Raw genomic sequence first — 57,671 nt, forward strand, 5'->3', positions numbered from 1 at the left:
ATGCTCACCCACGCCTGGCTCGCCGTCACCGCGAGGAAACACCGCGACCAGAACCCGCCGGCCGTCCCGCCGACGATGACCGCCGTGGGATACAAGCATCTCCCCGGTGGCCTGCCGGTCGCCGAACAGCCGGAACCGGACAGGCGCATGATGACACCGTTCACCCTCAACGAGATCCGCCATGTCTTCGCCCTGTTCACCGAAGCCGTTCTCCCACCCGCCATGATCACCTGGTGGTCGGACTGGCGCCGCGGCCACCAGGCCCGCGCCCGCTACTACCACTACCAGACCCGGATCTACGCTGCCCAAAGCATCGCCCGGCAGGCAGCAGCCACATAAAGATCACTGGTGCTGTAGTACTAGGGTGGCGGTCACGGAGCGCGCCGAGACGGGAGCATCGCCGTGACGCTGATTGTCCACCCGGTGCCGATCGCCCCCTGTTCGCACAGCGTGCGCGCCGGGGCCGCAGACCCCTGCCGTCCCCTCTCGCCGGTCTGCCGCGGGGCCGGTGACCGCGTCGTGGCCTGGAAAGAGTCAGACGCTCACGGGCGGCGGGGGTGAGCCGCCGTGGCCGGCCGCGTTCGCGCTGGTCGGCGACGTGTGAGCCGTTCACGCAGATCGGGCGGCTGCGCTGCTCCCACTGCATTGGCGGCGCTGGACGTGCTGCGGCCAGGGTCAGGCAGGGTCGTCAGTAGTGGCCGTGTGGCCGCTGCGACCGTGGAGAGAGTCGACGATCACTTCGAGGAGGAACTGGGCCTTCGCGTCGATCGGGCGGTCACTGTAGACGGACTGGACGAGGTCGAGGCCTTCGTCGACGGTGGTATAGCCGAGCGTGCGGTAGAGGAACGCGATGTCGTCGGCGTCGGCTTCGACCCGGGACGCGAACAGCTTCATCGCGAGAAGGTATTCGGCGGAGGCGACGTCGACGGTGAGGTGGTCGGCCTCGAAGTATCTGGTCGCGGCCGGATCTGGGCCGGGCAGGAAGCCCTTCACCGCGTCGTTGAGCCAGTCGGCCGGGAGGGCGTGGCGTTCGGCGAGCGCGGAGGCCGCGGCGCGGACGACGTCGGTCGGCAGGAAGACGGCATCAAGGTCGCGGGTGGAGCGGGTCGCGTCGTAGACGAGGGCAAGCGCGGCCCCGCCGACGAGGAACAGGTCGGCCTTGGCTCCGCGCCGGCCCAGTTCGTCGTTGCGCTCCCGGAGCAGACCGGTGATCGACTCGCGGCCGAGGCCGGGGCCGGTCATGTCACGCCCGCTGGAGCGCGCCGCTGGTGATGAACACGCCGCGTTTGCGGAACGACAGCGGGGACTCGACCAGCGCCCGGGGATGCAGGCCCTTGAGCGCGGTGACGAACCACCACGGCACCGCCTCGAGCGCCGGGTCGCGCACCCACGGGGGGGGCAGGCCAGCCGTTGCGGCGGGCGAGATACTCTCCGAGCGCGGCGAGAGCAGCGTCCACTCGCCGGTCGCCGGACGGCCGGGGGCGGTCGGTCCACATCGCCTGGGCTGCATCAAGGCCCTGGTGACGCAGCACGCTGGTGTAGTCGTCGAGCAGCTGGACAACGATGTGCCGCCAGATGTCCTGGAGGCGTGACTCGGCCGCGACCATGCCGGCCGCGACGGCGGCGGCGTCGTCAACGGTCCGGAAGGCACTCAACGGGTCCACGTTCCCGCACTACGCTGCTGATCATGATTTTCGGTGTGCGCGACAAGGTGACGGCTTCAGTGGACTACGGTCGGTCACAGGTCGCGACCAGGGCGCCGCCGTCTCCTAGTCCTGGTTCGCAGCCAGCCGGAAACGTCAGCGAGGAGGCCCTCATTTATGAGTACTCCGGAGACCGGCCCGCCGCTGCGCCCTCAGGCCACCGTTGAGGAGCTCTTGGCCACGCGAGGTACACAGCCCATCCGGTCCCTCGACGACCTGGCGGCCGACACCTTCGACTCTGACGAGGAGCTCGACGAGTTCCTCGCGTTCACCCACGCCGAGCGTCGTCGCCTGAGCCGCCGCCGCGCAGCCTGTCGTCCTTGACGCCGACGTCGCATCCCTGAGCCACAAGCGCAGACTCAGCGGACCCGTAGCGACTCGTCTGATCGGCCGCCGGCCACTGATCGTCTTCGTGACCTTCGGCGAGCTCACCACGTGGACCGACCTGCGGTACGCACATCCCAGGCTGGCAACCAGGTTTCGGAGCCAGACCACGCGGGCGGACGATTGTTCATGGACAGTGCGTGCCTGACCTGATGACGGATCGGATCATGGCTGCGACGATTTCCCCGTGGACGCAGACGAGGAGACGCGGGCGCGTTACGACGTGTTCCTGTCCTACGCCCGGGCGGACGCCCCGGATTTCCGGACCGCCGTGCTCGACGGGCTCAGCCAGGCTGGATATCGGGTGTGGTTCGACCGGGAGCGGATGCCCAACCGTGGGACCACGTTCGGGCAGGAGATCCGACGGGCGATCGAGGCCAGCGACCGGCTGGTCCTGCTGGCTGGCCCAGGCGCGATGGCGTCGGCGTACGTCGCGCAGGAATGGGGCTACGCGGACGACGTCGGTAAGCCGGTGATCCCGGTGTTGCGCGGGGTTGCCTTCGACGATCTCCCCGAGGTTCTGCGTCATTACCACGGGGTCGACGCCCGGCGACTGACCGCCGACGCCACCGCCGCTGCGGTGACGGAGCTGGTCAGGCTGTTGGCCGAGCCGGCGCGACCGCTCGGCAACTGCTTCCATGTCCCGCGCCAGCCTCCGCATGCCCACGACCGTCCCGAGCTGGCCGCGCGCTTGGTCGACGCGCTCGCACTGGACCGGCTCGCGCCGCGCGACGCAGGCCAGGCGCCACGCGTCGTGGCCTTGTACGGCGTGTCCGGTGTCGGGAAGAGCACGGTCGCCGCGGCGTTCGCCTCCGCCGTCCGCACTCGTCGGATGTTCTCCGATGGCATCGTCTGGCTCACGGCCGGCCCGGGCTTCCAGCCACTCGCCGCCGCCCGGGAGCTGCTTGGGTTGATCGCCCCGGGCGCACCATCGCCGGAGACGGATCCGGGCGTGGCGCTCGCGGCGGCCCTCGGTGACCGGGAGGTCATGTTGGTCCTGGACGACGTGCGCGACCCGGACGCGGTCGTAACGCTGGTGTCCGCGGTCGGCCCGGGCGGCCGAGTGCTGATCACCGCCCTCGACCAGGCGGTGGCGGTCGCGCTCGGGGCGGTGGAGATCGCCGTCGACCAGATGGACGATCGGGCCTCGCATGAGCTGCTCGCCGCCTGGACCGGCGGGCCGCTCCCGGCTGGGGCCGACGTGCTGCTCTCCGCATGTGACGGTCTGCCGTTCGCTCTCGCGACCGTCGGCGCGATGCTCGCGAACCGGACGCCGTGGGCCGTCGTCGCGCAGGCATTGGATGCGCGTCGACTCGACCTGTTGGCGGCACGGTTTCCCGGGTATCCGCATCGGACGGTGCTCGGAGTCGTCGCTGCCTCGGTCGACGCGCTTGCGGCTGACGACCCCCGCGCGGCCGGCTGCTACCTCGAACTGGCCGCTTTCCGGCCCGGTGCCGTGCTCACCAGGCCGGCGCTGGTCCGGTTCTGGTCGCGGGCCAGCCGGCAGCCCCGCCTGACTCCGCTGGAGGCCGAGCTCGCACTTCCGGTGCTGGACCGCCGCCTGCTGCTGCGCCCGACACCCGACGGCCACGGCTATACCTTGCACGGCCTGCACGAGGACTTCGTCCGGGTCCGCCATCCCGACCCGATCGGCCTCGCCGCGGCCCTGGTCGAGAGCTATCGCGCCGAGGGAAAGGCCTGGGCCGAGCTAGACGACGACGGTTATGTGTTCGACCACCTCGTCGAGCACCTTGCAGACCTCGATGACCGGGCGACCTTGGCGCAGGTCGTCACCGACGGGTGGGCCCGGCGGCAGTGGCTGCGTCGCGGCGACCTGGGACAGGCGCTGGACGACGTCCGCCTGGCGCTGGACGCCGCGGCCCTGGTACCGCTCGACCTGGCGAGCGTCACCCGCCTGGCCGTGCTCGCCGGGCAGATCACCGCCGCCCTCCGACGCGCGCCGGCCGGGCTGATCGCCGCCCTGGCCGACATCGGCGAGGAGGAGCGCGCGCTGCGGTGGGCAGGCGACCAGCCCAACGCGCCGGAACGGTTCGCGTCGCTGGTGTCGGTGGCCGCGGTATTGGTGGACCGTGGCTCGCTGCCCCTAGCCCGCCGGGTGTGCCGGGTCGCCGCCGAGACCATCCCGTTGTTGGGCGCTCAGCCGGAGCTCGGGATGCTGCCCGAGCAGACCGTCCTGGAGACGGTACGTACGCTGGTTGGCCTCCCGGACAGGGACGCGTGGGAAGAAATCGACGCGTCTATGATCCCATTCGTCCGGGCGCTTCGCGGGTTCCCGTCGCCAGACGCCGGGGAAGAACTCGACGCCCTGACGGCCGCGATCGTTCGGGAGCCGCTCGACGCGCTAGTGTCGCTCGCGCCGCTCGCCTGGGCTGCCGGGACGGTTATCGACCTAGCTACCATGAGCAGCCCAGGCTGGGGGCTGTATGGCCCCCTCATTCCGCTGGTCGCGGTCGAGGAACTCGCGGCGGCTGGCGAGACCCGGGTGGCGGCCGACCTGCTCGACGCCTACAGGCCGCGTCCCGCGGAGTCCGACGGCCGCGGCCATGACGACCGTATCGATGCCGCGAAGTGCCTGCACGCGGTCGCGACCGCCGCGGTCGGCCGGTTCGAGGCCGCCCACGCCGCAGTCGACGATCTGCCCGCCTCTTACCAGACATCCGGCCGCCGCGGGCTGGCCCGTAACCTAGCCCGAGCCGGCCGTTTTGACGACGCCGCGGCGCTGCTCGGGTCCATCGACGACGAGGCGGTCGTGGACGCCGCCCTTCGTGACGTCGTCGAAGCCGCCCTGAAAACTGCCGGGCCCGCCGACTGCCGACGGCTCGCTGCCGTAGCCGAGGACCTGGGCCGCCCCGAGGCGGCCGACTACCTCGCGGCGGCGGCCGGGGACCCGGATGCTGGCAGACGATTCGTCGACGGCACGATGGAACCGGGTCCAGAGGCACCACTCGCGTTGCAGGCCATCGTCGGGGTCGCCGCAATCCACTGGCGGCGCGGCGCGCGCGACCTGGCTCGGACGGCCGTCCGAGCCGCGGTGCCGCTCGCTGAACAGATCCTTGGCTCGCAGTGGTGGGCCCCGGAAACCACCGGGGCGCCTCGTGCCGTGGCCCAGATGGCGGCGCTGCTGGCCACCCTCGCGATTCGCATCGGCGAGCCGCTGGTCGAGGGCCTCGTCGTCATTCTGTTCGGCATCGAATATGAGTTGGGCCGCCCACCATCCTTCAAGAGCACCTTCATCCGTGAGCTCGCGGCGAGCGGCCGGTCCGATGAAGCGCTCGAGTTGCTCGACGGCTCCTTCCGGCCCGGCAGCCGCGCACTCGGCTACGCCATCGCGCTGGCCGGGATGGGCCGGGATCCCGGCCAGCGGACCGGGGCCGCCGTGGCGACCGCGGTCCAGGCCCTCGCCACGGAACTCGACAGGCTGACGGAGCTCGACAGGCTGACGGAGCTCGACAGGCTGACGGAGCTCGGGGCCATCGACGAAGCGCTTGCCGAGGCGCTGTCCCTGCACGGGCTCGACGGCGACGTGGGCGCGCTCGTCGACGGCCTCTTCTTCCGCGGGGTCGACGCGCGTGCCGATCTGCCGGTGACTCACGGACAGCTGGCAATCCTGCTCGCCCGGACAGGCCAGCCGGATCGCGTGCGAGAGCTGACCGGCCAGGTTCTGGCCAGCCAGATGCTCGAGACGCCCCGGGCCGAGGCGCGCGCAGCCGTCCTAGCCGCAGTCGCGGCCCGCCGGGGTGCCCGATCGCCGGAGCTGGCCGCGGCTGTTGAGCTGCTGACCGACGTGCGGACAGCGGCCGGTGCTGTTGACACCCTCGCCGAGGTCGTCGATCTGCACGGCCGATTCGTGTCCGTTGCGGCCGCCGCCGACGTCGCGAAGTCCGTGCCGACCGGCGAGGCCGCGGCGCTCGCCACGATGGTGCGTCGTTTCGGCGGTGCGGCGCACCCGCCGGAGATCACCGAGCAGGAAATCATCGACGCTGCGCAGGTCAGGACCATGGCCGCGGCCGCGATGGTGCTGGTGTGGGCCAGGGTCGGCCGCAGGCGCAAGGCCCGCGGTTGGCTGCGCCGCGCTCATGAGTTCCTGCGGGCCGCGACATCGCTGGCGCCCCACATTGTGCCACGCGGCGACGCGTCGAGGGCGACGATCCTGTGCCTGGAAGCGGCGCGGGCCGCACTCGACCTACCACCCGTCCGCATCGATGACGTAGACCTGGCCGCGACGGTCGCCTGGCACCTGTGGGACCGCGGCCACCGTCACGCCGCCGTCGACCACGCCCGCATGCTGCTCTCCTCGATAGAACCCCTCATCCGCGGCGAACCCGGGCCACGCGTCCTCTTCCCGGAGGGCTATATCCGGGAGCGCGAGCGGCGGGACGCCGCCCGCGCGAGCCTGACCGCGCTGCTGGCGATGGCGGCGGCGGACGGCGACCCGGCCAGGGCACGCGAGCTCGCCGCCGGGATCGATCTCGCCCAGCTGCGCAGCCTGCCTAACCTCACGGCCACCGAGCTGTCCGAGTACCTGGCCCGCGTGGCCATCGGATTGAACGGGGCCGGCCAGGAGGACGCGGCGACGGGGCTTCTGGATCTGGCCCTCGCGGAGAGCCTGGTCCTGGCCGGGCGGTCCGAGCTCGCCGCATTTCCACGCCTGTGCCAAGCGATCGCCGAGCTTCTGCCGACCGACGAGGCCACGCGGATCTGGGCGAGGTGGCTGTGGGCTGCCACGCAGTCCGACGTCAACGACGCCCTCAGGCTGGTCGCCTCATATGTCCGCCTGTTCCCCGATGTCGACCTCGCAGGCATCGCTGCCGTCCTGAAGTAGCTAGTGCGATGACAACGATCCTTCTCTGGTTCGGAATTAGGCGGCGTGTGATCGTGGTCGTCGCCAGCGTTGCTGGCGTTCGGAGCGGACGCGGGCGCGTTCGCGGCGTTGGGCGGCCAGGACGCTGGGATGGCGGGCGTGGGTGTTAACGCCAGCGCAGGTAGGCCCTGCAGCCCGCGGGCCCCCGGACCGTGTCCTCGTCCGCGACGACGAGCCGGGCGATCGCGGCCACCGGTGTCCCACTCGCCGACGCCATGATGATCAGAGCACGGCGAACCCGGATCGAGTCGTGCTTCCCCCGACGCACGAGGGCCTGGAGCCGCTGTCCCTCCTCGTCGGTCAACCGCCGTGCCCGCACCGGCTGCGCCATCACGGATCACCCCCAGGATCGGCCAGCATCCTCATCCCAGACGGTGTGCCCGCAACCACACCACCAGCACCCGCACCACAACCGGACACGTTCGTTGGTCAGCGCACTAGCGCTGCCTGGTCGGGCGGATCACGATCTCGTTGATGTCGACGTCAGCCGGTGCGCCGAGGGCGTAGGCGATGGCGTCGGCGATCACGGAGGCGGGCATCGAATGGCGTCGGTAGTCCCGCATCAGGTCGACGGCGTCCCGGTCCGTGATCGAGTCGGCCAGTTCGGTCTCGACAACTCCGGGCGAGACAGTGGTAACGCGAATCGTCGGGTCACTTTCCAGGCGCAGGCCCTCGGTGATGGCGCGGGCGGCGAACTTCGTCCCGCAGTACACGGCCGCCATCGGCGTGACCTGCAGGCCGCCGACGGACGCGACGGTGACGACGTGCCCCGCGCCCTGCCGGGCGAAGTGCGGCAGGACCGCGTGGATCCCGTACAGCAGTCCGCGGATGTTCACGTTGATCATCTGGTCCCAGTCGTCGACAAGGCCCGCGTCGAGTCGTGACAGGGGCATCACGCCAGCGTTCGCAACAAGCGCGTCGAGGTGGCCGTGCTCGGTGGCCACCCGGTCGGTGAGATCGGTGCAGTCGCCGCGCGACGTGACGTCGAGCTTCTCCGCCTGCGCCGAGCCACCGTCCTGCCGGATGTCCGCGACCAGGTCGATGAGCCGGTCCGTGCGGCGCGCCGCCGCGATGACATGCCATCCGTCAGTAGCCAGCCGTCGCGCGGTCGCGGCTCCGATGCCGCTGCTGGCGCCTGTGACGATCACTGTCTTTGGCGTTGCTGTCGTCATGGTCGGTACCTTGCCTCGCTGCTGTTGGTGTGGGTCGGACGAGTTCGACCCTGCCGACCTCGCGAGGCCGTGTTCAGGGCGCAGTCACCCTGGGTACAGCGCACCCACCGTCCGGTGCTGTCGGCCGACGTAGCCTCAGCNCATGGCCTCGATGGAGTTCGGCGACTTCCTCCGAGCGCNCCGCGCCCAGGTGACTCCGGACCAGGTGGGGTTGCCGACCACCGGCCGCCGACGTGTAGCCGGGCTGCGGCGGGAGGAGGNCGCGGCGCTTGTGGGGCTCAGTGTCGACTACTACACCCGGCTTGAGCAGGGGCGCGAGAGGCACCCGTCGACCCAGGTGCTCTCCTCGATCGCCGACGCGCTGCAGCTTGACCACGACGCCTGTCAGCACCTGTTCCGCATCGCCGGTTTCGTGCCGGGGCTGNGGACCTCGGCGTGCCCCGAGCGCATCGATCCCGACCTGCGGCAGCTGATGGACGGCTGGCTGCACAACCCGACCCTGCTGCTCGGCCGCGCCTACGATGTGCTCGCCCGCAACCGTCTCAGCGCCGCGTTGTGGCGGCCCTTCACCCACTCCGACAACCTGTTGCTCAACGTCTTCCTCGACGACGCGGCCCCGTCGTTCTACAAGGACTGGCGCGCGGCGGCGGTCAACACGGTCGCCGGGTTTCGCACCGCTGCCGGGGCTGCGCTCGACGACTCTCGCATCAAGGACATCGTCGCGCATCTGCGGGCGGCGAGCCCGGAGTTCGTCGAGATCTGGGAACGCAACGACGCCCAGGGCAAGGCTGCGGACATCAAGACCTTCATCCATCCCGATGTCGGAGAGTTGACGTTGCGGATGCAGGCCTTCGACGTCCGGTCCGCACCCGGACAGCAACTGGTCGTCTATCACGCCGAGCCCGGCACCTCATCCGCCCAGGCGCTCGACCTCCTGGGCAGCCTGGCGGCGACCGCGGACGCCGTCTCCTGACCCGTGCGAGCCGCGCCTCACCTCGACGCCGGGCGGACACCTCCGACCGGCCGCCAGCACCGCTCTCGCCGCGCCACGGGATGAGACGTTCGCATAGCGAACGCGCCGGGGCGGCGGTTGGTGCCCCATCGTTACCGCCGAGCCGCACCCCCGCCTCGGTGACGCTGTTCCTATCCTTTGGCGGTGCCGCCACCGCCTGCGTCGACGGGGCCGCGGGGCACTGTGGCGGGCGTGGCGGCGGGGCGCAGGATGAGGTTCTCGTAGTTGTTGGCGAAGAAGGCTACGAAGACCAACGCCTCGGGGATGACACCCATGCTGTTGCTGGTGGCCGTGAGCAACGCGATGGTGTCGATGCCCCGGGTGGCGTACACGGTGAAGGCACGATGGGGTGGCAGCCCTCGGGCGCGGACGGCGACTTCGTCGACGCCGGGTAGGGCGCGGAGCTGAGCGTCTCCGGTTCCGGAAACGCCTTGCACTGCGATGGGGCGGTTCTCGATGCGCATACCGAGGCCTTGCCGAGTCAGGTTCATGGTGCTGCCGGGGCTGCTGCGCGCGAGGTAGACCAGGGCCATCGGAGACTGTCCGACGCGGAGGGTATCGATCACTTGCATGGACCTGGTGTCGATCACGTCGACCGCGTCGGAGTACTGCAGCGCCACGTACATGCGGGTGTTGTCTGGGCTGGGCCAGAGGCCGTGCGGACCAGCGCCGTGGTTGTGGATACGTTGGACCAATGTCGGCGCTCGGCCGGTCGAGCGGCGATAAACCAGAGTCTGGTTCAGGTCGCCGACCGTCAGGTAGGCGTAGTCGACGCCGTCGACGGTGACGAAGTTGGGATGGTTGGTCCGCGGGCCGGTGTCCAGGACGGCCTCGACCCGGTAGGTCTGCGTGTTGACGACAGTGGTGGTCTTGCCGTTGCTGGGCATGCCCAGCCAGATCTCCTTGCCGTCGGGGGAGATCGCCTCGTCGGAGGAACCGCCGGCATTGGTCGGGATGGCGACGTGCTGGATAATTCTGTGGCTGGCTACGTCAATCACATCGAAGGCGTCGGCGCGCAGGTGGTTGACGTAGGCTAGTCGGCCGTCCGGACTGAAGACCACCTTGGAGGGGCCGTCTTCGGAGTGGATGCGGTCGATGACCTGGTTGTTGCGCCAGTCGACGACAGCGACGGTGTCCTGGCCTCGCTCGGCTACCCACAACTGGTTTCCGTCTGGGGAGAAGAAGCCCTCGTGTGGGGCGCGGCCGAGGTAGATGGTGTGNATCACCTGGTTGGTCGCGGTGTCGATGACGTGCACGGCGTTGGTGGTTACGTCGATGACGTCGAGGTAGCGGCCGTCGCGCGAGAATCCGAGACCGTGGACGCCGATCTGCCCGTCATACATCGCGCCGAGGACGTCCGCGTCCGTGTCCATGCGCGGTTTTCCCAGGGGGATCGTGCCCAGCACCGTGTCGGTCTTCGGGTCGATGACTGTCACGGTGTTGGAGTCCTGGTCGGCGGTGTATACCCGGTCGTCCGGTGAGATTGGCTGTGCGCCGGGGAGTGCCGGAGCCTGTGTTATCGCCTGCGCCGCCGGCCGGTGGACACCGCCGGTCGGTGGCCGAAGACCGCTGGCGGCCGGACCAACAGTCATGGCGGCCGCGATGACCACTGCTGTTCGCGTGACCGTGCCGGCGCGGGCTGGCCCCCGGGAACCTCGGAGCAACGGCACAACAACTCCTCGAGAAAGGTCATCCAAGTCGCCTACGACCAAGGTCTGACGGGAAAGCGACTAATGGTCTATGACCCAGGAATTTGGCTAGACTTCCCTGCCCGGCTAGTCGACACAAGGCTTGCCCTCGTTTGGGAATTTTTGCCTGTCCTGACGCTGCCACTCCTGAGTGTGGCCTGCAAGGAAGGACCCGTCTACCGCAACGGGGATCGTGCCCGACCTCTTTGTCGGTCTCGTCTGGCGAGCAGTTCGTGGACCCGGACACCCCGCACGAGCGAATCCGCGCCATCAACGACCTTTAACCCGACCACCATGCCCGCGATCACCGTCACCAGGCGCGTGGAAGCGTCGGAAACCGTCAAGTGTGCGGAACGCTCGTTCGATTCGGCAGATGATGTTCAAGTCTCGACAGTCACTTGACATCGCCCCTGGTCAGAGCCCGTGTGAAGACGGGACGGACGGTGATTTCAGGGCCCCGGACCAAGATCGACCGATTCGGATTCCGGTACACCGGGTCCACCATGTTCTGTAATCACTTTTCCGACCTACTTAAATAGTAAAACTCTATAAATTTTACTGCTTGATCGAATGGGAAATGTCCAGGTCGGAGTGCTGATCAACTGCCTCGAGCCCCCGGCGCCTCGACGGATATTGACTACAGAGCGTAACCATGATCGGACCAGCTGCTGACTTTCGGTTGTCCTGGAGCCACCAGATGTCTCCGCTGGATGTTACGTTTGAGGTCGATCGCCCGACGGACTGGTTGATCGGGTGAGATCATGATGAGTCGTGTGGAGGAGCCGGAACTCACGCGATCGTGACCCAGAAGATCGCGGGATGACGGTGCGCGAGTACTTCGCAGCACCTCAATGATCCAACAAGCCCAAGATCAAACTAGGCTAAACGGCGTTGCTCCCCGAGGTGTGGCCGCCGTGGGCGATTGCGGGGGTTTCGCTCGCGGCGGATAAGTCGGGTGTTCCGGACAGGCCTGAGGCGTTCTGAGTGTTGATCAGGTTCTGGGTTCTGGGTTCAGCAGTGCGTCAGGATCGCCTTAGAGAAGTCGGGCGAGCGGGGGACAAGTCCGCCCGCGGACGGCTCCTTGCCGAATGATCCGCAACCGTTGGCAAACGGCCTGGTCGAGTTGACGTTTCACGATTGCCGGGCGGACGAGTGCGGGGAGAAGGCGTCAGGACGTGGTCGCCGCCAGCGCGAGCAGCACCAGGGCGCTGACGGCGGCGATCGTCCGGATGGAGTTGAAGAAGTCCCAGCGGGCCCGCTGGGACTGCCAGTCGCTCGGCGGCGCGCCCGGCGTCCAGGTGGCCATCGCGTTGTTGATCGGGAGGTCGCCACGCACGGTGACAATGATGTTGGTGAAAACGCCCACCGCGGCGACCGCGGCCAGGATCGCGCAGGCGGCGGAGCCAACTACGGCGGCGACCGCCGTCAGGGCCACCGTCGAGAGCAGGCAGGCGATCTGCAGCGGCTTCATGAACTTCGGGTAGCTGATGTCGAACGCCTGCTTGACGAGTACGTAGGTGGTCGCGGGCAGGGAATGCATCGCAGGCCGCACGGCGACCAGACCAATGGTCATCGTCCCCGCGACGAGCCCGGCCAGCACGAGGGAGACTACGACAAGGGTCGAGACCATGATTTTTTGGCTCTCCATCCATCAGACGCCGCTGAGTGGATGTGTTCATACCAAGCCGGACGGGTCGTCGCGACCCGTTGTCCTTTTCCTGCCTGGCGTGCCGGACGGCGCAGCGGGATGGCCCGTGGCGGGGGTAATGCGGGCTACCGGGCGGTTGACGCCCGGCGGCGTGCCGGGCGGGTGAGTCGATCCGTCACGAATTGTAATCGGTGCGATGCTTCCTGGCGAGGGTGGGCTGGCCGGTCGATGAGCCTTGGCTGGCTCGTATCCGCAAGCNGTCCCCGCTGGGAACCGGCGTGTGAGGTTGTTCGCCGGCAGACTGGTTGATCGATCTCCTCACGCTCGGCGAACGACAGATGCCGAGGCGACCGCTTGGGAGCGCATGGCACCCTCGACCGTTCATGAACGCAGGTCGCGCTTGACCGCGACCTGCTCAGCTCGCGGATGAGGCTCGCTTGCCGGTGGCGCGTTCATGGGCACGTAGGGTGTCGACGGCCAGGCGGCGCTCGGCCGGGGTCAGCGGTTGGAGGGCCTCTCGCCAGGCGGTGGCGCCTGGACCGAGCCATCCCTCGATCGCCGGACGGCTGACGTCGGCGATGCTCACGATTCGCCGCCGCCGGTCGTCGGGATCCTCGCGGCGCTCCACGACCCCGCCGCGGCTGAGGTCGGCGACCATGAGGCTGACCGTCATCGGCGCCACCTCCAACCGCGCGGCCAGGGCATTCACGGTCATGAGCCCGTCGAAAAGCAGGTACGACAGCAGCGACAGGTGCCGGGGGCCGAGGGCCAGTTCGGCCAGCTCATCCGGCGGCGGTATCCGCTTGGCCCGCCCGACCAGTTGCGGCATCAGCAGCAGGAGCTCTCGGACGGCCTCGTCCACGTCGAACTCGCCGCCGCGCCCAGGGCTGGTTGACACTTCCCTCCCCGTCGTAGTTAGCGTTGCTGGAAAGGGCCGCGAAGGCCGGCGTGCGCTATCTGGTGCTGCTGTCCTCGCCGGCGTCCTCTGAAGTCGGAGAGTTCGACCAGCCCATCGGGCTGGTGCACCGCGCGGTCGAGTGGGCCGTCGCCGAGTCCGGGATCGCGCACACCGTGCTCTACCCGAGCTGGCTCGCTACCTAATGCCCGGCGCGACTGGGCCGAGCAGATCCGTATGATCGGGCGGGTCGCGCTGGCCTTCGGGGATGCGTCCTGCACGCCGATTCAGACCTCTTCGCCCGCATCGGGTTGATTTTTCGCTCCTGATCGAGTTGCCGGTTCAGGTCACGGATGGGACGGTAGATGGGGTGATTCCGAGAGGGGGTGGGATATGAGATTGCCGGCTACTGTCTGGCTTATCGGTATCCAGTACCCGGCGCCTTCTGGACCATTCTCTTCATTTTCCCGCAGCGCCGATCATCCCATTCCTCGGCGTCTTTTTACCTGATCCCGAGGGGGCCGGAAATGGCCTCCCGGGAAGTCGACCATGCGCGAGCGAAACAGGATCAGGTCGCCGCCTGTATCCGGGAGACAGCCTCCGGCGCCGGGATGGACGCGGACACGGACACGCTCTCCAGGCTCGCTGAGCTCAAGGCGACCGGCGACCTGCCCGAGGCGGAAACCAGCATGCCGAGGAGAAGGTCCTGCGCTGAAGCCACTCGACGAGGTGGGAAGGATGGGTAATCGTGCTTTCCTGGATGGTTCGCCGGCCGGGGCGGCGGGCGGGGCGGCGGCCGGGGCGGCGGGCGGGAGTGCCGGTGTCCCGCTCCCGGCGGGTGGCGGCTTCAGCGGCGTTGATGAGCTTCGCCGCGGCGGTCACTGTCATCTTCGCCCGGCTGATCGACCGGCCGATTGCCCTGCCGGTTTCGGTCGCCGCTGTGACGATCGCGCTGGTGGCAGGCTGGGCGGCGCTGGTCGGACGGGGGCTGCGCCGCCTGAGCGCGGCCGTAGTGGCGGCCTTCGCGCTCGGCGGCCTGATCGCCTTCGCGGGGGTGGTCGGCCTGACCACCATGCTGGTCACCGCGTGCCTGCTCGTCACGTCGGGAACCGCAGCGCGCGGCGCCTTCGGACGACACCGCCCCAGGGGGCGCATGGTTGGAGCTGCCCGGCGCGGCGTCCTGCTGGTGAACCCGCGCTCCGGGGGTGGCGCCGCCGACCGCCACAATCTCGCTCAGGAGGCCGCCCGGCGGGGGATCGCGGTCGTCACCCTCACGGAACGCGCTGATCTGCGTTCCCTCGCCGAGGACGCCGCCGACCGCGGAGCCGACGTGGTGGGCATGGCGGGCGGCGATGGTTCGCAGGCACTGGTCGCGGACGTGGCACGGCGGCGAGGGATGGCGTTCGTCTGCGTCCCAGCCGGTACTCGTAACCACTTCGCCCTTGACCTCGGCCTCGACCGGAAGGATGTGGTGGGGGCGCTCGACGCGTTCGACCTCGCTGTCGAGCAGCGCGTTGACCTCGGTCAGCTCGGTGACCGCGTGTTCGTCAACAACGTCTCGTTGGGCGTCTACGCCGAAATCGTGCAGTCCGACAGCTACCGTGACGCCAAGATGGGAACGGCGGCCGCGATGCTGCCCGACCTGCTGGGCGTGGACCGCGCTCCGCCGGATCTTCGCTTCACCGGCCCGGACGGTCAGGCCGGATCGACCGCGGACGTCCTGCTCGTGTCCAACAACGCCTACCAGCTGCACAGCCTTGGTGGTTTCGGTACCCGGCCCCGGCTCGACAGCGGCCGGCTTGGCGTGGCGGCGTTGCGCGTCGATCGCGCTCGCGACCTACCCGCCCTCGTCGCGCTCGAGTCCATGGGTGCCATCAGCCGGTTCCGCGGTTTCCACCAGTGGACCAGCCCCACCATGCGCATCGACTCCGCACGACCGGTCAGCGTCGGCGTGGACGGGGAGGCGCTGCGCCTGCCGCCACCGCTGGATCTCCGCTTGCTTCCGGCGGCTGTGCGCATTCGGATTCCACTGCACGCGCCCGGGGTCCCGGCCGCGCGGCCGGGTGTCTGGGGGATGTTCCCCGCGCTGATCCGCATCGCCGTCGGCCGGTCGCCGGCCTGAACCGTGCCCGTGCGTATCGGCGTGGGTGTCAGGTGGTCGGCGGCCCCACGACGCCGTCGGAAGGCCTGCCATCGGGGCTCCCGGGACCGGGTCGGATGGTGCCGGCGGCGGCAAGGACACCCAGCACAGCCAGAGTAATCAGAACTACCACAAGGACGAGGGCGACCGATGACGGGGTCGGAGAGTTCCACAGCGCCAGGGCCAGCGCCCCGGCCCCGATGACGATCCCGCTGGTGAGGCGGCGATGCCTGGCCAACCAGCGGCCCGCGCCGCCGGTGCGCACACCCACCCGGGTCGCGGCCCGACCGACGGCTCCGGTGGCGTGGGCGGCGCCGGAGCGGACGGCCCGGGCGCCGCGCCCCGGCCCGTAGAGATATCCAGCGACCACGGTGATGACGGCTATGGTCAGCCAGGTAAGCGCGCTGTCTCGCAGGAAACGGACGAGAGTGTCGTAGATGGCCGCTGCCGCGTCCCGCGGCTGGGTGTCGGACGGGACGGAGTCCAGATAGACCTGGCGCATGACGGCCAGCCCCACGAGCAGCACGATCATCGTTACGCCGATTCCGATTCCCGTGGCCATGAGCCCGGCGCGGTGCGAGGGCGCCAGCCACACGCCCAGCGCGGCGAGTGCCACAACGGCGACCGGCAGCCAGCGGCCGAGGACGGCGAGTAGCCGCAAGGCGTCCTGAGCCTTGCTCAGTTTGTCCGTTCGCAGCAGCACGATCTGTCGGTCGACGTCGGGAATCTTGTTTGCCTTCTCGAAGCCGGCGTCGGCCAGCCGCTTCTGCANACTGTCGACGACCGGGCCGATGTCCAACACGATCGTGTTGTCCTTGGCCTGCACGGCGCTGCCGCCCTTACCGGTGAGGACCTTCACCACGGCGGCATGTGCCCGACGGTTCGCGTTCTCCCAGACCAGGGGGAACTGGTCACTGGTGACCACCCCCTCAACCACCTGATGTACCGCGCTGGTCAGGGCGGTCTTCAGCGCGCCGGCCAGTGCGTCGGCGTGGTCCACGACAGCGGGGGGAGCGCCGTTTCGCGCGAGGACGCCGGCGAGCGACGCGGTGACCTGATCGACGTTGACGTTACTGACGACCCGGCCGGTCAGACGGTCGATCACCAGGTTCTGCACCGCGGGGTCGGTGGCGAGCGGGGCGACGGTATCGACGTACCGGTCCGTATCGGAGATCGTCGTGTCCGCCCAGGTGGCAACCACGGCGAGCGGCGCCAGCACGGCGGCCAGCAGGAGCAGGAGGGACGCCCCGACGGTCCGTAGCCGGTCGTGCCGCACCGCTGCCGCGCTGCGCANCCGCTCGTACTCCGCCCGTTCCCCGACGGACAGGGGACGCTTGTCGTCCGAACGCGCCGGGCCGTCCGAGCCGCCGCCAGCACTGGCAACCATGGCGCAGCCCTCCTGCTTTCTGCCTGGGGAGGCCGCCAGCACGGTCCCGCGGCCGCGACTTTCCCTGCGAGGAGTAACCATAAACTGCCGGCGGGCGAGACGGGAATGTGCCGCCGAGAAACTCCGGAAAAATATCGAAATCCGCTTCCTCCGCCTCGATCCGTTGCCGTCGTATGTTTGCGGGCCACCGGTCTCGGGCAGCCAATACGAGGAAAATATCCTTGAAATGCAAGTGGTCAAATTAAGGAGAGAGTAATGACGACACAGGCTCCTGAGCGGACGCTCGGCGCGATCGCGCACGGCGACGCACCAGTCTTCGAAGAGATCGTGCAGATGCACCTGAACACGCTTGAGCGGTCGGGCCTGGACGAGCGCACCTACCATCTCGTGCGCCTGGCGGCGCTCGTCGCCGTGGACTCGGCGCCCGCTTCCTATCTGATGAACCTCGCCGCTGCCCAGGAGGCAGGCCTCACCGCCGCCGATGCGCAGGGCGTGACCACCGCCATCGCACCGATCGTCGGAAGTGCCCGGGTCGTGTCGGCCGCGGGGAATGTCCTGCGCGCGCTCGGATTGGACGAGATCCTGAACGAGAACCCGGAGTAACGAGAGCCCGGAGTAACGGGAATGGTGTGAGGTAGAGCATGGTAGCGGTCGTCAGCCCACCGCCGGTCGCGGCCGGTTCGCGGCCACGGCTGTCCGCGAGGTCCGAACAGCTCACGCCGACCGAGCGCGCGGCCCGGGGAAAGGGCGCGAGGATCCTCGCCCCGCGCCGGATTCACGGCGAGTATGCGCCGACGTCGGGCCGGGCCGATCCGGTCGACGTGATCGAACGGCAGTCGCGGACCCGGCTGCCCGAGCTCGTCCCGCTGCGCTACCAGCGCATGCTGGAGTCACCGTTCCGGTTCTTTCGTGGTGCCGCCGCGGTCATGGCGGCGGATCTTGCCGGCACCCCGGTCTCCGGGATCGACGTCCAGCTCTGCGGCGACGCGCACATGCTCAACTTCCGCCTGCTCGCCTCCCCCGAGCGCCACCTGGTGTTCGACATCAACGACTTCGACGAGACACTTCCCGGCCCGTGGGAATGGGACGTGAAGCGGCTGGCCGCGAGCCTGGTCATCGCCGGCCGCGGCAACGGGTTCGCGCCGGCGCGGCGCCGGGCGGCCGTCAGCGCGGCGATCGGTGCGTACCGGGCCTGGATGCGCCGGTTCGCGGCCATGACCAACCTCGACGTCTGGTACGCCCACGTCGACGTGGATCAGCTGCGGGCCCGGCTCGGGGACGTGCTGGGACGGCGGTACACCAGGCGCCTGTCCCGCGCAGCCACCACTGCCCGGTCCCGCGACCGGCTGCGGGCCTTCGCCCGGTTGACCGAGGTGACAGACGGCCAGCCGCGTTTCGTCTCCGACCCGCCGCTGCTCGTCCCGGTCCGCGAACTGCTCCGCGGAGCCGAGCGCGACCTGCTGACAGATCAGCTCACCACCATCATCGACCAGTACGGCGCCACCCTGGTGGACGACCGGCGTTCGCTGCTCGCCCAGTACCGGCTCGTCGACGTCGCACGCAAGGTCGTCGGCGTCGGCAGCGTGGGTACCCGCTGCTGGGTGGCGCTGCTGCTCGGCCGCGACCGCGACGACCCGTTGCTGCTGCAGGTCAAGGAGGCGCAGGCGTCGGTCCTGGCGGATCACCTGCCCGCCAGCCGGTATGGCAACCAGGGGGAGCGAGTCGTCGCCGGACAACGTCTGATGCAGGCCGCCGGGGACATCTTCCTCGGCTGGCAGCGGGTGGACGGCATCGACGGGCGGCGCCGCGACTTCTACGTCCGCCAGCTGCAGGACTGGAAGGGCGTCGTGCTCCCCGAACGCATGGACCCCGACGGCCTCGCCCTGTTCGCGCGGCTGTGCGGAGCGACCCTCGCCCGGGCCCACGCCCGCTCGGGTGACCGCGTCGCGATCGCGGCCTACCTCGGCGCCGGAGACGCCTTCGACCAGGCGATCGCCCGGTTCGCCGAGGCCTACGCCGACCAGAACGAACGCGATCACGCGGCGCTCGCCGAGGCCGCGCGGTCCGGACGGATCAGCACGGCAGGCTGACGGGCGGGGGTGGGAACCCGTCGGGGTCGACGGTCCCCGGCTCGGCCCGGCGGGATGCGCTGGCCCTCACTTTGAGTGATGCTCTGGGTGTGGGTCGGCAGTGGGGACCGGCCGGCGGCCGGGGTCGCCACGAGCAGTCGAGAGGGCGTCTTTCCGACGCCCGGAGGCGGGCTTTGAAACCACCCAGTGGGTTTCGGGACAGATGGCGCGGGTCCTCGGCGGAGGACCTGGCCCGCCAGTTGCGGGAGAGCGATCTGATCAATGGTGCGATGACCCTCGCCGCGCTCATCCTGATGCTGTTCTTCCCGTTCATCATCACACTGGCGGCGGTGTCGCCGCTGCGCCCCGGCGGTGCGGCCGAGATCATCGTCAGGCGGATGGGGCTGAACCACGACGCCGCGATGGCCGTCGAGCGTCTCTTCACCCCCGACGGCGGCGGATCCGCGCAGTCCGGTTGGACGGTCCTCGGCGCGGTCTGGCTGACCCTGGGCGGACTGAGCCTGGCCGGGGCGGTGCAGTCGGTGTACCTGCGGGTCTTCCGGATTCCGGCGTTCGGCCTGCGCGGGGTGCCGGCTCAGGTGGTCTGGCTCGCCGGACTGATCGTCTTTCTCGCCGGCACCACCGCCACCGGGGCGGTGCTCACCGGCACGGTAGTCGGCCAGGTATGCCAGGGTCTGATTGTCATCGCGGCCATGGGACTGCTGTTCTGGATCGGTACCTGGGTTCTCGTCCGTGGNCGGCTGAGCTGGCGGGAAATCCTGCCCGCAGCCGTGTTCACCACGATCGGCCTGACCGGCCTCGGGGTGGTGAGCCGGCTGCTGTTCTCGGCATCGATCGTTGCGAACGAGCGGAACTACGGCGAGATCGGAGTCGTTTTCACGCTTCTTTCGTGGCTGATCGGACTCGGGGTCGTTCTCACCGGAGGGGCGACCGTCGGCGGCTGGTACAACAATCAGGGCCTGTCCGTCCTCCGCGCATTCAGGCGACACGCGAGATCCTCATCCGAGTGATTGCCGTATCCACCCACGGTCACGCACCCGAAATGTTCGTCGATCCACCCCGACGCCGGTGACAGCTTCTCCCCCGCCTCCCCGCCAGGACCGCGAAACGTGTGGTGACGCGCAGTTCGGGTAAGTCTCTCAACGAGACATCGCTGGTATCCGATTTCGACCTGCGCAAGGGGGCTTCATCATGGATTACCCGCTTCTGTCGGCCTTCTGGACCATGCTGCTGTTCTTCGGGCTCATGCTGTGGCTGTACCTGCTCTTCGTCGTCATCTCGGACATCTTTCGCAGTCGTGACCTCTCCGGCTGGGGGAAGGCCGGATGGTTGACCGCCGTCATCGTCCTCCCGCTTCTGGGAGTTCTGGCGTACACCATATTCCGTGGCGATTCGATGGGTGAGCGGGCAATGGCGGACCGGCAGCGGCAGCAGGCCTTGTACCAAGGGTTCCAGCCGTCCGCGGTGCAGTCTCAGGGGATTGCCGACGACATGGCGAAGCTGGTCGAGCTCCGGCGGAGCGGTGAGATCAGCGAGGAGGATTTCCAGCGGGCGAAGTCCCGCGTTCTGACCTGAGCCCCGAGTGAGATCAGTCAGTCGTGCGGGCTGACATCCGGCTGGCCGCCATCCGGCGTGTCGGCCCCGGAGGTGGTCCGGGACATCAGCGTGGCGGCGACCAGGCCGAGGACGCCGATGACGGCGAGTGTGACCATGGCGGCGGCGTAGGCGTTCGTGGTCAGGCCGGCGACGAGGATGGTGCCGGCGATGGCGGTGCCGAAGGAGGAGCCGAGGTTCGAGATGCTGCGGGAGAGGCCGGAGATCTCGCCCTGGCGTTGCTCGGGGAAGGCGGACTGGACGACGTTGACCGAGGGGGTGAGCATCACGCCGAGGCCGAGACCGATCAGCAACAGCCCGGGGGTGAACGCCCACGGGCTGCGTGATCCGGCGACCAGGCCGATCAGGAGGATGATTCCGGCAACGGTCAGGGCGAACCCGGCCGTGATCAGAGTGCCCTGGGAGCGACGTTTCGCAAGCCGCTCGGCGGCAAGCGACGAGGCGAGCAGACCGACAGTGGCCGCCGTGAAGATGAGGCCGGTCTTGATGGCGTCGTAGCCGCGTACCACCTGGAGGAACGCGGCGACGGTGAAGGACGAGCCCATGAGCAGCAGCCACTGGATGTTCTGGGTGACCAGGCCGAGGTTCGAGCTTCGGTTGTGGAACAGACTGGTGGACAGCAGCGGCTCCCGGCCGGCTCGCTCCTCGCGGCGTACCCAGTGCAGGAATCCGGCCAGCACGAGCACGCCGGCGGCCAGGAGGGCGGCCGTGAGGGCCAGGCTGTTGTCGGCGGCGAGGATGCCCATGACAATCAGGGTGAGGCCGCCTGCGGACAGGACCGCGCCGGGGAGGTCGAAGTGACGGTGCGGGTCCGGCGGGAGCGGGTCGGGGACGGACCGGCTCAGCGCGATGATGAGCGCAATGACCAGGGCCTGGAAGGCGAAGGCCGCGCGCCAGCTGATCGCGGAGGTGATCAGGCCGCCGATGAGTGGGCCCGCCGCCGCCCCGAGGCCGCCAGCGGCCATGATCATCCCGAAGGCGTGGGCGCGGGCGGTGAGGTCGGTGAACAGCAACGTGGTGAGGATGTAGACCGGGGGGATCAGCAGGGCGGTACCGACACCTTCCAGGATCGAGTTGCCGATGAGCAGTACGCCAACCCCTGGCGCGGCGGCGCTGAGCACGGCCCCTGTCCCATACACCGCGAGCCCGGTGAGGAAGCAGCGTTTGNGGCCCAGCCGGTCGGTCAGCTTGCCGCCGGGGATCATCAGCGCGGCCATGACCAGGAGGAAGACCGTGATGACGACCTGAACGGCCTGGACGGTCGTGTCGAGGTCGCGACTGATGTCGTTGATCATCACATTCATGTTCGACCCGGCGAAGCTGCAGATGAACTGCGCGAGCGCGAGCGGTGCCAGGACTCGTCGGTCGGTNCCGGCCGACCGTGGCGGGGNGAGGGGACCTGCGTCGGGCGTCTGCTCGGTCATGGTCGCCGCGTACCTCGCTTCCAATCGCGCCGCCGACGGTCAGCGGGCCAGGTACTCGGCGCGGTCGAGCTCCTCGTCGAGGGCGATGGCGGCGTCGATGAGCGCGAGGTGCGTGAAGGCCTGGGGGAAATTACCGAGCTGTTCACCGGACGGTCCGATCTCCTCGGCGAACAGGCCGACATGGTTGGCGTAGGTGAGCATCTTGTCGAAGGCGTAGCGGGCCTGGTCGAGGCGGCCGGCGCGGGCGAGGGCCTGCACATAGAGGAAGCTGCAGAGATTGAAGGTGCCCTCGGAGCCCCGTAGTCCGTCGGGGGAGGCGGCGGGGTTGTAGCGGTAGACGAGGCTGTCACTGACGAGTTCGTCGTTCATGGCGTCGAGCGTGCTCAGCCAGTCGGGGTCGTTCGGGGCGATAAAGCCGACGCGGGGCATGAGCAGCAGGGAGGCGTCGACGACGTCGGTGTCGTAGTGCTGGACGAAGGCACGGCGCTTGTCGTTCCAGCCACGGTCGATGATCTGCCGGAAGACGGTGTCGCGGGCCGTCTGCCAGCGGGTGAGGTCGGCGGGACGGGAGTAGGCGGTCGCGAAACCGATGGCCCGGTCAAAGGCGACCCAGGTCATGAGGCGGCTGTAGGTGAAGTTCTGCCGGCCGCCGCGAGTTTCCCAGATACCTTCGTCCGGGCGGTCCCAGTGGTCGGTGAGCCAGTCGATGACGGCGGTGAAGGCGTTCCAGCCGCGGATTCCGCCGATGTCCCTCGCCTCGGCGAGGGCATAGGCGGCCTCGCCGTAGATGTCGAGCTGAATCTGGTCGGCGGCGGCGTTGCCGGCCCTGACCGGCGCGGAGCGGCGGTAGCCCTCCAGATGATCGAGGATCTCCTCGGTCAGGTGGGGNTCCCCGTCGACGCGGTACATGATCTGAAGCGGTTCACCGGACGCGGTCCAGCCGGCGTCGAGGCGTTCGCGTAGCCAGCGGCGGTAGGCGTTCGCGTCGCGGGTGAAGCCAAGAGTGGTCAGGGCGTGGACCGACAGGGAGGCGTCGCGGATCCAGGTGTAGCGGTAGTCCCAGTTGCGTTCGCCGCCGATCTGCTCGGGCAGACCCATCGTGGCGGCGGCGATGGGAGCGCCGGTGGGCGCGTAGGTGAGCAGTTTCAGGGTGATCGCCGAGCGGGTGACCATCTCCTGCCACCGGCCTCGGTAGCGGGAGGCGCGCAGCCAGGTCAGCCAGAAGGCGCGGCAGGCGTCGAACGCAGCGGTGATCGCCTGCACGGTGGGCGGCGGACCGCCGGGGCGTCCGCCGCGGGCGGCGGCGTCACCGCTCTCGCTGGTGAGGACAACCGCGGCCAGCTCACCGGCGTCGAGAGTGAAGCGGGCAGAGACGTCGTGGCCGTCCGGATGGAGCGCGATCGGGGCGGTCGCCTGCACGTGAAGATCCGTATCAGGCCCGTGGAACACCACCGATCCGTCGTCGAGATGGCGCAGCGTGTGGGACGCGCGACCGTAGTCGAACCGTGGCCGGCACAGCAGCTCGAAGGGCAGACTGCCGCGAACCACCCGGGCGACCCGGATCAGCCGATGCCGCGCCGACGGGGTGTTCGAGGGGTCGGGCTCCATGAAGTCGAGCACCTCGCCCACCCCGCCCGGGGCCATGAACCGGGTGACGAGCACGGCGGTATCGGTCAGGTAGAGCTGCCGCACGCCGGCCTCGTCGGCCGCGCCGAGGTCAGCGGCCAAGCGGCAGTAACCGCCACGATCGCTGTCGAGCAACGAGGCGAAGACACTCGGCGAGTCGAACCGCGGGGTGCACCACCAGTCCACGGTCCCGTCGGCGGCGATCAGCGCCGCGGTCTGCAGGTCGCCCACGAGACCGTGATCCGCGATAGGTGGGTAGTCGTTCATGATGGTTCCTCCCGCGGTCGTCGCGGACCATGAGCCTGCCGGTGGCCCGAGCCCGCGGCATGCCCCAGCCCTGGTTGCCCGCGACGCGCGAGGGCGGCGACGTGGGCCTGCAGCACTCCGGAGTACGACCGCGGAAACCCTCGCTGCGTCGACGGGTGAAGTGCGTGGTTATGATGCCCGGTCCAGAAGGCCCCTCCCGCATTGTTGAGCTCGTAGCTGTCGAGCTTTCCCCTGCCGCCGGCAGGCCCGCCAGCCCCCACCGTCCATCCTCCGTCCCGCGGACCATCGCCGCACCTTCACCGCAGGTGACCGGGACGGCCGCCGCGACAACCGCCGGACGGCGCCACCGAGAAACCGGGGCAGCCGCACTCTTCTTACCCGGGCGGCTGTGGACGGAAGGGGCGCTGGTGTGGCGTGTCGGTGATGACGAGTGCCGTGGATGGGGATATCTCCCGCCACACCCCGGGCAGCTCGCTCAGCGGCTCCGGCGCTCTCGACGAAACCGGCCATTCGTTCCAACCCCCCGACGGGGTCCTCCGCCAGCCCGAACGTCAGGGCAAGGTGGAACATCACCTCGGAATCCGTAGAGCCTTTTATGTCAGCGAAATGGCGGAGGTGCCCACGTGGCGTCGAGGCAACCGCCGCGTTGACAGCCAGTACAGATCTTGAATGGTCAGGGTCTGGCTACGAGAGTTCTGGATCGAGGGGCCAGGCCCCCGGTTTGGCCGAGGAAGCAGGCGATGATGTCGGGTTGGTACTGNGATACGTTCGAGCAGGTTCCTGATCGTCTTGCGACCCCACTCGACCGCCTACACGATGGTCGCGAAGTTGTCGTCGGAAACGATATTCCGGCATCTCGGCCTCGGTCCAGGACCGTCGTACCCTGGCCGTCGCCTCTCAGGATGTCCTGGGCATCAAACCCCGGCGCCGCAGATGTGGCACAGCCGTTGTCGAGGTTTCCTAGCCGTTTACCCTCTCTTCTGGTCTCCTGGGCGATCCTGTATAAGGCAGGAGCACAGCATTGGACTCCGCGGTCGCGGTCGTGGCGGTGACGCTGATGGCCTACGCGCTGGTGGATCGGCGCCTGCGGCAGACGCCGATCAGCGGCGCGCTGGTGTTCACCGCGGCCGGCCTGCTGGCCAGCGAACAGGTCTCGGGACTGATCGCCTCGTCCGTCGGTGAGCACGGCGTCGCGGCGGTTCTGGAACTGACCCTCGTCATCGTGCTGTTCACCGACGCCATGGGGGCCGGCCTGGGCCCCTGGGTGACGGAGGCGCCGCTGCCCGGCCGGCTGCTGGGAATCGGGTTCCCGTTGACCATCGCTGCCGGCTGGGTGCTGGCGTCGGCGCTGTTCCCCGGCCTCGGCGTGTGGGAAGCGGCGCTGCTGGCGGCCATACTGGCACCCACCGACTCGGCGCTTGGGCTGCCGGTCATCAACAACCAGCGGGTTCCCCCGCTGATCCGACATGCACTGAACGTCGAAGGCGGCCTCAACGATGGCCTGGCCCTTCCGTTCGTGACCATCTTCCTGGCCCTGGCGGAGGAGGAAGAAAGAACCGCCGGCCGCGGACATGCCGTGTCGGTGTTTCTGCGCGCCCTGGTGGCCTCCGGCGCCATCGGGGTGGCGCTGGGCGCCGGTGGTGCCCTGGCCCTACGGTGGTCGATGAAGAGGGGCTGGTCCAGCCGGCCGTGGCAGTCGGTCGCGCTGCTCGCCACGGCGACGCTGGCCTACGCGCTGGCGGACCTGATCGACGGCAGCGGCTTCATCGCGGCATGGGCCGCCGGCCTCGTGGCCGGCCTGCTCGCGCGCGAGAGCCTGGCCGCGGCGCAACAGATGCCGCAAGATGTCGCCGAGCTCGGTGTCTCCGTGAGCTTCGTGCTGTTCGGCGCCCTGTTTCTGGCACCAGCCCTCGAACACGTGACCTGGACGACGGTCGCCTATGGGCTGCTCAGCCTGACTGCCATCCGGATGATCCCGGTCGCCGTCTCGTTGTGTGGATCAAAGATCGCACCCCAGACCGTGGCGTATGTCGGCTGGTTCGGGCCACGCGGGCTGGCGTCGATCGTCTTCGCGGACCTGGTCGCCACCAGCGGTCTGCCCGAACAGCACCAGATCGTCCCGGTGGTGATGCTGACTGTTGGTCTGAGTGTAGTTCTGCACGGCCTCACCGCACCGTGGGGCGCTCAGCGTTACGGACGCTGGTACGCGGCCGCGGCAGCCCGCCATCCTGAGATGCGCGAAGCTACCCAGGCACCGCCGCCAACCCGCCTCGCCCGTCCAGCCAAGGGGTCGAGAACATGATCAGGAAGGCTAGCCTGACAACGATGGCTCCTCCTGGAGGTCGTCGGGCAGCTCGCGGCCGGCCTGCCGGGCGGCGCGACCTCCGCGACCTCACCACCGCCGGAGTCCTGGCATCGGTCGGTCGAACCCGGGCCCGCTCCTACACGGCAGGCCCCCGCTTCCCCCAGCCGGCACTCGACATGGCGCGCACACCCATGACCTTGAGGAATCCGTACACCAGCTGACGAGAACCGCCACATGTCGAGACGCCGAGGCGGATACCGAGGGTCGCGACGGTGCCGAGGCAGAACAGAAACCGTCGACCAGACCACGCCCCCACGGTCACGGTCACCAGATGGTTCGGACCGTCCAGACCTACCCGAGGTTCGGAACGCACGTTCGACACGGCGAACGATGGCGCCGACTCGGCGGTCACCGAGCATCATCCCTGGTCGAGGCCCGTGTAGCGACCTGGAAGGTATCGCGAAGGTCCCGCAGAACCCGGTGGTCAGAGGTCGAGGTCGTAGCGGTGCAGGCCGGCCGAGCAGGCCAGGATGATGCCGCCGCCCAGCTCGGGAGGCAGCCAGACGCAGTCCCGGGCCCCGCCGTCGAAGCGCATCACGGCGGCGCACGTCCAGCTCGTCGTGTCCCAGACCAGCAGCGCGCCGTCGCCGCCCGCCGTGGCCAGCCAGGCCCCGTCCGGTGAGAACCGCGCCGAGCGCACGGTGTGCTGATGGCCGGTCAGCGTCGCGACGGACGCGCCGTCGCCGACCAGCCAGACCCGCACGGTGTGATCGGCCGCGGCGGAGGCCAGCAACCCACCGTCGGGTGAGAACGCGACGCCGAGGACGCCGTCGGTGTGCCCGGCGAGCTCACGGCGCAGCCGCCCTGTCGCGACCTCCCACAGCCGCACGGTCCGGCCCTCTCCCCCCGCGGCGACCCAGCGTCCGTCCGGACTGACGGCACAGGCCTCGACGGCACCCCGGGGCACGGGTGGGCCCGACACGTCGGTCGGGGCGGGAGGGGCGGCCAGCGGCGGCAGCGGGTGTCCGGTCATGACGTCCCAGCGCGGCAGCGTGCCGTCCCGACAGGCGGCGACGGCCCAGGAGCCGGTGGGGTCGAGGGCAAAGCCGGTGATCTCGGCGTCGGCCGTCAGCGTCCCCAGGACGGCGCCCGTCACCGGATCCCAGCGGCGCAGCGCGGTGAGGTCCGCGGGGACGAGCACCCAGGCGCCGTCGGGACCGGCCTCGGCGCCGCGAACCCGGTCCGCGACGCCGCCGATCGCGACGCCGGTGCGCTCGCCGGTGTCCAGATCCCAGACGGCGGTGCCGTCGTCGGTGTAGGCGACGACCAGGGAGGCGCTCTCGCCGCCGCGGGGGGCGACGACGGCGCAGCCCCGCATCGGTCCGTCCCGCCCGCCGACGGACGGTTTCGGCAGGTCGACGTCGGTGGCCCACAACCGGATCGCGCCGTACCGGCCGCCGGCGGCCACCCACGTTCCGTCCGGCGCGAGGACACAGGCCCGGCTGGCGACCGCCCCGGACAGGTCGGCCCGGTGCCTACCGGTCGGCGCGTCCCACAGCCGGATCACGCCCTCCCGGCTCGTCGTCACCAGCAGCCGGCCGGCCCGGTCGACCGCGGCGGCGTGGATCGCCCCGGAGTCCTCCCGGATCAGACCGATCTGGCGGCCGGCGGGCATCGTCCAGCGGCGCAACGTGCCGTCGCGGCCCGCCGAACCCAGCCAGGTGCCGTCCGGCGCGACCGTCAGCGACAGAACGGGCCCGACGTGACCGGTCAGGGTCGTCGTCTGGCGGCCGGTCAACGGATCGCAGATCCGGACCACGCCATCGTCCCCGGCGACGGCGAGCCAGTCGCCGGCCGGAGCCACGACGCAGCATCGCAACGGCGCGTCCGCCAGGGTCACGGTCAGCAGCGGCTCCCCGTCGAAGGCATCCCACCCGCGCAGGGTCCCGTCCGCGCCGACGGACAGGACGCGGGCGCCGTCCGGGCTGAACATGCAGGCGGTGGCCTCGCCGTGATGGCCCCGCAACACCCGCGGCGCGGCCGGTCGACCCGGGCCGACCGCCGGGCCGGCGGGCCAGGCGCCGTCCGCGCGGACCGGGGAACCGTCGTCCCACCGCCTCGGCACCGCCCAGATCCGCACCGTCCCGTCCGCTCCCGCGGAGACGAGCGCCCGGCCGTCCGGGGCGAACGCGCAGGCGGACACGTCGCCGTCGTGCCCGGCCAGGACGGCCTGGCCACGCCCGTCGGGCACCTCCCACAGCCGGATGGCGCCGTCACCGCCGGTGGAGGCCAGCGACCGCCCGTCAGGGGCGACGGCGAGCCCGTCCACCCAGCGCCGATGCCCGGCGAAGGTGCGGCGCAGGGCCGGATGCGGCTGGTCGGGTCGCGACCATCGGTTGGTCAGCCGGGGCCGGGCGACGTGGGCCGCGAGGGCGGACCGGGCGTCGTCCAGTTCCGGGCTGCCGTCGAGGCGACTGGTCAGGACCGCGCCGAGGGAGGCCGGCGGGTCGGTCGGGCCGAGCAGGTGGGCGTTACGCAGGACGGCGCGGCGCAGCGCGGCCAGCACCGGCTCGTCCGGTAGGACGGTCGCCGCCAGGGCGAGGTCGGCCTGGACAGCGACCGGGCCGAGCTGCGGGCGTTGCAGCTTGGCCAGGGTCCAGCGCAGATCCCGGACCAGCGCGGCGACCTCGGCCGTCCGGCCCGCACCGACGAGATGGCCGACGAGGTGGGTCCACGCGTAGTCGGCGGACTCCGGCAGCAGCCACCACGGCTCGCCCGGCGCCACGGCCAGGACCGCCGGCGGCACCGTCGCCGAGGCGGCCGAAGCGGGCAGGGCGGGCAGGGCGGGCAGGGCGGGCAGGAAGGTGTCGCGCAGCGCGTCGCAGAGCACGGCCTCGAACTCGCGCAGCCGGTCCTCGCCGACCCGGACCCGCAAGTAGGTGCGCAGCACGTCCTGCAGCAGCAGCGCGGGCGGCGACCTGCGGTAGGCGACGACCAGGGAGAGGTCCGCCAGCTCCTGGCAGAGGTCGTCGACCTCGTCCGGATCGAGATCGCCGGTGGCCCCCCAGTAGGCGTCGAGCACCCGGCGCGGGATCTCGACGTCCTCGGGGAAGACCGCGAGTTCCAGGTAACGCTCCAGACGGTGCCCGGTCAGCAGGCCGAGACTCGCCGCCAGGGTGGCCTCGACCGCCTCGGTGCGCTGCGCGGCCCGGCTGACGTCGAGCCCGGTCGGGCCGCGCCGGCGCATCCGGCGCAGCACCCGCTCGGCGGCCCGGGTCAGGCTCATGCCGTCGCGGACATGCCGCACGAGCGCGCGGTTGACCAGGCGCAGCAGCACCGGCCAGCGCCCGGTCACCCCCAGCAGCCGTTCGGCCGCCTCCGGCGCCTGCATGTCGAGGTCGCGCAGCAGCAGTGTCATGGCCTCGGTGGGGAGCATCGCCGGAATCTCGATCATCCGTGCCCGGGGCACGAGGTCACGCAGCCGGGTGGTGACGAGCCGGACGGTACCCGCCCCACCCAGCAGAAACGGCTGCAACTGGGCGGGGTTCCACACGTCGTCGACGACCAGTAGCCGGGACTCGTCACCAAGCAGCGTCCCGAGGTGGAAGCCGGCCTGCTCCGGATCGGCGAGGGTCGGCCGGACGCCGCTGAGCGCCTCACTGAGATCGTTGATCCGTTCCGCGAGCCGGGCGCCGTCCAGCGTCTCCCCGATCGTGACCCAGAGCAGCCCGCCGCCGAACGTTTCGGCGATCTCCGGTTGCCGGCAGACCCCGCGGGTCAGCGTGGTCTTCCCCATCCCGCCGGTGCCGTGCAGCACGATGGGCTCCCGGACGGCGCCGAGCCGGGCCGCGCCCGCCGCACTCGCGAGCACCTCGGCGAGCACGACCGCGGTGAGCGCGGGGCGGGGCACAAAGTCGTCCCGGTCGCCGGGCAGCATCCACGGCCTGCGTGGCCGACCGGCGCCCGCGACCGGTGCGCCGCCGCCGGCCGCGGTCGAGTCGCCACCACTGAGGTCGACCGCCCGGCGCTGGCTCTCCCGCAGCTTCACCAGGGCGTCGAGGACGGCCGTCTCCAGATCGCCGGCACCGCGGAAATCGGCCGTGATGATGCCGGACTCGCGCAGCCGACTGCGGAACGCCTTCTGGCGTTCCGCATGGCTCTCGTCGACGAACTCACCGAACGGAACCTCGGCGAGATAGTCCAGCAGGAACACCAGGCGGGGCATTCCGGCCCGGGTGGCCGTGTCGAACTCCAGCTCGGTGTAGGACGTCTCGGGCCGGCCGGTCACCAGCGAGCCGTAACGAAAGCCGATGAGCCCCAGATAGACGTCGGAGGAAAGGACCGTCCGCACGCAGAAGTCGGCCGGATCGGCGTCCCGGGCGCCGAAGTACTCCATGTCGATCACCCGGTCGCCCGCCAGCGCGACGGCCCGCTCGGCGGCGGCGACGAACGATCGCTCCCGCGGAAACCGGCGCAGCTCCGCGGTATGGCTCAGAAACACCCGCCGTTCGCGCTGTACCGGCGGCCCACCGCCGGCCGGCCCCGAGCCGGGTGCCCGAATCCGATCCGAGGACGGATCAACCGGGAACGACACATGTCGCAACGTATCCGATCGACTCCGCTACCCGCATCCTCCGCCGCTGCTGCGTGGCCGCCCGGGGACGGTCCGTCCGCCTCGGCCTCGGGTCGCCGCCCGCTCGGCGCCGTCCCGCCGCGCGTCGGCGCGGCCTGCCGCGGGGGAGACGGGGTGCCAGCTCCCCCAGACCGATCAGGTAGTAAGGACCTCGTGGATTCCCGTGACGCTAGCAGCGTCGTTCCCGTCGTCCCGGTGTTGGACAGCGACGCGATGGCGGCGGCCCGGCGCCGGCAGGGCGAGCTGACCAAGCCGCCGGGCGCGCTCGGCCGGCTCGAGGAGCTGTCGATCTGGCTCGCCGGCGTGCAGGGGACCTGTCCCCCGCGGCCCTTCGAGCGGGTCCGGGCGATCGTGATCGCCGGCGACCACGGCATCGCCGAGCTCGGCGTGTCCGCGTTCCCCAGCGATGTGACAGCCCAGATGGTGGCGAACTTCGCCGCCGGCGGGGCGGCGGTCAACGTCCTCGCCCGCCAGGTCGGGGCCGCCGTGCGGGTCGTCGACGTCGCCGTGGACAGCCCGCGGCCCACGACCGTGGGCGGAGTCGACGGCACCGCGCCGCCCGACCGTTACCGGGTGCGGCGCTCGAGCGGACGGATCGACCGGACGGACGCGTTGAGCGTGGCCGAGGCCGAGCGGGCGTTCGCCGTCGGCCGGCTCATCGCGGACGAGGAGATCGACGCGGGTGCGGATCTGCTCGTCCCCGGGGAGATGGGGATCGGGAACACCACCCCCGCGGCGACCATCGTCGCGCTGCTGTGCGACCGCGAGCCCATCGAGGTGGTCGGGCGCGGCACGGGCATCGACGACCGGCGCTGGATGGTGAAGACGGCCGCGATCCGGGATGCCATGCGACGCGGGCGGCCGTTCGCCGGCAACGCGCTGTCGATGCTGCGGGTCGTCGGCGGGGCGGACCTGCTGGCGCTCGCCGGCCTGCTGGTGCAGGCCGCCGTGCGACGGACCCCGGTCGTCCTCGACGGCGTGATCGTCTGCGCCGCGGCGCTGGCGGCCGAACGCATCGCGCCGGGCGCCCGGCAGTGGTGGGTGGCGGGCACCCGCTCCCCCGAACCGGCGCAGGCGATCGCGCTGGGCGCGCTCGGGCTCACGCCGCTGATCGACGCCGGGCTGCGTCTGGGCGAGGGCACCGGGGCCCTGCTGGCGGTGCCGTTGGTGCGCGCCGCGCAGGCGACGCTGGCGGAGATGGCGACGTTCGACCAGGCCGGCGTGAGCGGCAAGTCCGAGGCCGTCGGCGGCCTCGACGCCACCGACGGCGCGGCGGTCGACGTCACGTGATGGTGGCGGCGAGAACCGCGTTCACGCTGCTCACAGCGCTCCCCCTGCGCGGGCCGGAGCGGCTCGACCGGCGTCTGGCCGGCCGCGCCATGGCGCTGGCTCCCCTGGTCGGCCTGGTCCTCGGGCTGGTCACCGCCGTGGTCGTGGTCGCCCTGCGGGTCACGACCGGGACGCCCGGCCACCGCAACCAGAGCCTGCTGCCCGCCGCGGTCGGCATCGCCATCCTCGCGCTGGCCAGCCGGGGCCTGCACCTCGACGGCCTGGCCGATCTCGGCGACGGCCTCGGCGCGCGGCGGGTGCGCGGGCGGGACCGCGCCCTGGAGATCATGCGCGAGTCGACGATCGGTGCTTTTGGCGTCGTCAGCGTCGTGTTCGTCGTGCTGCTGCAGGTCGTGGCGCTCAGCGCCGCCATCACCGTGCACCGCGGCACGGTCTCGATCCTCGTCGCCGTCATGACCGGGCGGCTCGCCGCGACCCTCGCCTGCACCGGGCACACCCCGCCCGCCCATCCGGACGGCCTCGGCGCGCTCGTGGCCGGCACCGTGCGCACGCGGGACGCGGTGCTCGCCGTCATCGGCGTCTGCGCGGTGGCGGCGCTGGCCGGCCGCCTCGACTTCGACGGCGGGGATGTCAGCCGAGCCGTGCGCGCCGTCGTCGCCGTCTGCCTCGGAACCGCCTTCTCGGTGGCCCTGCGCCGCTATCTGATCAGCCGCTTCAGCGGCCTGACCGGCGACATGCTCGGCGCGATCATCGAGCTCACCACCATGGTGACCCTGATCATCATGGCCATGACCCTGCCGACCCCCGCGGTGCACTTCCTGGGGCACCAGCGGTAGCGGCAGACCGCGGTCGCTACCGGGGGGAGGACTGGACGAAGGGGGGTCGGACGACCGTCATGGGGCTCGGGCGGCCGCGGACGTCGACGTTCACGGTGTCGCCCTCGTTGACGCCGCGGCCCAGCAGTGCCAGGCCGATGCCCTGGCGCAGCGTCGGGGAGAAGGTGCCGCTGGTGACCTCGCCGACCGGTTCGCCGCCTGCCGTGGTCACGGGCATGTGCGGCCGCGGAATGGCCCGCCCGGTCGACGTCAGCCCCCACAGCAGGCGCGCGGCCCCGGCGGCCCGCTCGGCGAGCAGCGCCTCCCGGCCCCAGAACCGTTCCTTGCCCCAGCCGACCGCCCACCCGGACCGGGCCTGCACCGGCGTGATCTCCCGCGACAGATCCTGGCCGTGCAGCGGGTAACCCATCTCCGTGCGCAGGGTGTCGCGGGCGCCGAGACCGACGGGCGACGCGCCGAGCGCCTCCCCCGCGGCGAACAGCGCGTCCCACAACGCAGGCGTGTCGTCCCAGCGAGGCAGTAGCTCATAGCCTCGCTCGCCGGTGTAACCGGACCGGCAGACGATCACCGGGTGGCCCTTCCACTCCGCCTCGACGAAGCTCATGTACGCCCCGTCGGTGGGCAGGCCGAGGGCCGCCACCAGGGTCGGGGCCGCGGGGCCCTGCACCGCGAGCACCCCGAACCCGGTGTGCCGATCGGTGACGGACACGCCCGCGGGGGCGGCCTCGGCGAGGCGGGCGACGACCTCGGCGTTGTTCGCGGCATTGGGAACGAGCAGGACCCGCTCGGCGGAGAAGAGGTAGGCGATCAGGTCGTCGACGACCCCACCGTCCTCAGCGCAGCACAACGTGTACTGAGCCTGCCCGGCGGAGATCCGGCCCAGGTCGTTGCTCAGGCAGGCGTTGACGAACGCGGCGGCGCCCGCGCCGGTCACCTCGGCCTTACCGAGATGGCTGACGTCGAAGATTCCGACCGCGCCACGGACCGCGGAGTGCTCGGCGAGCACTCCGCGCCCGGCGTATTCGATCGGCATCTCCCAGCCCCCGAAGCCGGCCATCTTCGCGCCAAGATCGACATGACGGCCGTACAACGGAGATCGACGCAGGTCTGCCATGGCGGACAGCCTAGTGCCGCCGCGATCCGGATCGGCATGAGCGGCGATGGAACGACGAAGGAGCGGCGAAGGACCGATCGCGGCGCCCGGAGGGTCGTCCACCGGGCTTGTCGTTCAATACGCTCACCGCATGACCAGCATCGCGCCCAGCTCAGCAGCTCTAGTCGATCTCGAGGCGGATGCGGTGGTGATCGGCACCGCGTCGGGCGAGAACGGCCTTCTGGTGGCCGGTGGCGCCGCCGAGGTGGACGCGGCGCTCGGCGGCCGGCTTGCCGCGGTGCTCACCTCGCTTGGCGCGACGGGGAAGGCCGGCGAGACCGTTCGCTTCGCGACCCTGGGGGCGCTGCCGGCGGCGACCGTCCTCGCGGTCGGGCTCGGCCCGCTGGCGTCCGCGTCCGCTCCCCTGTCCGCCTCGGTGGACGCCCCGGTGGACGCCCCCCTGGACGCGGAGGTGCTGCGCCGCGCGGCGGGCACGGCGGTGCGGGCGCTGGCCGGGACCGGATCCGTGGCGCTGGCCCTGGCCGCCGCGCCCGGCGCGATCACCGCGGAGTCGGTCCGGGCGGTGGCCGAGGGCGCGCTGCTCGGCGCCTACTCCTTCGACCGCCTGCGCACCACCTCGGCGAAGGGCCTGCCCACCCCCGTCGGCGCGCTGACGCTCCTCGTGGACGACAGGTCCCTGCCGCTCGCGCAGGGAGAGATCGACCGTGCCGTGGTCGTCGCCGAGGCGGTCGTCCTGGTCCGGGACCTGGTGAACACCCCGCCGAGCCACCTCTCCCCCGCTCTGCTCGCCGACGTCGCCGTCGAGAAGGCAAGCGCCGCCGGCGTCACCGTCGAGGTTCTCGACGAGGTGGCGCTGGCCGAGGGCGGCTTCGGCGGGATCATCGGGGTCGGGCAGGGTTCCGCCAACCCGCCCCGGCTGATCCGCCTCGAGTGGCGCGGCGGCGAGGGCCCGGCGCTCGCGCTGGTCGGCAAGGGCATCACCTTCGACTCCGGCGGCCTGTCGCTGAAGCCCCCGACGGCGATGGAGTGGATGAAGACGGACATGGCGGGCGCGGCCGCGGTCCTCGCCACGGTCGTCGCCGCGGCGCGCCTGCGGCTGCCGGTCACGGTGACCGGATGGCTGCCCTGCGCGGAGAACATGCCGTCGGGCGAGGCGATCCGCCCCTCGGACGTGCTGACGCTGCGCGGCGGCACCCGGGTCGAGGTGCTCAACACCGACGCCGAGGGCCGGCTCGTCCTCGCGGACGCCCTCGTGCGGGCGGCCGAGGAGGGACCGGACCTGATCGTGGACATCGCGACGCTGACCGGCGCCCAGATCGTCTCGCTCGGCCAGCGCACGAGTGGGGTGATGGGCCGCGACGGCGCCGTCGAGGCGGTCACGACGGCCGCCGCCGCGACCGGGGAGAGCGTCTGGCCGATGCCGCTGCCGCCGGAGCTGCGCAAGGGGCTGGACTCCACGGTCGCCGACATCGCGAACGTCCCGCCCGGCGGCAGCCGGGACGGCGGGATGCTGGTCGCGGCGCACTTCCTCGCCCACTTCGTGCCCGACGAGGCGAGCTGGGCGCACATCGACATCGCCGGTCCGTCGTGGAACGGCGGGCAGCCCTATGGGCACACCCCCAAGGGCGGCACCGGCGTGATCGTCCGCACGCTCATCCAGCTCGCCGAGAACCGTGCCGGCACGTCGTCGGGCCACGGCCCCACGATCTCCGGCTGACCCATCGCCGACCGACCGCCCACTGACCAACCGCCCACTGACCGACCGGGAGAATGGCAGAGCGTCGATAGCGGCCGCACCCCGCGCGATGCAGCACACTCGCCCATCCGAGCGGAAGGGGCCCCACGGCGTGAAAGACTGGGCTCGGACCGACGTGGTGTGGCGAGTCGTGGCCTGAAACGCCGGCCCGAAGGGCACGCCGATGCCGGCGTCCCCGGCCCGCCGCCGGCGCGGCCGGCCGTGTCACCGGCGTCGCGGGCACGCGACACCGGTGGGTACGGGTCACGCTTCCGGCATCACCGGCACAACCATAGAAGTCAACGAGAAGGGACCTCTGGCGTGGCGGATTCAGCGGCCGGTCCCGTCGACCTGGTCATCCTCGGTGGCGGCAGCGGCGGATACGCCGCCGCGCTGCGCGCCGCGGAACTCGACCTGAGCGTCGTTCTGATCGAGAAGGACAAGCTCGGCGGCACCTGCCTGCACCGAGGCTGCATCCCGACCAAGGCGCTGCTGCATTCGGCGGAGATCGTCGACAACATCAATGAGAGCGAATCCTTCGGGATCCGCTCCACCTTCGACGGCATCGACATGGCGAAGGTCAACTCCTACAAGGACTCGGTCATCGCCGGCCTGTTCAAGGGGCTGACCGGCCTGATCAAGTCCCGCGGCATCGAGGTGGTCGAGGGATTCGGCCGGCTCACCTCGCCGACGTCCGTCACGGTCGGCGATCGTGTCATCACCGGCCGGCACGTCCTGCTCGCCACCGGCTCGTACTCGAAGTCCCTGCCCGGTCTGGACATCGACCACGACAAGGTCATCACCAGCGACGACGCCCTGACCCTCGACCACGTGCCGGCATCCGCCGTGGTCCTCGGGGCCGGCGCCATCGGCTGCGAGTTCGCCTCGGTCTGGCGCTCCTACGGCGCCGAGGTGACGATCGTCGAGGCGCTGCCGCATCTGGTGCCGCTGGAGGACGAGTCCAGCTCCAAGCTGCTGGAGCGCGCCTTCCGCAAGCGTGGTATCAAACAGCACCTCGGCGCCCGCTTCGCCGGCGTGAAGACGACCGACCACGGGGTCACCGTGTCGCTGGAGAGCGGCACGACCATCGAGGCCGAGCTGCTGCTCGTCGCGGTGGGCCGCGGACCGGTCTCGGCCGGCCTCGGCTACGAGGAGGTCGGCATCGCTACCGACCGCGGCTACGTCCTGGTCGACCGCAACCTGCGCACGAACGTCCCCACCGTGTCCGCGCTCGGCGACCTGCGGCCGGGCCTGCAGCTCGCCCACGTGGGGTTCGCGGAGGGCATCTTCGTCGCCGAGCAGCTCGCCGGGCTCAACCCGGTGCCGGTCGACTACGACAACGTCCCGCGGGTCACCTACTCCCACCCCGAGGTGGCGTCGGTCGGGCTGACCGCCGCGGCCGCCCGGGAGCGCTTCGGCGACATCCGCACCGTCACCTACAACCTGGCGGGCAACGGCAAGTCGCAGATCCTCAAGACCGCCGGTGCCGTGACGTTGATCGCAGTCCCCGACGGTGCGGTGGTCGGCGTCCACATGGTCGGCGACCGGGTGGGCGAGCTCATCGCCGAGGCCCAGCTCATCACGAACTGGGAGGCGTTCCCCTCCGACGTCGCCCAGTTGATCCACCCCCACCCCACCCTGTCCGAGGCTCTCGGCGAGGCGCACCTGGCGCTGGCCGGCAAGCCCCTTCACGTCCACGGCTAGGGCGATCGCCCTGGGATCGGTCCGCGACCGGGTTCGCCCCGCGGCCCGATCCCGCCCAGGTACTCACGTTCACGCCAAAGCATGAGCGCCTCCGGCCGGCCGCTTGCGCGGTGCATGCCGGACGCGACGAAGGAGTCGTTCCAGCATGTCTGTATCTGTCACGATGCCCCGGCTCGGGGAAAGTGTCTCCGAGGGAACCGTCACCCGTTGGCTGAAGCAGGAGGGTGAGCGCGTCGAGGCCGACGAGCCGCTTCTCGAGGTCAGCACGGACAAGGTCGACACCGAGATTCCTGCCCCCGCCTCCGGTGTCATCAGCTCCATCAAGGTCGCGGAGGACGAGACCGTCGAGGTCGGCGTCGAGCTCGCGGTCATCGACGACGGCTCCGGCGGCGGTTCCGCCGCGGCCGCCCCCGCCGAGGCCCCCGCCCCCGCCCCCGCTCCTGAGCCCGAGCCCGAGCCGGCCAAGCCCGCCGCCGCGGCTCCCCCGCCCGCCCCGGCCCCCACCCCGGCCCCCGCCCCGGCGCCGGTCCGCGCGCCGGAGCCGGCCCCGGTGCCCGCCCAGGCACCGACCGCACCCGCCCCGGTGGCCACCTCCAACGGCGACGGCGGGATCGGTCGCTACGTCACGCCGCTGGTCCGCAAGATGGCCGCCGAGCTGGGCGTCGACCTCGCCGACGTGACCGGCTCGGGCCCCGGCGGCCGGATCACCAAGCAGGACATCCAGGAGGCGGCCCGCTCCGGCGCCGCCCCCGCCGCCCCGGCAGCTCCCGCCGCGCCGTCGGCACCGGCCCGCCCCGCGGCCCCGGCCGCCCCGGCTGCGGCCGCCCCGGCGACGACCGGCACGGGCACCTCCGCCCCCGCCCCGGTCCGTGGGCGCACCGAGAAGCTCTCCCGGCTGCGCGCCCTGGTCGCCAAGCGCATGGTCGAGTCGCTGCAGATCAGCGCCCAGCTCACCACCGTCGTCGAGGTGGACGTCACCCGCATCGCGCGGCTGCGGGACCGGGCCAAGGCCGGCTTCCAGGCCCGCGAGGGACTGAAGCTGTCGTTCCTGCCGTTCTTCGCGCTGGCGACCTGCGAGGCGCTGCGCGAGTTCCCGCAGCTCAACGCCAGCCTCGACGTCGAGGCGGGGACGGTCACCTACCACGGCGACGAGAACCTCGGCATCGCCGTGGACTCCGAGCGCGGCCTGGTCGTGCCGGTCATCCACAGCGCCGGTGACCTCAACCTCACCGGTCTCGCACGCAAGATCGACGATCTGGCCAGCCGGACCCGGGCCAACAAGATCTCCCCGGACGAGCTCGGCGGGGGGACCTTCACCCTCACGAACACGGGCAGCCGAGGCGCCCTGTTCGACACGCCGATCATCAACCAGCCGCAGGTGGGCATCCTCGGCACGGGGATCGTGACGAAGAAGCCCGCCGTCATCGACGACCCGGAGCTCGGGGAGATCATCGCCGTGCGGTCGGCGGTGTACCTGTCGCTGACCTACGACCACCGCATCGTCGACGGGGCCGACGCCGCCCGCTTCCTGACCTTCATCAAGCGGCGGCTCGAGGAGGGTGCCTTCGAGGCCGACCTGGGCCTCTAGGCTCCGCCAGCCTCAGGACGCCGCCAGTCTCCAGGCGCCGGCAGCGGACACGGGCCCGGTCGCCGCCTCGCATCCGAGGCGGCGACCGGCCACGATGGTCACCATGCGCATCGTGGTGACCGGGGCCTCGGGACTGATCGGTTCAGCACTCGTCCCCGCCCTGCACGGGGACGGCCACACCGTGACCACCCTGGTCCGGCGGACACCCCGCACCGGCGGCGAGATCCAGTGGGATCCCGCCGCCGGTCGGCTCGACCCGGCGGCGCTCGCCGGCACCGACGCCGTCGTCCACCTCGCCGGCGCGGGCATCGGCGACCGCCGCTGGACCGACGACTACAAGCGCCTGCTGCGCGACAGCCGGATCGCCGGCACCGACCTGCTCGCCCGCACCCTCGCCACCCTCACCCCGCCCCCGCAGGCGTTCCTCTCCGGCAGCGCCGTCGGCTGGTACGGCACCTCGGCGGGCGGCGACGCCGGCCCGCTCGACGAGAACGCCCCCGCCGGCGCGGGGTTCCTCGCCCGGCTCGTCGAGGACTGGGAGGCGGCGGCCACGCCCGCCCGCGAGGCCGGCATCCGGGTCGTCACGCTGCGGACCGGGGTCGTGCTCTCCCGCCACGGAGGCAGCCTCGGCCGCCAGCTCCCGCTGTTCCGGCTGGGGCTCGGGGGTCGGCTGGGATCGGGCCGCCAGTGGCTGAGCTGGATCAGCTGCACCGACCACGTGGCGGCGTTGCGCCTGCTGCTCGCCGACGACTCGGTGGCCGGGCCGGTGAACCTGGTCGCGCCCGAACCCGTCACCAACGCCGCCTTCACCGCGGCGCTCGCGTCGGCGCTGCACCGCCCGGCGTTCGCCGCGGTACCCCGCCTCGCCCTGCGCGCCGCCCTCGGCGAGTTCGCCGACGAGGGCGTCCTCGCCTCCCAGCGGTTGGCCCCCGCCGTGCTGACCGCAGCCGGCTTCCGGTTCACCCACCCCGACATCGACACCGCGCTGCGGGCGATCCTCACCGACGGCGCCTGAACTAGTTCCCCGCGACGGGGATGCTCTCCGAGACCCGCCAACCGGAGCCCGTGCGGAGCAGCACGAGATCGTGGCGCTGGGGGTCCTTCGCCGGCTGGTGGGCGAGAAGCTGGCCGCGGGCGTCGAGGTAGTCGTAGGCGGCCAGGCGTTCGGTCACCCGCAGCACCGTGCGGTTCGGCTGCTCGTCGCGGACCTGCAGCGCGAGGATCTCGCTGTGCAGCGGCGACGCGTGCGCGCCCTGGGCGATGACCTGTCGCATGAGGGTGACGTCCGCGTTGTAGGCGGGGCTGCCGGCGGCGTCGGACTGCCCCAGCAGGGACTCGTCGGCGTGCTCGAAGGCCCCACTGCGGGCGGTGTTGAGCGCGCCCAGCACGGCACGCCAGATCTGCTCGGGCGACTGGTTCGCCACCGGTGAGGCGGTCGGGTCCCGGCCGGGCACGCCGGCCGCGGGCGGCGACGCCGGCTGCGGCGCGGGCGCCGCGGTATCGCTGGTGCCGTCCCCCGACGGGCTCGTCATGAGCAGCACGACGGCCACCACGACGGCGAACAGGCCCAGCCCCGCGGTGACCGGCAGCAGCCAGCGCCGCCGCCGGGCGCCCGTGCGGCGCGGCCGACGGCCGGCGCCCGCCCGCCCGGCCCGACCCGACGAACCCGCCGCCCCCGGCGGAGAACCAGGCGCCGCGGAAGCACCGGTCCGGCCGTGGGTCCCACGGGATCCTCCGGCCGCCGCGCCGGCGGCGGGCCGCGACGGGCGGGCGGCGGGCCGCGACGGGCGGGTGGCGGGCCGCGACGCTTCCGGGGGCGCCTTCACCGGGCTCGCTCGGTCCACCGCGGCCGGGGTCGTGCCGGCACCCCTGCCCGCGACACGGGACGTCCGGCGGGCGGGCGTCGAACGCCGCGGGGGCGGGGGCAGGGAGTCGAGCAGCTCCGCCGCGTCGACGGCGGTGGCGCCGCTGGTCGGCCGGCCGGGCGCGCGGCCGCCAGGAGGGGGCTGGTCGGCGTCGTCATGGGGGCCCGGCCCGTCGCGCGGGTCGCGGGTGCCGTCCGGCCCCGGGTTCAGGCGGGCACCCGCCAGCAGCCGCGGCCGACCGTCGCCGTCGCCGTCCCCGTGTCCGTGTCCGCCGGGCTCCGGGACGCCCACCGCGTCGGCGGGGGGCTGTGGACGGCGCGGCGAGCCGGGTGGGTCGGGCGGCCCGGCCGGGGTGCGCCGCGCGCCGGGCGGCCGGGATTCGGCGGCAGGGGTCCGGCCCGCCGGGGGAATCCGCGGCAGGGTCTGCGTGGGTGAGGGTTCCGCGGGGCGCACGGCCGTCCTCGGCTCGCCGTCGCCGGGCAGCCGCACGGGCAGGGGGGTGGCGCTGCGGGCCAGCGCGGCGGCGAGCTCGGCGGCGCTCGGCCGCCGGTGCGGATCGTCGATCATGGCGGTGGCGACGGCCACCGCGACCGCGGCGGCATCCGGGCCCGTCGCCTCCCGCATCGCCCCCAGCAGCAGATCGGCGAGGTCGTGCACGTCCGCCGAAGCCGCCTCGGGCGGAAGGGGATCGGCCCTTGCGGCGTCGGCCAGCGCGGCGATCCCGAGGCCGGTCAGGACCGGGCGCCCGTTCGGCTCCAGCAGGATGTCCTCCCGTTCGAGCCGGCCGTGCACGATGCCGACCGCGTGCGCGGCGGCCAGCGCCTGCGCGACCGGCAGGCCGACGGTGACGACCTCGCCCGGATCCAGATCGCCGCGCAGCGCCAGCAGGCGGGCGAGGCTGATCGCGCCGACGACCGGTTCGGTGATCAGCGCCAACCCCTCCGCCGTGGGCAGCACCGCCACCACGGGGTTGATGTGCGGGTGCGCCAGCTCCGCCAGCGCGCGGGCCGCGGCGACCGCCGCCGAGCGCAGCACCGGGTCGGGGGCGAGACGCACCCGGCGCACGACGCACTCGATCCCGGACTGGTCGAACTGACCCGCCCAGAGCTCGCCGGAGCCCGCGTCCCGCAGCCGGGAACGCACGCTCACCCCCGGCACCTCGGGTGCCCCGCCGACGCGCCGTGCCGGCCTGTCCGCGGAATCGTCGGTGAAGGTCACAGGTAGCGACGCTAGGCTCAATCGGGGCGACTCTGCATTGTTCTTCGTCCGGTTGTGGATAACTTTTTACGATCACTCCTGCGGCGGCGTCCTGCCCCGCACCGGTCTGGGTGAGGACATGCCTGGTCACGACGGGTGCGGGCCGGCGCCGGGCGAGACTGGGCGGCAGACCTGTCGGACCCGGCCGGAAACCTGACGGCGACGTCCGGCCCCCCGCGAGGGCGCGGATGCGCGGATGGCGGACAATCGCCCGAGACCGGGTCCGGACGGCAGCGCCGCCGGCCGACGAGCCAGGGGGAGAGCGGAGTGCAGATCCTCGCCACCAGCGGCGGTTTCCTTCCCGACGGCCGGTACGGCGCGAAGGTCGGGCCGATCCTGACGCACGCGATCGACCTGGCCGGGGCCGGCCCGCGGCCCCGGGTCTGCCTGCTGCAGACGGCGCTGGGCGACGACCAGGGCGCCTATGCCCGCGGCTACGCCGCGTTCAACCGCGACCGGCCCGACGTGCGGGTCTCGCACCTGGCGCTGTTCCCCATGCCGAACATCCCGGACATCCGCGGCCACCTGCTGGCCCAGGACGTGATCTGGGTCGGTGGGGGCAGTGTGGCGAACCTGCTCGCGGTCTGNGCGGTGCACGGGCTGGGCGAGATCCTGCGCCAGGCGTGGGAGGCCGGCGTCGTCCTCGGCGGCGTCTCGGCCGGCTCCCTGTGCTGGCATGTCGGTGGCACCACCGACTCGTTCGGCCCGGACCTGCGGCCGGTCACGAACGGGCTGGGCCTGCTGCCGTTCAGCAACACTCCGCACTACGACTCCGAGCCGGGCCGCCGCCCGCTGTACCAGCGTCTCGTCGCCGACGGGACGCTGCCAGCCGGCTGGGCGACCGACGACGGCGTCGGGCTGCACTTTCGCGGCACCGACCTGGTCGAGGCCGTCGCCGATCGGCCAGGCGTGCACGCCTGGCGGGTCGAGCGCGGCCCCGACGGCGCCGCGGTCGAGACCTCGGTCACACCCCGCCTGCTACCCGGCGCACGCGTAGTCTGAATGGCGTGGATGTTCTGAGGCTTTCCGTGGTCCCCTACCGCGAAGCGTGGGACATGCAACGATCCCTCGCCGAGGCCCGGGTGGCCGACGAGGTGGACGACACACTCATCCTGGTGGAACATCCCAGCGTCTATACCGCGGGCCGGCGGACGCAGCCCTTCGAACGACCGCTGGACGGCACCGAGGTCGTCGACGTCGACCGCGGCGGCAAGATCACCTGGCATGGCCCGGGGCAGCTCGTCGGCTACCCGATCGTCAAGCTGCCTCGTCCACTGGACGTCGTCGCCTACGTGCGCGCCCTGGAGGAGGCCCTCATCGACTCCTGCGCCGAGCTGGGGCTGGCGACCCGCCGGGTCGACGGCCGCAGCGGCGTCTGGACGATGGACGGTCTGCGCAAGGTTGCCGCGATCGGCGTGCGGGTCCGGCAGGCGGTGACCACCCATGGCTTCGCGCTGACCTGCTCGTCGGACCTGGGCGCCTTCGGGCAGATCGTCCCCTGTGGCATCACCGACGCCGGGGTGACGAGCCTGTCCGCCGAGCTTGGTCGGGCGGTGACCGTCGCCGAGGCCCGGCCGGTGGTCGAACGGCACACCCTGGCCGTGCTCGCCCGCTACCTCGGCGGGCGCAACCTCGGCGATCGCCTCACCGCGCGGGTCGAGCCGGCCGAGGAGCCCCCGGCGCAGCCGCAACCCGGGACCGAGCGGATGGAGCTGGTCGGATGAGCGCGGTCGCCCCCGAGGGACGCCCCCTGCTGCGCCTGGAGGCGCGCAACGCGCAGACGCCGATCGAGCGCAAGCCGCCGTGGATCCGCACCCGGATGCGCACCGGCCCGGAGTACTCCGACGTCAAGGGGCTGGTCCGTGCTGCCGGGCTGCACACGGTGTGCGAGGAGGCCGGCTGCCCGAACATCTACGAGTGCTGGGAGGACCGCGAGGCGACCTTCCTGATCGGCGGGGACGTCTGCACCCGGCGGTGCGACTTCTGCCAGATCGACTCGGGCCGCCCCACACCGCTGGACCGCGACGAGCCGCGGCGGGTGGCGGAGTCCGTGCGCACGATGGGGCTGCGCTACGCAACCGTCACCGGCGTGGCCCGCGACGACCTGGCCGACGGCGGTTCCTGGCTGTACGCCGAGACGGTCCGCCAGGTCCACGCGCTGTCCGCGGATACCGGGGTCGAGGTGCTCATCCCCGACTTCGGCGGGCGGGCCGACCAGCTCGACGAGGTTTTCGGTGCGGCCCCCGAGGTCCTTGCGCACAACCTCGAGACGGTGCCGCGGATCTTCAAGCGCATCCGGCCGGCGTTCCGCTACGAGCGCTCCCTCGACGTGCTGCGCCAGGCTCGCACGGCCGGCCTCGTCACGAAGTCGAACCTGATCCTCGGGCTCGGCGAGACCGGCGAGGAGATCCACGAGGCCATGCGGGACCTGCGCACAGCCGGCTGCGAACTACTCACCGTAACCCAGTATCTGCGGCCCACGCCCCGTCACCACCCGGTGGAGCGTTGGGTGCGGCCGGAGGAGTTCCTCGACTGGGAGCGCGTCGGCGCCGAGCTTGGCTTCTCCGGCGTCATGTCCNGGCCGCTCGTGCGCTCGTCCTACCGGGCCGGCCGGCTCTACCAGCAGGCGATCATGGCTCGTGGCGAGGGCCGCACCGCGATGTCCGATCTCCCCGAAAGTGTGCTGGAAACCTCTCACACGCTGTGACGGGCACGCTGGTGGGCATCCCCCGGACGGGCTAGGCTACACATCGTAGCGTTACCCCCTTGTCACGAGGGGGGTCTCTCTCTGGCCCATCATCGAGGTGTGCGCCCACGACCGTGCCGGGAGGTCGTTCCCATCGTGCTCCGTTCACTGCTCAGTGTCATCGAAGAAGCGACTCTGCTCGTGCTGCCGCATGGCGGACAGAAGACCGCGCGGCGCAACGCCTGGCGCGCAGCCGCCGACCTGCACGTCACATCGGGTTACCGATGGGTCGACCCGGTGTCGGTGGCCCCGATCGCACCCGGACCCGACGCGTGCGCCAGCATCCCGGGCACCGAGGGCGCCGCACGGGTTTCTCGCCTGGCCGGCCTGGGCGGCGCAGCGACCACCGCCCGCATCGGCGCGGCCGTTCGTGGGCTGCCGCGGGTCGTCGCCGCCCAGAGCTGATTCCCCGGCCGGCGGGCTGCCCCGCCGACAGCCAGGACAGCGGGGATCGGGCAGACCGAGCAGATGGTCGCGGCGGATGATCCCGGCGGACGCGACAGCCGCACTGCGGCGAGCCGCCAGGCCGTAGGCTCGCGGTCATGGCACTGAGGAAGCAGCCGAGGGACACCGCGGGATCGTCGACCCCCGCGGCGGCGGGCAGGAACGCGGCAGCGAGCGGGAAGAACGACGGGAGCCGGGGCGGCGCCACGGGCCGCGGTGGTGGTGCGGGCCGCAGTGGTGGTGCGGGCGGGGGCGGCGCCGCGGAGGGGACCGGTTTCGCGGCCCGTCTCGCGCAGTTGCGGATGGTCTTCACGATCACACGCCAGCGCGATCCGCAGGTGCTCTGGTTCACCCTGGCGGCCTTCTTCGTCCCGCTCGTGATCGGCGTTCTGCTCGGCATCCTCGTCGGGCCGCTGTACGTGTGGATCCCTATTGCCATCCTGCTCGGCGTCGTGGTCGCCCTGAACGTGTTCAGCCGGCGCGTCCAGCGCACCGCCTACGCGGAGATGGAGGGCAAGCCCGGAGCCGCGGCCGGCGTGGTCGAGCGGATGCGCGGCGACTGGCGGATCACTCCGGCGGTCGGCGTGAACCGCCACCAGGATGTGGTGCATCGGGTCGTCTCCCGCGCCGGAGTGGTGATCATCGCGGAAGGCCGCGGCCGCGGGCCGAGGGAGCTGCTCGTTGCGGAGAAGCGCCGGATCCGCAAGGTCGTCGGCGACACGCCGGTGACCGACATCATCGTCGGCACCGGCGAGGGCGAGACGCCGCTACCGAAGCTCCAGGGCACGCTGATGCGGCTTCGCCGGACTCTGCGTCGCGGGGAGGTGGACGCCCTCGACCGCCGGCTGCGCGCCATGGGCGGCGCGGCCCTGCCGATCCCGAAGGGCCCGATCCCCCGCAACGTGCCCCGGGGCGGCCGCCTGCGCTGACCCGACGACGCGGCGGTGACGGGGCCGGTCGTGGGCGTGGGAGGGCGAGGCCTGGCGGGCGAGGCCGTGTCACGGCCGACGGTCTGGGTCGAGTCCGGGTGTGGGTGTGGTGAGCCCGGTTGCGCGGAACACATGAACCCGGGTCGCTCCAGTCGCACCTGGCCACGGCCTCTCCCGCCGGGGACAGCCGGACTTCGGGCCTGCCTGCCTAGGGGGCGGAGTCCGCGCGGACGGGATCGCGCACGACCACGGTCCCGGCCGCACGATCATGCAGGCCGCGCTGGTCGCGGTCCCAGACGACCACGGGCACCAGCAGCGCCAGCAGCAGGGTGCGCACCCCGATCCAGGGCCAGGACTGCCGGCCGCGGTCACGCAGCCGGATCACCCGCATGCCCAACAGCCGCATGCCGATCGTCTGGCCGCCGGTGCTGACGAGGATGAACTCCTCCAGCAGGAACACCAGGTAGATCGCCAGGCCGCGAACGTCGCCGGCGTAGCTGAGCCCGGCCAGATACAGCACGCCGACGATCAGGTTCGCCACGACCGCGTCGATGAGGTACGCGCCCAGCCGCGGCCCGAAGCCCACGACCGAGCCGCGGCCCTCCNCCGGCAGCCCCAGCCGGACGCCCGGCGGCGTGTCCCGGGGCAGACCAGGCCCTTCGAGCCAGCCTCCAAGTGCTCGTCCCACGACGCAAGCTTATCCGCCGCACCGACCTGCACCCAAGGGTTCACCAAGGGTGATAAAGTGCGCTCCCGTAACATAAACGAAACGACTTCGTGATGTCGCGGGTCCGCCGGGGCATGACCGAAGACACATCGACATGCCGTAACCTACAGGCTTGATAAGCGTGACGGGACGCTGGAGGTCGAATGTTCACAAAAGCCGAGGACGTGCTCCGTTATATCCGCGACGAGGACGTGCAGTTCATCGATGTNAGATTCTGTGATCTGCCCGGAATCATGCAGCACTTCACTATTCCGACGCAGGTCTTCGCCGAGTCGGTGTTCACCGACGGGTTGATGTTCGACGGCTCCTCAATTCGAGGTTTCCAGGCCATCCACGAGTCCGACATGCTGTTGCTGCCGGACCCGCAGACCGCCTTCGTGGATCCGTTCCGTGAACACAAGACCCTCGCGATGACGTTCTTCATCCACGACCCGATCACGAAGGAGCAGTACTCCCGGGACCCGCGGAACATCGCCAAGAAGGCGGAGACGTACCTGCGTGGTACCGGCATCGCCGACACGGCCTATTTCGGACCCGAGGCGGAGTTCTACATCTTCGACGACGTCCGCTATGACTACAACCCCTACGGGTCGATGCACCAGGTCGACTCGGTCGAGGCCGCCTGGAACACCTCCCGAAAGGAAGAGGGCGGCAACCTCGGTTACAAGCCCCGCTTCAAGGGCGGCTACTTCCCGGTCCCGCCGACCGATCACTTCACGGACCTCCGCTCGGAGATGACGCGGGTCCTCTATGAGACCGGCATCNCCGTCGAGATGCAGCACCATGAGGTCGGNACCGCCGGGCAGGCGGAGATCGACATCCGCTACGACACGCTGTTGAAGACCGCGGACAACCTGATGCTCTACAAGTACGTCATCCGCAACGTCGCCCGCAGCCGGGGCAAGACCGTCACCTTCATGCCGAAGCCCCTGTTCGAGGACAACGGGTCCGGCATGCACGTGCACTCCAGCCTGTGGAAGGACGGCGAGCCGCTGTTCTACAGCCCCAACGGCTACGGCGGCCTGTCGGACACCGCGCGCTACTACATCGGCGGCCTGCTGCACCACGCACCGGCGCTGCTGGCGTTCACCAACCCGACCACGAACTCCTACCGCCGGCTGGTCCCCGGCTACGAGGCACCGGTCAACCTCGTCTACTCGGCGCGCAACCGCTCCGCGTGCTGCCGCATCCCGCTCGGCGGCGACTCGCCCAAGGCGAAGCGGGTCGAGTTCCGCGTCCCGGACCCGAGCTGCAACCCGTATCTGGCCTTCGCCGCGATGCTCATGGCCGGCCTGGACGGCATCCGCAACAAGATTGACCCGCCGGACCCGATCGACAAGGACCTCTACGAGCTCCCGCCGGACGAGCTGGCCGCGGTCCCGCAGGTTCCCGGCTCGCTGGAGAAGGTGCTCGACGCGCTCGAGGCGGACAACGATTTCCTCCGCNAGGGCGACGTCTTCACCACCGATCTGATCGAGACCTGGCTGGAGTACAAGCGGCTCAACGAGGTCGACGCCATCCGGCTCCGGCCGCACCCGTACGAGTTCACCCTCTACTACGACATCTGACCGACAGCGTCACCTTCACCGCCGGCCGGGCCGAGAAACCCGGCCGCGCGGCCGGGGCGCCGCGCGCGCCGGCCGAGAATCGGTGGAGATTCCCGTCGGCCGCCTTCTCCGGGCCCCGTTCCAACAGCGCCGGAGTGGGGCCTCCCGCACGGTCGTGGGCGCCCTCCGAGAAAAATATTCCGTGCTGTCTGGGCGGGACCGGTAAAATTGACGCCCACCACCTTGGGACGACCGGCCGAACGGCTTCGAGGAACCAATGCCCTGGTCCGGCCGCCAATACCATCTGTGACGCACCAGAGACGAAGAATTAACAATCGCGGAACCGGGCGGTAACGGGGCCCGACGAGGCTCCGACCGAACCCTCCCGTCCATCGCGGCCTGGGTCGGCCTCCCCCAGGCCGATCACGAAGTCGCACCGTTTCGTGCAGGACCAACCACGGGGAGTATTGAGTGAGTTATCAGGCCGAGTACATCTGGATCGACGGCACCGAGCCCGAGCCTTTGATGCGTAGCAAGACGCGCATCATCAAGGACGGCAAGGAGCCGGAGATCTGGGGCTTCGACGGCTCGAGCACCAACCAGGCGCCGGGATCGAACTCGGACTGCGTGCTGCGTCCCGTCTTCGAGACGCCCGACCCGATCCGGGGAGGCGACAACCGCCTGGTGCTGTGCGAGGTCCAGCTGACCGACTTCACGCCCCACCCGACGAACACCCGGGCGGCCGCCCTCGGTGTCGCCGAGCGGTACGCCGACATGTCGCCCATGTTCGGCATCGAGCAGGAGTACACCTTCTTCAAGGACGGCCGCCCGTACGGCTGGCCGGAGGTCGGCTACCCCGCGCCGCAGGGTCCGTACTACTGCGGCGTCGGCGGCTCGAAGATGCCCGGTCGCCAGATCGTCGAGCGGCACACCCAGGCATGCCTCGACGCCGGCCTCGCCATCGAGGGCACCAACGCCGAGGTCATGATGGGCCAGTGGGAGTTCCAGATCGGCGTCCTGCCCGCGCCCGCCATCGGCGACCAGATCTGGTTGGGCCGCTGGCTGCTCCACCGGATCGCCGAGGACTACGGCGTCGAGGTGTCCTTCGCCGCGAAGCCGATCCCCGGTGACTGGAACGGTGCCGGCGCGCACACCAACTTCTCCACCAAGCAGACGATGGAGGGCTGGGACGCCATCGTCACGTGCTGCGAGGCGCTCGGCACGCGCGTCACCGAGCACGTCACCCACTACGGGAAGGGCATCGAGGACCGGCTGACCGGCAAGCACGAGACCGCCCCCTGGAACAAGTACTCCTGGGGCGCCTCGGACCGCGGCGCCTCGGTCCGCATCCCCTGGGCCGTCGAGAAGGCCAAGAAGGGCTGGCTGGAGGACCGTCGTCCGAACGCGAACATGGACCCGTACCTGGTCACCGCGCTCATGATCGACACCTGCTGCAGCGCCCTGGCCGGCGACAAGCCGACCCTGTTCGTGCCGTCACAGACCACTCCGGCGCCCGCCGAGGCGAGCGTCTGAGCCTGACCGACACGTCTGCCCGGACCGGTCGGCCGAGCAGTCCGCCGGGCCGGAAACACGCCGGCGCGGCGGAGGCAGGTCGACACGCCTGCAGCAGGTCGACGCGGCTGGGCAGACATCGCGTCCTGGCCGGGGCGCTCGCGCGGGGGAGCGCCGGCGCCCCGATCCCCCGGTTCCCGCAACGGTGCGCACCGCGACGTGAGGTGGCAGCCGACAGGCCGGCCGTCCGAGGCTTCCCTCGGACGGCCGGCCTGTCGGCGTCCTGGGGCGGATTCACGACCCCGAGATCGGGCCGGAGCCGGCGGCGCGCCGGAGCGGACGGCGGTCCGCGGCGCTCAGCCGAACTCGGCGGTCCGCTCCCGCGCGAAGACGTCCGCGACGACCGCCTCGGCCCGCGTCGCCAGCCGCCGGTACTCGGCGAGGAGGTCGTCGGCGCCGTCCGCCGGCCAGCCCGCGGCCCGCGCCGTCGCCTCCAGGGCCCGCGGGCGATCAGGGAGCACGTCCGGCCGCGGCCAGCCCGCGAGCGTGCTCGCGTTGCGCAGCCGCGACGCCGACAGCCAGGCCGCCTGCAGGTCACCTGCCTCCGCCTCGCCGAGCAGCCCGGCGAGCACCGCGGCCCGCAGACCGTCGAGGGTTGAGGTGGTGCGCAGCGACGGGACCTGCCGGCCGTGGCGAAGCTGGAGAAGCTGCACCGCCCACTCCACGTCGGTGAGCCCGCCGGGACCGAACTTCAGGTGGCGGGTGGGATCGACCCCGCGGGGGATCCGCTCGCGCCGCATCCGACCGCGAAGCCGGATGATCTCATCGATCGCCGCCGCCGGCAGCGTCGTCGGGTAACGCACCGTATCAGCGAGCCGGCAGAACCGGTAGGCGAGCTCGGGATCCCCCGCCAGCGGCCGCGCGCGCAGCAGCGCCTGCGACTCCCAGTCCTGCGACCAGCGGCGGTAGTAGGCGTCGTAGGCGTCGAGCGGGCGCGACAGGGCGCCGCTGCGGCCCTCCGGGCGCAGCGTCGTGTCCAGCCGAAGCGCCGGATCCGGGCCGGGCACGGCGAGCAGCCGGTGCAGCTCCCCGATCACCTCGGCGGCGGCCCGGTGCGCCTGCTGCGCCGAATGGCCCGGGCGGGCCTCGTGCACGAACAGGACGTCGGCGTCGCTGCCGTAGGACATCTCCGCCCCACCGAGCCGGCCCATCGCGATGACGGAGATCCGCGCCGGCAGGCAGGTGGGATCTCCCCCGGCGATCCGGCGCTCCGCGACGAGCAGCGTCGCGGCGACGGTGGCGGCGGCGGCGTCCGCCAGGGCCCGCCCGACCGCGGCCACGTCGAGCAGGCCGAGCAGATCGGCGCAGGCGACCCGGACCAGCTCTTCCCGGCGCACCGCCCGGGCCCGGCCGACGGCGTCCTCCCAGTCGGGGTTGCGGTGTGCGATCGCGAGCATCGTTCGGCTGAGCGTCTCGCGCGGCACGGGGACGAGGTCGGCCTCCGTGCGCAGCAGCCGGACCGATTCGGGCGCCCGCGTCATCAGATCCGCGACATACCGGCTGGAGGCGAGGACCCGGGCGAGCCGGTCGGCGGCGCCGGCGGAGTCGCGCAGCAGCCGCAGGTACCAGGGGGCGCGGCCGAGCGCCTCGCTGACCCGGCGGTAGGCCAGCAGGCCCGCGTCGGGATCGGGCGCGTCGGCGAGGGTCGGCAGCAACGTCGGTAGCAGATGCCGCTGGATCGCGGCCGTCCGGCTCACCCCGCTGATCAACGCCTCGATGTGGCGCAGGGAGCGGTCCGGGGCGGCGAATCCCAGCGCGGCGAGCCACTGCTGCGCCTCGGCGTGGGACAGCCGGACCTCCTCGGTCGACAGCCGGGCGACCGCCTCCAGCAGCGGGGCGTAGAACAGCTTCTGGTGCAGTGACCGCACGGTGCGCACGATCCGGGCGTGGGCGTCGGCGAAGTCCTGGGCGGTACGCATCCCCATCGACCGGGCAAGCCAGCGCAGCTCGCCCGGATCTCGCGGCAGGCTGTGCACCCGGCGCAGGCGCTGAAGCTGGAGCCGGTGCTCGGCGTTGCGCAGGAAGCGGTACGCCTCGGCGAGGTCGGCGGCGTCGCGCCGGCCCACGTACCCACCGCGGGCGAGGCCGTCGAGGGCGGCGAGCGTCGAGCGCTCCCGCAGCTTCGCGTCCACCCGGCCGTGAACAAGCTGCAGGAGCTGGACGGCGAACTCGACGTCGCGCAGCCCGCCCGGGCCGAGCTTGAGGTTGCGCTCCGCCTCCGCGCGCGACAGCGACGATTCGACCCGCCGGCGCATCGCCCGCACGTCGGCGACGAAGTCCGGCCGAGAGGCGGCGGTCCAGACCAGCGGCGCGACCATGGCACAGAACTCCGCGCCGAGCACCAGGTCGCCGGCGATCGGGCGGGCCTTGAGCAGGGCCTGGAACTCCCAGGTCCGGGCCCAGCGACGGTAGTAGGTGCGGTGGCTGTCGAGGGTGCGCACCAGGACGCCGTCGCGGCCCTCCGGGCGCAGGCCGACGTCGACCTGGAACAACGCGCCCGCGGAGGTCGCCAGCCCCGCCGCCCGTACCAGCCCCTCGGCCATCCGCGTCGCGGCCCGCAGCGCCGTCTCCGCATCGGCCGCCTCGCCGCCCGCCACCGGCTCGGCGACGAACAGGACATCGACGTCACTGACGTAGTTCAGCTCCCGGCCCCCGCACTTGCCCATGCCGATGACGGCGAGCCGGACCGCGGGCAGGTTCGGGTCGAGGCCGGCGCGGGCGATCGCCAGCGCCGCGTCGAGTGCCGAGCCGGCCAGGTCGGCGAGCTCCGCGGTGGCGTCGTCCAGCGCCACCGCGCCGGTGAGGTCCCGCGCAGCGACGACGAGCAGCGCCCGGCGGTAGGCGACGCGCAGCGCGTCGAGGGTCGCCGGCCGGTCGTCGGCGGCGCAGGGCGCCGGATCGGCGGGGTCCGCGCCGACCGCGCGCAGCAGTGCCGCCCGGACCCGGCCGGCCTCGGGCGGGGCGCCGACCAGCTCGTCGGGCCGCAACACCCGCCAGTCCACGGGATGGCGGGCCAGGTGATCGCCGAGTGCGCGGCTCGCGCCGAGCACGGCGCACAGCCGGTCCCGCAGCCCGGCGTGCCCGGCCAGGTCCGCGACGAGTGCCTGCCCGTCGGCCGGGCCGAGCGCGTCGATGAGCCGGTCCAGCGCGGCGAGCGCCAGGTCGGGGTCGGCCGCCGCGGCCAGCGCGCCGACCACGACGTTCGCCGCGAGCCGGACCTCCCCGCCGGAGCCGGGCCGCCCATCCCCACGGGTCGGCCCATCCCCACCGGTCGGCCCATCCCCACCGGTCGGCGCCGCCGAACCGCCGAGCAGGCCGAGCCGCTCCATGGTCGCCGCCACCTGGTCGACGTCGCTGAAGCCGAGGCGCGCGAGCTGGGCGGCTACCGAGCTGCCGCGCGGATGGTCCGCCGCGGGCGGCGCGCCGGACCCGGTCGAGATCCCCGGCCATTCGACACGCATGCCGGAACGCTCACAACACGGGCAGGTAGCGGTCGATCTCGAACGGCGTCACCTGCCGGCGGTAGTCCTGCCACTCGGCCCGCTTGTTCCGCAGGAAGAACTCGAACAGCTCGTCGCCGAGGGTCTCGCGCACCAGCGAGGAGCGCTCCATCACCGTGATCGCCTCGGCCAGCGAGCCCGGCAGGGCGGTGATTCCCCGCTCCTGACGCTGGACGTCGGTAAGCGTCCACACGTCGTCGGCCGCCGGCGCGGGCAGATCGTAACCGCCCTGAACACCCCGCAGCCCGGCGGCCAGCACCAGGGCGAAGGTGAGGTAAGGGTTGCAGGCGCTGTCCGGCAGCCGGAACTCCACCCGGGTGGCCTGCGACTTGTGCAGCTTGTACAACGGCACCCGCACCAGGGCCGACCGGTTGTTGTGGCCCCAGCACACGTAAGCGGGCGCCTCCAGCACCTCACCGAGGCGCTGGTCGCCGATGAGCCGCTTGTAGGAGTTCACCCACTGGTTCGTCACCGCGGTGATCTCCGCGGCGTGCGTGAGCAGGCCGGCGATGAACGCCTTCGCGACCTTCGAAAGCTGGTATTCGTCGGTCGGGTCGTGGAACGCGTTGCGGTCACCCTCAAAAAGGCTCAGGTGAGTGTGCATGCCCGAACCGGCCTGATCGCCGAACGGCTTCGGCATGAAGGTGGCATAGATTCCCTGCCGCAGTGCCACCTCCTTCACCACCTGCCGGAAGGTCATGATGTTGTCCGCGATGGTGAGGGCGTCGGCGTAACGCAGGTCGATCTCCTGCTGCCCGGGCGCAACCTCGTGATGGCTGAACTCCACCGAGATACCCAGCCGCTCCAGCATGCTGATCGCCTGCTGGCGGAAGTCATGGCTGATGTCGTTCGGCGTGAGGTCGAAGTACCCCGACTCGTCGACCGGCGCCGGCATCGGGCCACCGCGCTTCGGCGGCTCCTTGAGCAGGAAAAACTCGATTTCGGGATGCGTGTAGAAGGTGAAACCCGCATCCGCCGCCCGGGCCAGGGCGCGGCGCAGTACCCACCGCGAGTCCGTGGCGGCCGGCGCCCCGTCCGGCATGATCAGGTCACAGAACATCCGAGCGGTGAGCGGATGCTCACCGCGCCACGGAAGCACCTGGAACGTGGAGGGGTCCGGCCGGGCCAGCATGTCGGCCTCGTGCACCCGCGCAAAACCCTCGATCGCGGAGCCGTCGAAACCGATGCCCTCGGCGAGCGCACCCTCGAGCTCGGCGGGCGCGATCTCCACCGACTTCAGGTAGCCGAGCACGTCGGTGAACCAGAGCCGAACGAAGCGGATGTCCCGCTCCTCCAGAGTCCGTAGAACGAACTCCTGCTGCTTGTCCATGGTGCCTCCGCGCTGAGGTGGGGACTCGACCATACGGGCCGCCCGGTCAGCCTGACCCGACCATAGCGAGGGCATCGCTCCGCCGCCGTGATGTTGCGTGCCGGCAACCGGCCCGCCAACAGCGCGTCACATCCTGCCCCCAGCACCTACAGCACGGTCTACCCCGCAACCCACAGCCGCACCGCGGATCATGCTGCCGGCGGAGCGAGGCAGAGACGGAACTCAGGCCTGACCCTTGCGCCCCATTCCCAGCGCCTTCCGGTAGAGCTCCGGGACGCGATAACGCTCGGCCTCGTCCCGCGTGCCGGAGTCGATGTGCAACAGGCCGACCTCCAACCCCAGGCTGACCACATCCGAGTCCACCGCGAGCTCGCCGGCCGGGAACGGCGTGCGCCCGATCTCCCGCAGCGCGTCGAACAGCGGGACGAGTTCGGCGAACTCCTCCTCCAGCGAGACCATCTCCTGGTCGCTGATGTCGTCCAGCGATTCCACCAGCGCCCTGGGCCGGATCAGGCTTCGCTCGTACGGCGATGCCGGGTACCATCCGCGCTCCCGCCCCAGAGCGCGATCGAACAGCCGGACCAGCGATCGGGGCGAATGATCCCCGTTGCCGTCCGCCAGTCGACGCCATACCCAGTTGTAGGTGAAGGCGGTCTTGTCTCCGGAAATCCGCTCCCCCACCAGCACGCGCCAGGCATCGATCACCCGGGACTGCGGCCATGAATCGACCACGGCCGGCGAAAGCGCAGCCGAGCCGATATCAGACATTCTCTGCCCGACCAGTTCGGCAACTTCCCGAACCCGCAGCGCCTGTTTGACGATCACCTTGAGATAGTCGGTCTGGTTCGCCCAGGACAGCCGTGCGTCGCGGCCGAAGAAGTGGGACTTGTTCGGGAGCTGGACGGCGCGCCAGATGTCGTCTCGGAGCAGGATCTTCAGCCGGAGGTTCACCAGCTCGTCCCCCCGCTCGGATACCAGCGACAGCAGGCCACCGACGCCGTCGCGGCGTCTTTCCAGATCCTCCGGGGTGCGCCCGAAGCCCGCATCCAGACCGTCGAACAGCAGGAGGGTGTCACGCGGCATCGTCGCGTCCAGCTCCCGAAGCCACTGCCAGGAGACAAGGCCGACGTCACGGGCCGCGAGCATCGTGCGCACGTCCTCGACCAGATCGAGCGCGGTGTACTCCGACTCGTCCTTCGCCTTGCAGGCCAGCTCACCGAAGGCGGCGGGCACAGTATGGCGGTCTCCCCCGCGGAGCAGGATCGCCACACCGATCACCAACGTCCAGGCCACCCGCCAGTCATTGCCACCGTCCGAGAGTGCCGTACCCACCGCCTTGTACGTATCGCTGGATGGCATCCATGGACGGCGCATGGGCAGGTCGGGGGGGCTGGTCACCACGACGCTCCCGCCCGCGGTGGCGAGCCGGCGGAACAGCGCCGTCTTGCCGGTGCCCTTGCGCCCCAGGATAAGCGGGATGTCTGCCCGGGTGGCCCGCCCGACCGTCTCGGTCTGGAGAAACGTCTCCTGGAATTCGACGTCCGACTGGTCCTCGGCAGCGCCGGCCGAGAACCGCAGCTCGGCCAGGGCGGCGGATTTCGAGGTCGACACGAGCGCGACCGACACCACCGGGGCACCGAGTTCTTCGGCTGCCGATCCCGGGACGAAACCCTTGATCCATTCACTGATCGGCGCGTAAGCGCCGATCCCGGTCTCGGTGACCACGCTGTCGGTTCCAGCCACATCCTCGCTGTAGCCGACGACGTGGATGAGCTCCTCGACCTCTCCGAAGGCGGCCTGGCCGCCCTCGACGACCGCGGGCGCGAGCCACTCGCCGATCCAGTCGGCGGCCCGGTCCTCGTAACGCCTCCGGATCTCCGGCGCTCCCGCGCCGGGCACCGGACTGACGACAAACCGTGGTTCGGGCGTATAGGAACGTTCGGACCTCGCGGCCAGCAGCGCCCGCGTCAACGCCCGCGTCCCCACCCGCGCCTGCGGATGCGGAAAGAAGGTCACGACGGCGATGTCGGCAACGTCGAACAGCAGCGGTGCCGACAGCGGGCTGATTCCGGTCCGCGCGTCGATGAGGACGATCTGCGGGGCGATCCGCAGCCGGCCTACCGCAGCGATCAGATCCCGCAGCGGGTTGTTCTCCTCCCGGTACCACGCCGCCGGGTCGAGCTGGGCGAGCTGGCGGGCATAGTTGGCGTCCGGGTGACCGGCGGGAAGCAGGTAGAGCTCACGGTCGGGGTGCACACGCAGCAGATGGGGCGTCACGTCCGGGACCTGCCCGGCGATGTCGGACTCCAGCAACAAGGGAACGATGCCCCGTCCAGGCTCCACGTCGCGCTCGACGTCGAAGAGCGCCGCGAGACCGGGGGCCTCCAGGTCCATGTCGAGGCAGAGGACCCGGTGCTCGCGAGAGAGCAACAGGGCGGTATAGGCGAGCGACGTCGACCTTCCGACACCACCGCGTAGGGAGTAGAACGTCGCGACCAGCGGCTCGGAAAGAAAGTCGTCCGAGCGGGAGGGCAGCCGGACCTCGATCGGCTCCTGTTGGCCGCGCGCAAGCGAATCCGGCCACAACGGCAGCTCCAACGCCTCGTGCCGCAGGATG

37 protein-coding genes and 16 pseudogenes (1 of these 53 running past the window's edge) are annotated in these 57,671 nt (G+C 71.3%); 31 read left to right on the forward strand and 22 right to left on the reverse strand.

From position 1 onward, the window contains the following. Positions 1-339, forward strand: a pseudogene (locus UK82_RS25975) (IS701 family transposase); the annotation flags it as partial. A 336-nt stretch (positions 340-675) separates the two neighbouring features. Here the strand turns inward: UK82_RS25975 and UK82_RS25980 are convergent. Together UK82_RS25980 and UK82_RS25985 are read right to left on the reverse strand one after the other, a co-directional pair. Continuing rightward, a complete protein-coding gene (locus tag UK82_RS25980) occupies positions 676-1,242 on the reverse strand; it encodes a DUF6036 family nucleotidyltransferase (RefSeq protein WP_044888467.1) in 567 nt (188 codons plus the stop codon). Between the two features lies 1 nt (position 1,243). Then, positions 1,244-1,510, reverse strand: a complete 267-nt coding sequence (locus UK82_RS25985) for a hypothetical protein (RefSeq protein WP_236706452.1) — start codon at positions 1,508-1,510, stop codon at positions 1,244-1,246. A gap of 310 nt (positions 1,511-1,820) precedes the next feature. On the opposite strand from UK82_RS25985, the gene UK82_RS25990 reads away from it, so the two are divergent. Both UK82_RS25990 and UK82_RS25995 read left to right on the forward strand, forming a co-directional pair. Next, entirely contained in the window at positions 1,821-2,027 is a 207-nt protein-coding gene (locus UK82_RS25990; RefSeq protein WP_055409900.1) for a hypothetical protein, read from the forward strand. 247 nt (positions 2,028-2,274) lie between these two features. Further along, positions 2,275-6,930, forward strand: coding sequence for a toll/interleukin-1 receptor domain-containing protein (locus UK82_RS25995; protein ID WP_055409902.1), 4,656 nt, complete (start codon positions 2,275-2,277; stop codon positions 6,928-6,930). Positions 6,931-6,966: 36 nt separating this feature from the next. On the opposite strand, the pseudogene UK82_RS43370 reads toward UK82_RS25995, so the two are convergent. From UK82_RS43370 to UK82_RS26005, 3 genes and pseudogenes are all read right to left on the reverse strand, one after another. Then, positions 6,967-7,096 (reverse strand): annotated as a pseudogene (locus UK82_RS43370) (IS630 family transposase); the annotation flags it as partial. Positions 7,097-7,114: 18 nt separating this feature from the next. Continuing rightward, a pseudogene (locus UK82_RS34465) lies at positions 7,115-7,300 on the reverse strand (IS630 family transposase); the annotation flags it as partial. Between the two features lie 106 nt (positions 7,301-7,406). Continuing rightward, positions 7,407-8,141 carry an SDR family oxidoreductase gene (locus tag UK82_RS26005; protein WP_055409904.1) on the reverse strand — a complete coding sequence of 245 codons (735 nt, stop codon included), beginning with the start codon at positions 8,139-8,141 and terminating at the stop codon, positions 7,407-7,409. A gap of 180 nt (positions 8,142-8,321) precedes the next feature. Between UK82_RS26005 and UK82_RS41880 the strand changes: the two are divergent. The 3 genes and pseudogenes from UK82_RS41880 to UK82_RS41890 form a co-directional block, all read left to right on the forward strand. Further along, positions 8,322-8,401, forward strand: a pseudogene (locus UK82_RS41880) (hypothetical protein); the annotation flags it as partial. A gap of 1 nt (position 8,402) precedes the next feature. Next, positions 8,403-8,565, forward strand: a pseudogene (locus UK82_RS41885) (helix-turn-helix domain-containing protein); the annotation flags it as partial. Between the two features lie 36 nt (positions 8,566-8,601). After that, positions 8,602-9,114 (forward strand): hypothetical protein, encoded by a 513-nt coding sequence (locus UK82_RS41890; protein ID WP_304438069.1) that lies wholly within the window; start codon positions 8,602-8,604, stop codon positions 9,112-9,114. Positions 9,115-9,284: 170 nt separating this feature from the next. Here UK82_RS41890 and UK82_RS26015 read toward each other — a convergent pair. The 4 genes and pseudogenes from UK82_RS26015 to UK82_RS26025 all read right to left on the reverse strand — a co-directional run. Then, the coding region (locus UK82_RS26015; protein WP_236706453.1) for a beta-propeller fold lactonase family protein at positions 9,285-10,373 on the reverse strand (1,089 nt) is incomplete at its 5' end. Between the two features lies 1 nt (position 10,374). Continuing rightward, positions 10,375-10,745: pseudogene (locus UK82_RS43375) on the reverse strand (hypothetical protein); the annotation flags it as partial. Positions 10,746-12,009: 1,264 nt separating this feature from the next. Further along, positions 12,010-12,471 (reverse strand): anthrone oxygenase family protein, encoded by a 462-nt coding sequence (locus tag UK82_RS26020; protein ID WP_055409911.1) that lies wholly within the window; start codon positions 12,469-12,471, stop codon positions 12,010-12,012. Positions 12,472-12,904: 433 nt separating this feature from the next. After that, positions 12,905-13,387: a MarR family winged helix-turn-helix transcriptional regulator gene (locus UK82_RS26025; RefSeq protein WP_201784244.1), complete on the reverse strand. Its 483-nt coding sequence runs from the start codon at positions 13,385-13,387 to the stop codon at positions 12,905-12,907. 23 nt (positions 13,388-13,410) lie between these two features. Between UK82_RS26025 and UK82_RS26030 the strand changes: the two genes are divergently transcribed. Both UK82_RS26030 and UK82_RS26040 read left to right on the forward strand, forming a co-directional pair. Beyond that, a complete protein-coding gene (locus UK82_RS26030; RefSeq protein WP_055409913.1) occupies positions 13,411-13,590 on the forward strand; it encodes a hypothetical protein in 180 nt (59 codons plus the stop codon). A gap of 614 nt (positions 13,591-14,204) precedes the next feature. Further along, positions 14,205-15,506 carry a diacylglycerol kinase family protein gene (locus UK82_RS26040; protein WP_044888270.1) on the forward strand — a complete coding sequence of 434 codons (1,302 nt, stop codon included), beginning with the start codon at positions 14,205-14,207 and terminating at the stop codon, positions 15,504-15,506. Positions 15,507-16,296: 790 nt separating this feature from the next. Here UK82_RS26040 and UK82_RS43380 read toward each other — a convergent pair. After that, positions 16,297-16,817, reverse strand: a pseudogene (locus UK82_RS43380) (hypothetical protein); the annotation flags it as partial. A 349-nt stretch (positions 16,818-17,166) separates the two neighbouring features. On the opposite strand from UK82_RS43380, the gene UK82_RS26050 reads away from it, so the two are divergent. The 3 genes from UK82_RS26050 to UK82_RS26065 all read left to right on the forward strand — a co-directional run bounded on the left by UK82_RS26050 (position 17,167) and on the right by UK82_RS26065 (position 20,576). Beyond that, positions 17,167-17,514 carry a carboxymuconolactone decarboxylase family protein gene (locus UK82_RS26050; RefSeq protein WP_055409920.1) on the forward strand — a complete coding sequence of 116 codons (348 nt, stop codon included), beginning with the start codon at positions 17,167-17,169 and terminating at the stop codon, positions 17,512-17,514. A gap of 38 nt (positions 17,515-17,552) precedes the next feature. After that, the gene (locus UK82_RS26055; RefSeq protein WP_236706455.1) at positions 17,553-19,001 is read left to right on the forward strand and encodes a DUF2252 domain-containing protein; all 1,449 of its coding nucleotides are present in this window, start codon (positions 17,553-17,555) and stop codon (positions 18,999-19,001) included. A gap of 1,191 nt (positions 19,002-20,192) precedes the next feature. Beyond that, complete coding sequence (locus tag UK82_RS26065; protein WP_044888258.1) at positions 20,193-20,576, forward strand: SHOCT domain-containing protein; 384 nt, start codon at positions 20,193-20,195, stop codon at positions 20,574-20,576. Positions 20,577-20,593: 17 nt separating this feature from the next. Here UK82_RS26065 and UK82_RS43385 read toward each other — a convergent pair. The 5 genes and pseudogenes from UK82_RS43385 to UK82_RS43395 form a co-directional block, all read right to left on the reverse strand. Continuing rightward, positions 20,594-21,782 (reverse strand): MFS transporter (locus UK82_RS43385; protein ID WP_396230650.1); only part of this gene is annotated, 1,189 nt, incomplete at its 5' end. 1 nt (position 21,783) lies between these two features. Then, positions 21,784-21,985: pseudogene (locus UK82_RS43390) on the reverse strand (MFS transporter); the annotation flags it as partial. Positions 21,986-22,078: 93 nt separating this feature from the next. Then, on the reverse strand, positions 22,079-22,927 hold an 849-nt coding region (locus UK82_RS40255; protein ID WP_236706456.1), incomplete at its 5' end, for a glycoside hydrolase family 15 protein. A gap of 1 nt (position 22,928) precedes the next feature. Continuing rightward, positions 22,929-23,932, reverse strand: a pseudogene (locus UK82_RS40260) (glycoside hydrolase family 15 protein); the annotation flags it as partial. 471 nt (positions 23,933-24,403) lie between these two features. Beyond that, positions 24,404-24,538: pseudogene (locus UK82_RS43395) on the reverse strand (class II glutamine amidotransferase); the annotation flags it as partial. A gap of 415 nt (positions 24,539-24,953) precedes the next feature. On the opposite strand from UK82_RS43395, the gene UK82_RS26080 reads away from it, so the two are divergent. Continuing rightward, on the forward strand, positions 24,954-26,234 hold the full coding sequence (locus tag UK82_RS26080) for a cation:proton antiporter (RefSeq protein ID WP_052681542.1): 1,281 nt from the start codon (positions 24,954-24,956) through the stop codon (positions 26,232-26,234). A gap of 71 nt (positions 26,235-26,305) precedes the next feature. Next, positions 26,306-26,458, forward strand: a pseudogene (locus UK82_RS43400) (Fic family protein); the annotation flags it as partial. Positions 26,459-26,721: 263 nt separating this feature from the next. On the opposite strand, the gene UK82_RS26090 reads toward UK82_RS43400, so the two are convergent. Then, positions 26,722-30,738, reverse strand: a complete 4,017-nt coding sequence (locus UK82_RS26090) for a DUF4062 domain-containing protein (protein WP_055409949.1) — start codon at positions 30,736-30,738, stop codon at positions 26,722-26,724. Positions 30,739-31,023: 285 nt separating this feature from the next. Here UK82_RS26090 and cobT point away from each other — a divergent pair, with 285 nt between their 5' ends. After that, positions 31,024-32,160: a nicotinate-nucleotide--dimethylbenzimidazole phosphoribosyltransferase gene (gene cobT / locus UK82_RS26095; protein WP_044888263.1), complete on the forward strand. Its 1,137-nt coding sequence runs from the start codon at positions 31,024-31,026 to the stop codon at positions 32,158-32,160. Beyond that, positions 32,160-32,996: an adenosylcobinamide-GDP ribazoletransferase gene (locus tag UK82_RS26100; protein ID WP_044888264.1), complete on the forward strand. Its 837-nt coding sequence runs from the start codon at positions 32,160-32,162 to the stop codon at positions 32,994-32,996. Before cobT ends, UK82_RS26100 begins: the two co-directional genes overlap by 1 nt. A gap of 16 nt (positions 32,997-33,012) precedes the next feature. Here the strand turns inward: UK82_RS26100 and gcvT are convergent, their stop codons facing one another. After that, complete coding sequence (gene gcvT / locus UK82_RS26105) at positions 33,013-34,110, reverse strand: glycine cleavage system aminomethyltransferase GcvT (protein WP_044888265.1); 1,098 nt, start codon at positions 34,108-34,110, stop codon at positions 33,013-33,015. Between the two features lie 130 nt (positions 34,111-34,240). On the opposite strand from gcvT, the gene UK82_RS26110 reads away from it, so the two are divergent. From UK82_RS26110 to UK82_RS26125, 4 genes are all read left to right on the forward strand, one after another. Next, complete coding sequence (locus UK82_RS26110) at positions 34,241-35,827, forward strand: leucyl aminopeptidase (protein ID WP_044888266.1); 1,587 nt, start codon at positions 34,241-34,243, stop codon at positions 35,825-35,827. Between the two features lie 339 nt (positions 35,828-36,166). Next, positions 36,167-37,549: a dihydrolipoyl dehydrogenase gene (gene lpdA, locus UK82_RS26115; RefSeq protein WP_044888267.1), complete on the forward strand. Its 1,383-nt coding sequence runs from the start codon at positions 36,167-36,169 to the stop codon at positions 37,547-37,549. Between the two features lie 145 nt (positions 37,550-37,694). Next, positions 37,695-39,137 (forward strand): 2-oxoglutarate dehydrogenase, E2 component, dihydrolipoamide succinyltransferase, encoded by a 1,443-nt coding sequence (gene sucB, locus UK82_RS26120; RefSeq protein WP_055409929.1) that lies wholly within the window; start codon positions 37,695-37,697, stop codon positions 39,135-39,137. Between the two features lie 103 nt (positions 39,138-39,240). Further along, entirely contained in the window at positions 39,241-40,152 is a 912-nt protein-coding gene (locus tag UK82_RS26125; RefSeq protein ID WP_044887544.1) for a TIGR01777 family oxidoreductase, read from the forward strand. A 1-nt stretch (position 40,153) separates the two neighbouring features. On the opposite strand, the gene UK82_RS26130 is transcribed toward UK82_RS26125, so the two are convergent. Continuing rightward, a complete protein-coding gene (locus UK82_RS26130; protein WP_236706457.1) occupies positions 40,154-42,151 on the reverse strand; it encodes a serine/threonine protein kinase in 1,998 nt (665 codons plus the stop codon). Between the two features lie 375 nt (positions 42,152-42,526). Between UK82_RS26130 and UK82_RS40265 the strand changes: the two genes are divergently transcribed. The 7 genes and pseudogenes from UK82_RS40265 to UK82_RS26155 form a co-directional block, all read left to right on the forward strand. Beyond that, on the forward strand, positions 42,527-42,846 hold a 320-nt coding region (locus UK82_RS40265), incomplete at its 3' end, for a Type 1 glutamine amidotransferase-like domain-containing protein (RefSeq protein ID WP_236706458.1). A 1-nt stretch (position 42,847) separates the two neighbouring features. Further along, positions 42,848-43,261, forward strand: a pseudogene (locus tag UK82_RS40270) (Type 1 glutamine amidotransferase-like domain-containing protein); the annotation flags it as partial. 53 nt (positions 43,262-43,314) lie between these two features. Next, positions 43,315-43,983 carry a lipoyl(octanoyl) transferase LipB gene (lipB, locus tag UK82_RS26140; protein ID WP_236706459.1) on the forward strand — a complete coding sequence of 223 codons (669 nt, stop codon included), beginning with the start codon at positions 43,315-43,317 and terminating at the stop codon, positions 43,981-43,983. Further along, a partial coding sequence (locus UK82_RS26145) for a lipoyl synthase (RefSeq protein ID WP_236706460.1) occupies positions 43,980-44,837 on the forward strand: 858 nt, incomplete at its 3' end. The genes lipB and UK82_RS26145, both read left to right, overlap by 4 nt. 1 nt (position 44,838) lies before the next feature. Further along, positions 44,839-44,966, forward strand: a pseudogene (locus tag UK82_RS40275) (lipoyl synthase); the annotation flags it as partial. Positions 44,967-45,101: 135 nt separating this feature from the next. Next, on the forward strand, positions 45,102-45,410 hold the full coding sequence (locus UK82_RS26150; RefSeq protein WP_044887533.1) for a hypothetical protein: 309 nt from the start codon (positions 45,102-45,104) through the stop codon (positions 45,408-45,410). A 137-nt stretch (positions 45,411-45,547) separates the two neighbouring features. Continuing rightward, entirely contained in the window at positions 45,548-46,378 is an 831-nt protein-coding gene (locus UK82_RS26155; RefSeq protein WP_044887532.1) for a DUF4191 domain-containing protein, read from the forward strand. A 208-nt stretch (positions 46,379-46,586) separates the two neighbouring features. Here UK82_RS26155 and UK82_RS26160 read toward each other — a convergent pair whose 3' ends face one another. Then, positions 46,587-46,964, reverse strand: a complete 378-nt coding sequence (locus UK82_RS26160; protein WP_044887531.1) for an RDD family protein — start codon at positions 46,962-46,964, stop codon at positions 46,587-46,589. Between the two features lie 284 nt (positions 46,965-47,248). On the opposite strand from UK82_RS26160, the gene UK82_RS40280 reads away from it, so the two are divergent. The 5 genes and pseudogenes from UK82_RS40280 to glnII form a co-directional block, all read left to right on the forward strand. Beyond that, a partial coding sequence (locus tag UK82_RS40280; protein ID WP_236706465.1) for a hypothetical protein occupies positions 47,249-47,313 on the forward strand: 65 nt, incomplete at its 3' end. A 1-nt stretch (position 47,314) separates the two neighbouring features. Further along, positions 47,315-47,869: pseudogene (locus UK82_RS40285) on the forward strand (glutamine synthetase beta-grasp domain-containing protein); the annotation flags it as partial. A gap of 30 nt (positions 47,870-47,899) precedes the next feature. After that, positions 47,900-48,550 (forward strand): annotated as a pseudogene (locus tag UK82_RS40295) (glutamine synthetase family protein); the annotation flags it as partial. 1 nt (position 48,551) lies between these two features. Continuing rightward, positions 48,552-48,673: pseudogene (locus UK82_RS40300) on the forward strand (hypothetical protein); the annotation flags it as partial. 450 nt (positions 48,674-49,123) lie between these two features. Next, a complete protein-coding gene (gene glnII, locus UK82_RS26170; RefSeq protein ID WP_044887529.1) occupies positions 49,124-50,185 on the forward strand; it encodes a glutamine synthetase GlnII in 1,062 nt (353 codons plus the stop codon). A 335-nt stretch (positions 50,186-50,520) separates the two neighbouring features. Here the strand turns inward: glnII and UK82_RS26175 are convergent, their stop codons facing one another. The 3 genes from UK82_RS26175 to UK82_RS26185 form a co-directional block, all read right to left on the reverse strand. Beyond that, a complete protein-coding gene (locus UK82_RS26175; protein WP_044887528.1) occupies positions 50,521-53,685 on the reverse strand; it encodes a bifunctional [glutamine synthetase] adenylyltransferase/[glutamine synthetase]-adenylyl-L-tyrosine phosphorylase in 3,165 nt (1,054 codons plus the stop codon). A 10-nt stretch (positions 53,686-53,695) separates the two neighbouring features. After that, positions 53,696-55,054 carry a type I glutamate--ammonia ligase gene (gene glnA, locus UK82_RS26180; RefSeq protein WP_041939652.1) on the reverse strand — a complete coding sequence of 453 codons (1,359 nt, stop codon included), beginning with the start codon at positions 55,052-55,054 and terminating at the stop codon, positions 53,696-53,698. A gap of 222 nt (positions 55,055-55,276) precedes the next feature. Further along, positions 55,277-57,671 carry the 3' portion of a KGGVGR-motif variant AAA ATPase gene (locus UK82_RS26185; RefSeq protein WP_044887543.1) on the reverse strand. Its footprint extends 272 nt past the window's final position, so 2,395 of the gene's 2,667 nt are visible here — the last part of the coding sequence; the start codon falls outside the window, past its right edge; it ends in the stop codon at positions 55,277-55,279.

This window comes from Frankia sp. ACN1ag, from assembly GCF_001414035.1.
GTDB classification, from domain to species: Bacteria; Actinomycetota; Actinomycetes; order Frankiales; family Frankiaceae; genus Frankia; species Frankia torreyi.

Bases quoted from the DNA above. Each gene is read 5' to 3' on its own strand.
- gcvT (WP_044888265.1), bottom strand. From the start codon at position 34,110: ATGGCAGACCTGCGTCGATCTCCGTTGTACGGCCGTCATGTCGATCTT.
- UK82_RS26155 (WP_044887532.1), top strand. From the start codon at position 45,548: ATGGCACTGAGGAAGCAGCCGAGGGACACCGCGGGATCGTCGACCCCC.
- UK82_RS26175 (WP_044887528.1), bottom strand. From the start codon at position 53,685: ATGCGTGTCGAATGGCCGGGGATCTCGACCGGGTCCGGCGCGCCGCCC.
- UK82_RS26110 (WP_044888266.1), top strand. From the start codon at position 34,241: ATGACCAGCATCGCGCCCAGCTCAGCAGCTCTAGTCGATCTCGAGGCG.
- UK82_RS26050 (WP_055409920.1), top strand. From the start codon at position 17,167: ATGACGACACAGGCTCCTGAGCGGACGCTCGGCGCGATCGCGCACGGC.
- UK82_RS25980 (WP_044888467.1), bottom strand. From the start codon at position 1,242: ATGACCGGCCCCGGCCTCGGCCGCGAGTCGATCACCGGTCTGCTCCGG.
- UK82_RS26100 (WP_044888264.1), top strand. From the start codon at position 32,160: ATGGTGGCGGCGAGAACCGCGTTCACGCTGCTCACAGCGCTCCCCCTG.
- UK82_RS26065 (WP_044888258.1), top strand. From the start codon at position 20,193: ATGGATTACCCGCTTCTGTCGGCCTTCTGGACCATGCTGCTGTTCTTC.
- UK82_RS26125 (WP_044887544.1), top strand. From the start codon at position 39,241: ATGCGCATCGTGGTGACCGGGGCCTCGGGACTGATCGGTTCAGCACTC.
- UK82_RS25990 (WP_055409900.1), top strand. From the start codon at position 1,821: ATGAGTACTCCGGAGACCGGCCCGCCGCTGCGCCCTCAGGCCACCGTT.
- UK82_RS26005 (WP_055409904.1), bottom strand. From the start codon at position 8,141: ATGACGACAGCAACGCCAAAGACAGTGATCGTCACAGGCGCCAGCAGC.
- UK82_RS26020 (WP_055409911.1), bottom strand. From the start codon at position 12,471: ATGGTCTCGACCCTTGTCGTAGTCTCCCTCGTGCTGGCCGGGCTCGTC.
- glnA (WP_041939652.1), bottom strand. From the start codon at position 55,054: ATGGACAAGCAGCAGGAGTTCGTTCTACGGACTCTGGAGGAGCGGGAC.
- lipB (WP_236706459.1), top strand. From the start codon at position 43,315: ATGCAACGATCCCTCGCCGAGGCCCGGGTGGCCGACGAGGTGGACGAC.
- UK82_RS26055 (WP_236706455.1), top strand. From the start codon at position 17,553: ATGGTAGCGGTCGTCAGCCCACCGCCGGTCGCGGCCGGTTCGCGGCCA.
- UK82_RS25985 (WP_236706452.1), bottom strand. From the start codon at position 1,510: ATGCAGCCCAGGCGATGTGGACCGACCGCCCCCGGCCGTCCGGCGACC.
- sucB (WP_055409929.1), top strand. From the start codon at position 37,695: ATGTCTGTATCTGTCACGATGCCCCGGCTCGGGGAAAGTGTCTCCGAG.